The organism is Kribbella sp. VKM Ac-2568, assembly GCF_004345365.1.
GTDB classification, from domain to species: domain Bacteria; phylum Actinomycetota; class Actinomycetes; order Propionibacteriales; family Kribbellaceae; genus Kribbella; species Kribbella orskensis.
Genome location: NZ_SLVF01000004.1, coordinates 112,244 through 168,485, shown reverse-complemented (window position 1 = coordinate 168,485; position 56,242 = coordinate 112,244). Strand labels below are relative to the sequence as shown.

The 56,242-nt window shown below is 68.7% G+C and carries 56 protein-coding genes, 1 tRNA gene and 2 pseudogenes (2 of these 59 cut by a window edge); 25 read left to right on the top strand and 34 right to left on the bottom strand.

All coding sequences use genetic code 11. From position 1 onward, the window contains the following. Positions 1-685 carry the 3' portion of a hypothetical protein gene (locus EV648_RS11980; protein ID WP_132289222.1) on the top strand. Its footprint begins 116 nt before the window's first position, so 685 of the gene's 801 nt are visible here — the last part of the coding sequence; its start codon lies beyond the left edge, outside the window; the stop codon is at positions 683-685. On the opposite strand, the gene EV648_RS11975 is transcribed toward EV648_RS11980, so the two are convergent. The 3 genes from EV648_RS11975 to EV648_RS11965 form a co-directional block, all read right to left on the bottom strand. Next, the gene (locus EV648_RS11975) at positions 608-1,636 is read right to left on the bottom strand and encodes a LacI family DNA-binding transcriptional regulator (protein WP_132289219.1); all 1,029 of its coding nucleotides are present in this window, start codon (positions 1,634-1,636) and stop codon (positions 608-610) included. The genes EV648_RS11980 and EV648_RS11975 overlap by 78 nt on opposite strands. 1,067 nt (positions 1,637-2,703) lie before the next feature. After that, complete coding sequence (locus tag EV648_RS11970) at positions 2,704-4,089, bottom strand: FAD-binding oxidoreductase (protein WP_132289216.1); 1,386 nt, start codon at positions 4,087-4,089, stop codon at positions 2,704-2,706. Between the two features lie 91 nt (positions 4,090-4,180). After that, positions 4,181-5,545, bottom strand: coding sequence for an FAD-binding oxidoreductase (locus EV648_RS11965; RefSeq protein WP_132289212.1), 1,365 nt, complete (start codon positions 5,543-5,545; stop codon positions 4,181-4,183). Positions 5,546-5,730: 185 nt separating this feature from the next. Between EV648_RS11965 and EV648_RS11960 the strand changes: the two genes are divergently transcribed. The 4 genes from EV648_RS11960 to EV648_RS11945 all read left to right on the top strand — a co-directional run bounded on the left by EV648_RS11960 (position 5,731) and on the right by EV648_RS11945 (position 9,846). Then, a complete protein-coding gene (locus tag EV648_RS11960; RefSeq protein WP_158293970.1) occupies positions 5,731-6,405 on the top strand; it encodes a TetR/AcrR family transcriptional regulator in 675 nt (224 codons plus the stop codon). A gap of 87 nt (positions 6,406-6,492) precedes the next feature. Next, positions 6,493-7,095: a class I SAM-dependent methyltransferase gene (locus EV648_RS11955; protein ID WP_132289205.1), complete on the top strand. Its 603-nt coding sequence runs from the start codon at positions 6,493-6,495 to the stop codon at positions 7,093-7,095. Between the two features lie 10 nt (positions 7,096-7,105). After that, positions 7,106-8,356: a lactate racemase domain-containing protein gene (locus EV648_RS11950; RefSeq protein WP_132289202.1), complete on the top strand. Its 1,251-nt coding sequence runs from the start codon at positions 7,106-7,108 to the stop codon at positions 8,354-8,356. 32 nt (positions 8,357-8,388) lie between these two features. Further along, on the top strand, positions 8,389-9,846 hold the full coding sequence (locus tag EV648_RS11945; RefSeq protein WP_132289199.1) for an NAD(P)/FAD-dependent oxidoreductase: 1,458 nt from the start codon (positions 8,389-8,391) through the stop codon (positions 9,844-9,846). A 602-nt stretch (positions 9,847-10,448) separates the two neighbouring features. Here EV648_RS11945 and EV648_RS11940 read toward each other — a convergent pair. After that, the gene (locus EV648_RS11940) at positions 10,449-11,609 is read right to left on the bottom strand and encodes a helix-turn-helix domain-containing protein (RefSeq protein ID WP_132289196.1); all 1,161 of its coding nucleotides are present in this window, start codon (positions 11,607-11,609) and stop codon (positions 10,449-10,451) included. Between the two features lie 99 nt (positions 11,610-11,708). On the opposite strand from EV648_RS11940, the gene EV648_RS11935 reads away from it, so the two are divergent. Next, positions 11,709-11,891 carry a hypothetical protein gene (locus EV648_RS11935; protein WP_132289193.1) on the top strand — a complete coding sequence of 61 codons (183 nt, stop codon included), beginning with the start codon at positions 11,709-11,711 and terminating at the stop codon, positions 11,889-11,891. Positions 11,892-12,006: 115 nt separating this feature from the next. Here the strand turns inward: EV648_RS11935 and EV648_RS11930 are convergent, their stop codons facing one another. Further along, positions 12,007-13,380, bottom strand: coding sequence for a cystathionine beta-synthase (locus tag EV648_RS11930; protein ID WP_241995068.1), 1,374 nt, complete (start codon positions 13,378-13,380; stop codon positions 12,007-12,009). A 144-nt stretch (positions 13,381-13,524) separates the two neighbouring features. Between EV648_RS11930 and EV648_RS11925 the strand changes: the two genes are divergently transcribed. Both EV648_RS11925 and EV648_RS11920 read left to right on the top strand, forming a co-directional pair. Continuing rightward, positions 13,525-14,553 (top strand): SGNH/GDSL hydrolase family protein, encoded by a 1,029-nt coding sequence (locus tag EV648_RS11925; RefSeq protein ID WP_132289187.1) that lies wholly within the window; start codon positions 13,525-13,527, stop codon positions 14,551-14,553. A gap of 103 nt (positions 14,554-14,656) precedes the next feature. Then, positions 14,657-14,887, top strand: coding sequence for a DUF4287 domain-containing protein (locus tag EV648_RS11920; RefSeq protein WP_132289184.1), 231 nt, complete (start codon positions 14,657-14,659; stop codon positions 14,885-14,887). Positions 14,888-15,008: 121 nt separating this feature from the next. Here EV648_RS11920 and EV648_RS11915 read toward each other — a convergent pair whose 3' ends face one another. The 4 genes from EV648_RS11915 to EV648_RS11900 form a co-directional block, all read right to left on the bottom strand. After that, complete coding sequence (locus EV648_RS11915) at positions 15,009-15,446, bottom strand: VOC family protein (protein WP_132289181.1); 438 nt, start codon at positions 15,444-15,446, stop codon at positions 15,009-15,011. Positions 15,447-15,587: 141 nt separating this feature from the next. After that, on the bottom strand, positions 15,588-16,427 hold the full coding sequence (locus EV648_RS11910) for a Bax inhibitor-1/YccA family protein (protein ID WP_132289178.1): 840 nt from the start codon (positions 16,425-16,427) through the stop codon (positions 15,588-15,590). A gap of 428 nt (positions 16,428-16,855) precedes the next feature. Further along, positions 16,856-17,605: a DUF4118 domain-containing protein gene (locus EV648_RS11905; protein ID WP_132289175.1), complete on the bottom strand. Its 750-nt coding sequence runs from the start codon at positions 17,603-17,605 to the stop codon at positions 16,856-16,858. Between the two features lie 117 nt (positions 17,606-17,722). Then, positions 17,723-18,202: a DUF3592 domain-containing protein gene (locus EV648_RS11900; RefSeq protein ID WP_132289172.1), complete on the bottom strand. Its 480-nt coding sequence runs from the start codon at positions 18,200-18,202 to the stop codon at positions 17,723-17,725. Between the two features lie 68 nt (positions 18,203-18,270). On the opposite strand from EV648_RS11900, the gene EV648_RS11895 reads away from it, so the two are divergent. From EV648_RS11895 to EV648_RS11880, 4 genes are all read left to right on the top strand, one after another. Continuing rightward, the gene (locus EV648_RS11895; RefSeq protein WP_132289169.1) at positions 18,271-18,789 is read left to right on the top strand and encodes a DinB family protein; all 519 of its coding nucleotides are present in this window, start codon (positions 18,271-18,273) and stop codon (positions 18,787-18,789) included. A 25-nt stretch (positions 18,790-18,814) separates the two neighbouring features. Beyond that, positions 18,815-19,276, top strand: a complete 462-nt coding sequence (locus EV648_RS11890; protein WP_132289167.1) for a GrpB family protein — start codon at positions 18,815-18,817, stop codon at positions 19,274-19,276. Positions 19,277-19,285: 9 nt separating this feature from the next. Then, complete coding sequence (locus EV648_RS11885) at positions 19,286-19,744, top strand: hypothetical protein (protein ID WP_132289165.1); 459 nt, start codon at positions 19,286-19,288, stop codon at positions 19,742-19,744. Between the two features lie 61 nt (positions 19,745-19,805). Further along, positions 19,806-20,963, top strand: a complete 1,158-nt coding sequence (locus EV648_RS11880) for a winged helix DNA-binding domain-containing protein (protein ID WP_132289163.1) — start codon at positions 19,806-19,808, stop codon at positions 20,961-20,963. A gap of 96 nt (positions 20,964-21,059) precedes the next feature. On the opposite strand, the gene EV648_RS11875 is transcribed toward EV648_RS11880, so the two are convergent. Continuing rightward, on the bottom strand, positions 21,060-21,746 hold the full coding sequence (locus EV648_RS11875; RefSeq protein ID WP_132289157.1) for a hypothetical protein: 687 nt from the start codon (positions 21,744-21,746) through the stop codon (positions 21,060-21,062). A 124-nt stretch (positions 21,747-21,870) separates the two neighbouring features. Further along, complete coding sequence (locus tag EV648_RS11870) at positions 21,871-24,597, bottom strand: LuxR C-terminal-related transcriptional regulator (RefSeq protein WP_132289154.1); 2,727 nt, start codon at positions 24,595-24,597, stop codon at positions 21,871-21,873. A 340-nt stretch (positions 24,598-24,937) separates the two neighbouring features. On the opposite strand from EV648_RS11870, the gene EV648_RS11865 reads away from it, so the two are divergent. Continuing rightward, a complete protein-coding gene (locus EV648_RS11865; protein WP_132289151.1) occupies positions 24,938-25,711 on the top strand; it encodes a dienelactone hydrolase family protein in 774 nt (257 codons plus the stop codon). A 239-nt stretch (positions 25,712-25,950) separates the two neighbouring features. Here EV648_RS11865 and EV648_RS11860 read toward each other — a convergent pair whose 3' ends face one another. From EV648_RS11860 to EV648_RS11825, 9 genes are all read right to left on the bottom strand, one after another. Continuing rightward, positions 25,951-26,808 carry a carboxylesterase gene (locus EV648_RS11860; protein WP_132289148.1) on the bottom strand — a complete coding sequence of 286 codons (858 nt, stop codon included), beginning with the start codon at positions 26,806-26,808 and terminating at the stop codon, positions 25,951-25,953. A gap of 130 nt (positions 26,809-26,938) precedes the next feature. Beyond that, positions 26,939-27,676 (bottom strand): VOC family protein, encoded by a 738-nt coding sequence (locus EV648_RS44025; RefSeq protein ID WP_132290547.1) that lies wholly within the window; start codon positions 27,674-27,676, stop codon positions 26,939-26,941. 144 nt (positions 27,677-27,820) lie between these two features. After that, entirely contained in the window at positions 27,821-28,867 is a 1,047-nt protein-coding gene (locus EV648_RS11850; RefSeq protein ID WP_132289145.1) for a methyltransferase, read from the bottom strand. Between the two features lie 236 nt (positions 28,868-29,103). After that, positions 29,104-29,289: a hypothetical protein gene (locus EV648_RS43685; protein WP_206751939.1), complete on the bottom strand. Its 186-nt coding sequence runs from the start codon at positions 29,287-29,289 to the stop codon at positions 29,104-29,106. A 427-nt stretch (positions 29,290-29,716) separates the two neighbouring features. Continuing rightward, on the bottom strand, positions 29,717-30,292 hold the full coding sequence (locus tag EV648_RS11845; protein WP_199234557.1) for an SRPBCC domain-containing protein: 576 nt from the start codon (positions 30,290-30,292) through the stop codon (positions 29,717-29,719). Further along, complete coding sequence (locus EV648_RS11840; protein ID WP_132289142.1) at positions 30,289-30,615, bottom strand: helix-turn-helix transcriptional regulator; 327 nt, start codon at positions 30,613-30,615, stop codon at positions 30,289-30,291. The genes EV648_RS11845 and EV648_RS11840 overlap by 4 nt, the downstream gene beginning before the upstream one ends. A gap of 326 nt (positions 30,616-30,941) precedes the next feature. Continuing rightward, positions 30,942-31,022, bottom strand: a tRNA-Leu gene (locus tag EV648_RS11835). A gap of 203 nt (positions 31,023-31,225) precedes the next feature. After that, on the bottom strand, positions 31,226-31,792 hold the full coding sequence (locus EV648_RS11830) for a peptide deformylase (RefSeq protein WP_132289139.1): 567 nt from the start codon (positions 31,790-31,792) through the stop codon (positions 31,226-31,228). Next, positions 31,789-32,295 carry a glycine cleavage system protein R gene (locus EV648_RS11825; protein WP_132289136.1) on the bottom strand — a complete coding sequence of 169 codons (507 nt, stop codon included), beginning with the start codon at positions 32,293-32,295 and terminating at the stop codon, positions 31,789-31,791. Before EV648_RS11825 ends, EV648_RS11830 begins: the two co-directional genes overlap by 4 nt. Before the next feature lie 103 nt (positions 32,296-32,398). On the opposite strand from EV648_RS11825, the gene EV648_RS11820 reads away from it, so the two are divergent. The 5 genes and pseudogenes from EV648_RS11820 (at position 32,399) to EV648_RS43145 (ending at position 35,969) form a co-directional block, all read left to right on the top strand. Next, a complete protein-coding gene (locus tag EV648_RS11820; protein WP_132289133.1) occupies positions 32,399-33,541 on the top strand; it encodes a sensor histidine kinase in 1,143 nt (380 codons plus the stop codon). Beyond that, positions 33,538-34,203, top strand: a complete 666-nt coding sequence (locus tag EV648_RS11815) for a response regulator transcription factor (RefSeq protein WP_132289130.1) — start codon at positions 33,538-33,540, stop codon at positions 34,201-34,203. The genes EV648_RS11820 and EV648_RS11815 overlap by 4 nt, the downstream gene beginning before the upstream one ends. A gap of 64 nt (positions 34,204-34,267) precedes the next feature. Further along, positions 34,268-34,513, top strand: a pseudogene (locus EV648_RS43160) (glycoside hydrolase family 92 protein); the annotation flags it as partial. A gap of 139 nt (positions 34,514-34,652) precedes the next feature. After that, a pseudogene (locus tag EV648_RS44020) lies at positions 34,653-35,600 on the top strand (glycoside hydrolase domain-containing protein); the annotation flags it as partial. Next, entirely contained in the window at positions 35,583-35,969 is a 387-nt protein-coding gene (locus EV648_RS43145) for a glycoside hydrolase domain-containing protein (RefSeq protein ID WP_241995157.1), read from the top strand. The pseudogene EV648_RS44020 and the gene EV648_RS43145, both read left to right, overlap by 18 nt. Here EV648_RS43145 and EV648_RS11805 read toward each other — a convergent pair. After that, the gene (locus EV648_RS11805; protein WP_132289127.1) at positions 35,966-37,273 is read right to left on the bottom strand and encodes an NAD(P)/FAD-dependent oxidoreductase; all 1,308 of its coding nucleotides are present in this window, start codon (positions 37,271-37,273) and stop codon (positions 35,966-35,968) included. The genes EV648_RS43145 and EV648_RS11805 overlap by 4 nt on opposite strands. A gap of 1,494 nt (positions 37,274-38,767) precedes the next feature. Beyond that, positions 38,768-39,598 carry a uracil-DNA glycosylase gene (locus EV648_RS11800; RefSeq protein ID WP_132289124.1) on the bottom strand — a complete coding sequence of 277 codons (831 nt, stop codon included), beginning with the start codon at positions 39,596-39,598 and terminating at the stop codon, positions 38,768-38,770. A 23-nt stretch (positions 39,599-39,621) separates the two neighbouring features. On the opposite strand from EV648_RS11800, the gene EV648_RS11795 reads away from it, so the two are divergent. Continuing rightward, on the top strand, positions 39,622-40,146 hold the full coding sequence (locus EV648_RS11795) for a flavoprotein (protein WP_132289121.1): 525 nt from the start codon (positions 39,622-39,624) through the stop codon (positions 40,144-40,146). Positions 40,147-40,156: 10 nt separating this feature from the next. Continuing rightward, a complete protein-coding gene (locus EV648_RS11790; protein ID WP_132289118.1) occupies positions 40,157-40,903 on the top strand; it encodes a bifunctional 2-polyprenyl-6-hydroxyphenol methylase/3-demethylubiquinol 3-O-methyltransferase UbiG in 747 nt (248 codons plus the stop codon). Here the strand turns inward: EV648_RS11790 and EV648_RS11785 are convergent. Beyond that, positions 40,883-42,316: an MFS transporter gene (locus EV648_RS11785; protein ID WP_132289115.1), complete on the bottom strand. Its 1,434-nt coding sequence runs from the start codon at positions 42,314-42,316 to the stop codon at positions 40,883-40,885. The genes EV648_RS11790 and EV648_RS11785 overlap by 21 nt on opposite strands. 144 nt (positions 42,317-42,460) lie before the next feature. Here EV648_RS11785 and EV648_RS11780 point away from each other — a divergent pair, with 144 nt between their 5' ends. Next, the gene (locus EV648_RS11780; protein WP_241995067.1) at positions 42,461-43,033 is read left to right on the top strand and encodes a TetR/AcrR family transcriptional regulator; all 573 of its coding nucleotides are present in this window, start codon (positions 42,461-42,463) and stop codon (positions 43,031-43,033) included. Between the two features lie 37 nt (positions 43,034-43,070). Here EV648_RS11780 and EV648_RS11775 read toward each other — a convergent pair whose 3' ends face one another. Genes EV648_RS11775 through EV648_RS11750 form a run of 6 tightly spaced genes read right to left on the bottom strand, consistent with a single transcriptional unit; the run spans position 43,071 to position 47,893 of the window. Then, entirely contained in the window at positions 43,071-44,048 is a 978-nt protein-coding gene (locus EV648_RS11775) for a Ppx/GppA phosphatase family protein (protein ID WP_241995066.1), read from the bottom strand. Then, complete coding sequence (locus EV648_RS11770; RefSeq protein ID WP_132289109.1) at positions 44,041-44,523, bottom strand: DUF501 domain-containing protein; 483 nt, start codon at positions 44,521-44,523, stop codon at positions 44,041-44,043. Before EV648_RS11770 ends, EV648_RS11775 begins: the two co-directional genes overlap by 8 nt. Then, positions 44,520-45,128, bottom strand: coding sequence for a septum formation initiator family protein (locus tag EV648_RS11765; protein ID WP_241995065.1), 609 nt, complete (start codon positions 45,126-45,128; stop codon positions 44,520-44,522). The genes EV648_RS11770 and EV648_RS11765 overlap by 4 nt, the downstream gene beginning before the upstream one ends. An 18-nt stretch (positions 45,129-45,146) precedes the next feature. Beyond that, positions 45,147-46,427 (bottom strand): phosphopyruvate hydratase, encoded by a 1,281-nt coding sequence (gene eno, locus EV648_RS11760; protein ID WP_132192955.1) that lies wholly within the window; start codon positions 46,425-46,427, stop codon positions 45,147-45,149. 60 nt (positions 46,428-46,487) lie between these two features. Beyond that, positions 46,488-47,027, bottom strand: a complete 540-nt coding sequence (locus tag EV648_RS11755) for an RNA 2'-phosphotransferase (protein ID WP_241995064.1) — start codon at positions 47,025-47,027, stop codon at positions 46,488-46,490. Then, positions 47,024-47,893 (bottom strand): LysR family transcriptional regulator, encoded by an 870-nt coding sequence (locus EV648_RS11750; RefSeq protein WP_132289106.1) that lies wholly within the window; start codon positions 47,891-47,893, stop codon positions 47,024-47,026. Before EV648_RS11750 ends, EV648_RS11755 begins: the two co-directional genes overlap by 4 nt. 70 nt (positions 47,894-47,963) lie before the next feature. Here EV648_RS11750 and EV648_RS11745 point away from each other — a divergent pair, with 70 nt between their 5' ends. Genes EV648_RS11745 through EV648_RS11735 form a run of 3 tightly spaced genes read left to right on the top strand, consistent with a single transcriptional unit; the run spans position 47,964 to position 49,265 of the window. Continuing rightward, on the top strand, positions 47,964-48,497 hold the full coding sequence (locus EV648_RS11745) for a hypothetical protein (RefSeq protein ID WP_132289103.1): 534 nt from the start codon (positions 47,964-47,966) through the stop codon (positions 48,495-48,497). A 10-nt stretch (positions 48,498-48,507) separates the two neighbouring features. Beyond that, positions 48,508-48,969, top strand: coding sequence for a hypothetical protein (locus EV648_RS11740; RefSeq protein ID WP_132289100.1), 462 nt, complete (start codon positions 48,508-48,510; stop codon positions 48,967-48,969). Continuing rightward, positions 48,966-49,265, top strand: coding sequence for a transcriptional regulator (locus EV648_RS11735; protein WP_132289097.1), 300 nt, complete (start codon positions 48,966-48,968; stop codon positions 49,263-49,265). Before EV648_RS11740 ends, EV648_RS11735 begins: the two co-directional genes overlap by 4 nt. Positions 49,266-49,286: 21 nt before the next feature. On the opposite strand, the gene EV648_RS44015 is transcribed toward EV648_RS11735, so the two are convergent. Genes EV648_RS44015 through EV648_RS11710 form a run of 5 tightly spaced genes read right to left on the bottom strand, consistent with a single transcriptional unit; the run spans position 49,287 to position 55,884 of the window. Beyond that, positions 49,287-50,297, bottom strand: coding sequence for a MazG family protein (locus EV648_RS44015; RefSeq protein WP_132289094.1), 1,011 nt, complete (start codon positions 50,295-50,297; stop codon positions 49,287-49,289). Positions 50,298-50,308: 11 nt separating this feature from the next. After that, positions 50,309-50,947, bottom strand: coding sequence for a SurA N-terminal domain-containing protein (locus EV648_RS11725; RefSeq protein WP_241995063.1), 639 nt, complete (start codon positions 50,945-50,947; stop codon positions 50,309-50,311). Between the two features lie 37 nt (positions 50,948-50,984). Then, the gene (gene mfd / locus EV648_RS11720) at positions 50,985-54,608 is read right to left on the bottom strand and encodes a transcription-repair coupling factor (protein WP_132289091.1); all 3,624 of its coding nucleotides are present in this window, start codon (positions 54,606-54,608) and stop codon (positions 50,985-50,987) included. 13 nt (positions 54,609-54,621) lie between these two features. After that, entirely contained in the window at positions 54,622-55,197 is a 576-nt protein-coding gene (gene pth / locus EV648_RS11715; protein WP_132289088.1) for an aminoacyl-tRNA hydrolase, read from the bottom strand. A gap of 39 nt (positions 55,198-55,236) precedes the next feature. After that, a complete protein-coding gene (locus tag EV648_RS11710) occupies positions 55,237-55,884 on the bottom strand; it encodes a 50S ribosomal protein L25/general stress protein Ctc (RefSeq protein WP_132289085.1) in 648 nt (215 codons plus the stop codon). Positions 55,885-56,188: 304 nt separating this feature from the next. Between EV648_RS11710 and EV648_RS11705 the strand changes: the two genes are divergently transcribed. Beyond that, positions 56,189-56,242, top strand: partial view of a cobalamin-binding protein gene (locus tag EV648_RS11705; protein WP_132289082.1) — the 5' portion only. 810 nt of this gene lie beyond the right edge of the window; 54 of the gene's 864 nt are visible here — the first part of the coding sequence; the start codon lies at positions 56,189-56,191; its stop codon lies off the right edge, out of view.

The window sequence follows — 56,242 nt, the reverse complement described above, 5'->3', positions numbered from 1 at the left end:
CTGCGCGCTGACCCTGCACCGCTCGGAGAGCTACGACATCACCGTCACCAGCCAGTGGTTCCCGCCGCGAGCGGCGTGCGACTTCGGCGGCGGCGACGTCGTCCAGTTCATCTCGCCCACCAAATCGGCCATCCTGACGATCGCGCTGATCCTGATCGCCGTGGTGGTCCTCGGCAGCCTGTACCTCGTCGCCCGTCGGCTCTTCGAGCCTGCCGGGGTGGTCCGCTCGGCCGAGGCGGTCGACCTGCGCGCCCGGCAGATCCGGCACCTGATCACCGGCGGCACGGTCAGCTTCGTCCTGATCGCCGCCTTCACCTTCGCCAATGTCTTCGCCCTCGTTCTCGGCGGGCCACTCGGCGGCTTGGTCGGCGCGCTCGCGTTCGCCCTCCTTCTGTCGGCCGTGGCGGCCTCACTCGACCGGCAGATCGGCCCGCTCCCGAGTACTGCGCTGGACTCCCGCCGCCGAGGTGTCGCGGTCGGCTTTGGCACGTTCGCCGCCATCTTCGCCGCGACGGCGCTGACCGGCGACCTGCCGTTCTTCCGCTTCTGGGCCGCACCTGTCGGCGCCATCGCCTCCGTCGCCCTCGTCCGGATGCAGTGGAGGCGACTAGCCCGGCGGGCCGATGGTGGAGCCGGCGACGGGGACACAATCGAGGAAGATCTGCTGGGGGGTCCGCGGTCCTGACGAGGTGATCTGGTCGACCAGCAGGCGAACCGCCCGGCGTCCCAGCTCCCGCCGAGGCACCTCGAACCCGCTGACCTCCGGCCGATCCTTCGGCTGACCGAGCACCGCCACAGACAGGTCGACCGGAGTACGCAGGCCGGCGGCCTCCACCGCTGCCAGCAGCGCCGCGGACAACTCGCCCGTGTCGGTCTCCTCCACGACGACGGCCGTGACCCCCTCAGCCCGCCACCGCTCGATCAACCCGGCGCCGACTTCGGCCGGTGTCGCCCGTACGACGATGCGCCGTACGGCGAGGCGGGCCTTCCGGGCGGCGGCGAGGACACCTGTCTCGCGGTCCGAGGACGAGGGGGCGTCGTCGTCCTCGCGCAGGTAGCGGAGCTCGCGGTGTCCGAGAGCGACGAGCCGCTCCCCCACGGCGGCCGAGGCGGCGACGTAATCCACGCCCACGAAGGGAATCCGCCCGTCCAACTCGTCCCGGCGGCCGATGTAGACCAGTGGGAAACCGCCGCCGAGCAACCAGTCGATCGGTTCCTCCGGCACGTGCCGCCCGAAGAACAGGCAGCCGTCGGCCACCCGGGTCCGACGGATCGCGGTCTTGTCGTGCGCACGTCCCTGGCCGCCGCCGGTCCCGGTGAACAGCACCAGGTCCTGGCCGAGCGCGGCCGCCTCCTCCTCGATCCCCACCAGGATCGGGTAGTAGAACCCGTCCACGTCCGTCGGGAAGGCGGAGGCGAAGGTGTAGACGCCGAGCATGTGGTTGCGCGAGGAGGCCAGCCGAGTGGCGACCGGGTCCGGCACGTAGCCGAGCTTCTCGGCCGCGTCGAGCACCCGCTGTCTGGTCCCCTCGGACAACCGCACCCCGTCGGTGTTCCCGGACAGGGTCAACGACACCGTAGTCTGCGAAACTCCCGCTGCCGCAGCAATATCCGCCTGTCGCGGCGCCCTAGCCATGGCCTCACCCTAGCCAACTCGAATCAGCTCCATGACCGCCCGAATCCCTCCACTCCCAGACTCGCAAGAACCATCCCGCCCGCTAGCGGGTTCCTCGCCGCCTGGCAGTTCGTAAGGCGCCACCGGCCGAACAACCCGCCATCGGGAGGCCGATCACCGACCCGGGCCCGACGGCGTGCGCCACTGGGGACCGCGGACACCAAATGGGGCCGTAACAGCGGTGGCGGTGCAGTTGCCGGGACTGGGGACACCTCCTGGGGCCGTGACAGCCGGTGGCGGTGCAGTTGCCGGGACTCGGGACACCTCCTGGGGCCGTGACAGCCGGTGGCGGTGCAGTTGTCGGGACTCGGGACACCTCCTGGGGCCGTGACAGCCGGCGGCGGTGCAGTTGTCGGGACTCGGGACACCTCCTGGGGGCCGCGACAGCCGGTGGCGGTGCGTTTGTCGGGACCTCGGGCGCGTTCTGGGGACCTGGGACAGGTCATGTCGTGTCCGAGGCCCCGACTTGGTGTCCGAAGCCCCACCTTGTGCACCAGTTGAGCGTCCGGAGCGCCGGGATCTGCTCAGGTGGTGCACAAGGTGCTGCTTTCAGGAGGCACCACTACCCCCTTCCGGGCAAAAGAGATCCCCGAAGGTCCATGCAAGCCAACTCCCCGAACGCCTGAGCGAAGGAGCTCCCTCGCCCTTGTCGCCACACCCCCCAGCGGCTCCGGGATAGCTGCGTTCCTTCCCTGGTCGGGCTGGGGTGGGTCAAGAGTCGGAACTTGTTCCGATCCCGAAGGGACGCCGAAGGCGCTCTTGACGCACACCGGCGCGACTAGCACCATCACGCAGCCCGGAGACGCAACCACCCGCGCTGATGCCAGACGCGACCACCTCCGCATATGCCACCGATGCCACCCCAGCCGAAGCCGGCGAACACCCCCCAGCCCAAACCACACCCAACCACCCGCGCCATTCGCCGACGATTGCCGACGATTGCCGACGATTGCCAAGCACAACGAATCGACGTACTTCGTCGAGCACCAACCTGGCAATCGCCCCGCCGGCTGAAGATCCCCGATTCCCTAGGCGGGCTTGATGTTCTGGTTCAGGTGGAAGACGTTGCCCGGGTCGAACTCGGCCTTGACCCTGGCCAGCCGGTCGTAGTGATCGCCGAACGCCGCCTTGACCCGCTCGGGCCCTTCGTCGCCGATGAAGTTGAGATAGACCGAACCCGTCGAGTACGGCTTGAGGTCGGCGCAGACGTTCCGCGCCCAGGCGATACCTCTCGCATCCTCGGCCGGATCAGCCCAGACGCCGTACGACTGAACCACCCATGGCGCTCCGCGGTGCGGCAGCGGCCACCGGTCGGCGTACCGGGCGACTGCCCCGCCCCATGGGCACACCAATTGCTGGGAGGTCTCGGGCGACGGCATCTCGGTCGCGCGTGCGGTGAAGACGTCCACTGCCTCATCCGGCCAGGACTCGAGGTGCTCTGCCGACCAGTAGTTGCGCAGTCCGGGCGGGTCGTCGAGCGCTGACTGGATCTCTGCATACGACAGCTCGGCCAGCATCATGCCCTCCGGCGCAAGGTCGATCACAGGCGCCAGGGCTGACCGGAGTTGGGCCTCCGAGCCGGTGTACGTCGCTGTCACCCCGACCGCGGGTCGTCCTTGCAGCCCGGGTGGGACGTAATCCCGGATCGGTGCGGCCGAGTAGAACACGCTCCCGCCGAGTTCCTCGGGCGCTCCGCCCTCGAAGAGATCCCTGTAAGCCCGCATCACCGCCGGCCCGGCGTCGGCCGGCCAGAACAACCTCCCGAGCGCAGTACCGGGCAACGGCCGCAGCCTGAATGTCAGCGCGGTCGCGACGCCGAAGTTGCCGCCGCCACCGTGCAGCGCCCAGAACAGCTCCCGGTTCCTGGTGTCGTCGGCGATCACCAACTCACCGGTGGCAGTCACGAGTTCCACCGACACCAGGCTGTCGCAGGCCAGCCCGAACTTTCGCTCCAGCCAGCCCGAACCGCCGCCCAACGTGAGGCCGGCGACCCCCGTGGTCGAAACCCGGCCGCCGGTGGTCGCCAGCGCGTATGGCCAGCAGGCGCCGTCGAGATCGCCCCAGGTCGCACCGCCACCGACCCGGACGATCCGCGCGTCCGGATCGAGCTGCACGCTCCGCATCTTGCGCAGGTCGATGACCAGCCCGCCGTCGCTAACCCCGGTCCCGGCGACACTGTGGCCGGCCCCGCGGACCGCGATCTCAAGCCCTTCGGCCACCCCGAACCGGACCGCGGCGGCGACATCCGCCGCGGACTCGCACTGCGCGATCACCGCCGGCCGCTTGTCGATCATGGCGTTGAAGACGACCCGCGCCGCCTCGTACGCCGGATCGCCCGGCCGCAGCATCACTCCCCCGAATCCCTCCGGTCGCGCCCCGTGCGCCCGCAAGGGTCGCCAAACCGTGTCGGACATGGAACTCCCCCTCGTGCCGCCGCTCCCCCAGTGACAGGCCGCATGCTGCCCTGCCACCCCTGTTCGGTCAACGCTTCGGGGGAAGTCCCGCTCAGGCCGGGCGGATGTTCTGGTTCAGGTGGAACACGTTGCCCGGGTCGAATTCGCGCTTGACCTGAGCCATCCGGTCGTAGTTCTCCTTGCCGAACCCGGCCACCACCCGATCGTGCCCCTCGTCGCCGATGAAGTTCAGGTAGACGGCACCCGTTGCCCACGGCTTCATGTCCGTGCACAGGTCGCGAGCCCAACGGATGCCGGCGGCATCCTCCGCCGCGTCGCTCCACAACCCGAACGGATGGATCACCCAGTCGGCCTGGCGGTGCGGCAGCGGCCACTTGTCGGCATCGCGCGCCACCGCTCCACCCCAGGGCGCCACCAGTTGCTGGGACGGGGACGGGTGCGGCATGTCCGCCGCGCGGTCGCAGAAGGCCTTCACCGCTTTGTCCGGGAACTCGCTCAGGTGCTCAGCGGACCAGTAGTTGCGGAACCCTGGTGGATCGTCGAGTGCCGACTGCGCGGCGGCGTACGGCATCTCGGCGACCATCTGCCCTTCCGGCGCGAGGGCGAACATCGGCGCGAATGCCTCGCGTGTCTCCGCCTCCGTTCCCGCGTAGAAGGCCGCCGCCCCTACGAGCCGCTCACCCTGCAGGTGCTGCGGCACGAACTCCTCCGGCGGCCCGGTCAGGTAGATCACGCCGCCGCCCAACTCCTCCGGCGCATCGGCGTCCATCAGGTCGCGGTACGCACGGATGACCTCAGGTCCGGACTCGGCCGGCCAGAACAGGATCGCGAGCGTCACCGTCGGCAACGGCCGCAGCCGGAACGTGAGCGCGGTCGCCACCCCGAAGTTGCCGCCGCCACCGTGCAGCGCCCAGAACAACTCGGTGTTCTGGTTCTCGTCCGCGATCACCGTCTCGCCCGCGGCGGTGACCAGTTCCACCGACACCAGGCTGTCGCAGGCAAGCCCGAACTTCCTTTCCAGCCACCCCGAACCGCCACCGAGCGTGAGGCCGGCGACACCCGTGGTCGACACGCGACCGCCCGTGGTGGCCAGGTTGTACGGCTGACAGGCGCCGTCGAGATCTGCCCAGGTGGCCCCGCCCTCGACCCGGGCGATCCTGGCGTCCGGATCGACCTGGACCTTCCTCAGCTTGCGCAGGTCGACGACGATGCCGCCGTCCGTCACCCCGGCGCCGGCGACGCTGTGGCCGCCACCGCGGACGGCGATCTCCAACCCCTCCGTGACCCCGTAGCGCACCGCCGCCGCGACGTCGGCCGCGGACTCGCACTGCGCGATCATCCCGGGCCGTTTGTCGATCATCGAGTTGAACACGGTCCTGGCCTCGTCGTACGACGAGTCGCCCGGGCGCAGTACTCCCCCTTGGAACCCGACAGGCCGTTGCATCGTGTCAGACATCGGGAACTCCCCCTTGCATAGCCGTTCCCCAGTGGACAAGCCCGATGCTGCTCCTTCTGCGGCGGACCGGTCAACGCCTTTCCGCTTACCGCACGATCACGCGAATCCCTTGCCTACCAAGGGTTTTCACGCGATCACCGCTCGTCCGCCCTGACTTCTCGTCGCCGCCCTCTAGACTGCCCGACATGACAGGGTCGGCCCCGGAACGCCCGCTGACGCCCTCGACCGATCGCCGCCGGTACGACGGCACCCGTCGGCAGGAGGGGGCCCGGCAGACCCGGTTGCGGATTCTCAGCGCGGCCGAGGACCTCTTCACCACCTCCGGCTACGCCGCCACCACCATCACCGAGATCGCCGCGGCCGCCGCGGTCGCACCGCAGACCGTGTACTCCGCGTTCGGTACCAAACGGGCGATCCTCAAGGAACTGGTCGACACCAGGATCGCCGGCAACGACGAGCCGGTCCCGGTGATCGAACAGCCTTTCGTACAACGGATCCAGGCCACACCGGACGTGCTGGAGAAGTTCAGGATCTTCGCCGAGCACCTGCGCGAGGTCCACGAACGCACGGTCGACGTGCTCTCGGCCCTGCGCGCCGCGGCGGGCTCCGACCCGGACATCGCCGACCTCTGGCGGACCATGCTCGAGCAGCGCCGCTTCGGCCAGGGCCAGTTCGCGCAACATCTCTTCGAGACGGGCCACCTCCGCACCGACCTCGACGTACCGGCGGTGGCGGACATCATCTCTACGCTGATGGACCACGAGCTCTACCGGATGCTGGTTCGCGACCACGGCTGGTCGCCGGCCGCCTGGGAAGCCTGGTTCGCCGACCTGCTCAGCCGTGACCTGCTGAAGCCTTGACCTGCTGAGGTCTTGACGAGCTGAGGTCTTGACGGCCGGCGCGATTTAGGAGGAGTCTCACTCTATCGAATATAGGGGGACTCGCTCATGAACGTGTGGAAGGTGCTTTACCTGGTCGGATTCACCCCGTGGGAGCAGACCGGGGAGCTCGGCGCCGCGCAGATCGAACGGCTGCTGGAGCGTGAGGACGACAGCGGCGGCCCGGCGAAGAAGGCGCTCGACATCGGGTGCGGCCGGGGTGGTCACTCGATCGAACTCGCCCGGCGCGGCTGGCAGGTGACGGGGATCGACTTCGTGCCGCGGGCGATCAAGCAGGCACGCAAGCGGGCCGATGCCGCCGGAGTCAACATCCGGTTCGAGGTCGGCGACGCGACCGAGATGTCCGCGGTGGCGGGGACCGGCTACGGGCTCCTGATGGATTTCGGCTGCTTCCACAGCCTCACCCCGGACCAGCAGGCCGCCTACGCGCGACAGTCCGCGGTGGTCGCGGACTCCGATGCGGCACTGCTGCTGTTCGCCTTTACCGGCGCGACCGGACGCGGCATGCCCAACGGCATCGATCCGGACAAGGTGGAGCGGCTCTTCGCGGACTGGAAGCTCACCGACACCGAGCCCGCCGTACTGCCGGACCGGCTCTCCAAACTCTCCGCGCAGTGGATGCGATTCCAGCGGCAACCGCTTGCCAGCTAGGGTTCACTGTATGAGTGGTGTAGACGTGCGGCCGGTCGCGGTACTCGGTGGCGCCGGGCAGGTGCTCGGCGAGGACGAGGTCACCGGGTTCATCCACGAGTCACTGGCGAAGGCCGGGCTCGACGGGAAGAGCGTCTGCGTGATCGTACCCGACGCGACCCGGAGTTGCCCGTTGCCGCTGCTGCTGACAGCGGTGCGCGGCGCTCTGACCGGAAGGGTCAGCCGACTGACCATACTCGTTGCCCTGGGCACCCATGCGGAGATGACGCCGGCCCAGCTGACGTCCCACCTCGGCGGTTCGTACGACGGGGTCACAGTGCTCAACCACGAATGGTGGAAGGAAGACACGTTCGTCGACCTCGGCACGATCAGCGCGGACCGGGTCGGTGAGATCTCCGGCGGCCTGCTGCACGAGGCGGTCACCGTGAGGCTCAACCGCGCCGTGGTCGAGCACGACGTCGCCCTCGTCGTCGGCCCGGTGTTCCCGCATGAGGTCGTGGGCTTCTCGGGCGGCAACAAGTACTTCTTCCCCGGAGTCGCCGGCCAGGAGGTCATCGACCTGTCCCACTGGCTCGGCGCCCTGATCACCAGCGCGGGCATCATCGGCACGCCGGGCAACACCCCCGTGCGCGCGTTGATCGACGAAGCCGCCTCGCTGATCCCGGCGGAGAAACTCGCGCTCAGCGTCGTCGCCCAGAGCGGCACGAACGCCCTGCACGCGGTGGCCTTCGGCGACACCGTCTCCTCCTGGCAAGCGGCGTCCGCCGTCTCCGCCGAGACCCACATCCGCTACCTCGACAAACCGGTACGCCGGGTCGTCTCGCTGATGCCGTCCCGCTACCAGGACGTCTGGACCGCGGCGAAAGGCTTCTACAAGGTCGAGCCGATCGTGGCCGACGGCGGCGAGGTCATCCTCTACGCGCCGCACGTGACCCAGTTGGCCGCGATGCACCCGGAGATCGAGCAGATCGGGTACCACTGTCGCGACTACTTCCTCGGCCAGTGGGACCAGTTCCGCGACGCCCACTGGGGAGTCCTCGCGCACTCCACCCATCTCCGCGGCGCAGGCACCTGGGACCCGGTGAACGGCGAGCGATGCCGCGTCGACGTCACCCTGGCCACCGGCATCCCCGAGGACGTGGTCCGCCGGGCGAACCTGGGCTATCTGGACCCCGCGAGCATCGACCTCACGCAGTACGAGAACGATCCCGAGACCCTGGTGCTGCCGAACGCCGGCGAGATCCTGCACCGGCTCCGCTGACATTGACGTGACTCGCCGGTAACCTTCCCCGCATGGGACAGACCGAGGTCGCGATCGTCGGGTCCGGGTTCGCCGGGCTCTGCATGGGGATCAAGCTGCGGCAGGCTGGATGCGAGGACTTCGTCATCCTGGAGAAGGCCGACGAGCTCGGCGGCACCTGGCGGGACAACACCTACCCCGGTTGCGCCTGCGACGTCCCGTCGTACCTGTACTCGTTCTCGTTCGAGCAGAACCCGCGCTGGACCCGGATGTTCGCGCCCTGGGACGAGATCCTCGCCTACCTGAAGCACTGCGCGACGAAGTACGGGATCGCCGACAAGATCCGGTACGGCGCCGAGGTCACGGAGGCCGCGTACGACGAGGCGACCGGCCGGTGGACCGTCACGATCAACGGCACCGAGACCCTCGACGCGCAGGCGCTCGTGGCCGGCGTGGGCAATCTGCACCAGCCCAAGTTCCCGGATATCGCGGGGCTCGACTCGTTCAGCGGCACGGCGTTCCACTCGTCGCAGTGGGACCACGACCACGACCTCACCGGCAAGCGCGTCGCGGTGATCGGCACGGGCGCTTCGGCGATCCAGTTCGTACCGCGGGTCGCCGAGCAGGCCGCGCAGCTCGACGTCTACCAGCGCACGGCGCCCTGGATCACGCCGAAGCCGGACCGGGCGATCGGCCCGCGCGAGCGCGCCCTGCACGCGCGCTTCCCGGCGGGACAACGGGCGATCCGGGACGTCATCTTCTGGGGTTTGGAGGCTCGCGGTGTGGGCTTCGCCGGCACCCCCAAGCTGATGAAGGGCCTCGAACTGCAGGCCAAGTGGCATCTCCGCAGGCAGGTCACCGATCCGGAGCTCCGGGCTCGTCTCACGCCGGACTACCAGATCGGCTGCAAGCGGCTCCTCCAATCGAATGACTACTACCCGGCATTCGCGCGGGCCAACGTCGACCTGGTCACCACCCCCATCTCCCGGGTGACGCCGACAGGTGTGGTCACCGCCGACGGCGTCGAGCGCCCGGCCGACACGATCGTGCTCGGCACCGGGTTCGAGATCTCCGGCAACCTGACCAGGATGGGCATCCTCGGCCGCGACGGCGTCGATCTCGGCGACGCCTGGAAACGTAACGGCATCGGCGCCCACCTCGGGATCGCCGTCGCCGGATTCCCCAACCTGTTCCTGCTGGTCGGGCCGAACACCGCGCTCGGCCATTCCTCGATGGTGTTCATGATCGAGGCCCAGGTCCGGTACGTGATGCAGGCCCTGGACCTGCTCAGGCGGCGCAACGCGGCGTCGGTCGAGGTGCGCGAAGAGGCTCAGGAACGGTTCGTGCAGACCGTCCAGGCCGACCTCGACGACACGGTCTGGCAGTCCGGCTGCAACAGCTGGTATCTCGACGCGCAGGGCCGCAACTCCACGATCTGGCCCGACTTCACCGTCTCCTACTGGCGCCGCACCCGCCGCCTGGATCCCTCGGACTACGTCGTCGTCAGCTGACCCCTGGCCCCGGCCGGGGGTTCTCCCGGAGTACTACGGGAGGAGGCGACCGGGCCGGCGTACGACTATGGGTGGAGACGAAGACTGGTCCAAAGACCGACGATTTCTGCCGCTCGGCGACGGATCCTTGAAGCATGAGCCTCCTCCAGATCCTGAGCACAGTCGTCATCGTCGGCGGTGTCCTGATCACCGCCCTGATCGCCATCATCCCCACCGTCGTCGACCGCTGACCCCACCGATCGACCGCTGATCCCACCGTCGACCGCTCGAGCGCACCACCGATCCGCTCGAGCGCGGCCGGATGATGCCGACGCCCGGCAGACCCACTTGGGTCCGCCGGGCGTGCTGCATTTTCGTGGTCCCCGCACGGCGTTGCCCCAGGCAACGGAAGTATGAGCTGCGAGCGCGCCGGTGCTACCGCGGGAGGAGCGCAAGACCGGCCCGGAGACCGATGGCCGGCAGGCCTTCCCGAAGGACTCTTGAAGTATGGAAATCCTCCAGATCCTCGGAACAGCAGCGATCGTCCTCGGCATCCTCGTCACGATCCTGATAGCCATCGTCCCCACCGTCGTCGACCGCTGACCGCCTGGTACTGCGCAGCGTCATAGGCCGCGCAGGGTCTCCTCGAACTCGGCCACCAGACCCTCGCCGGGGTACCGGCGACGCAGCTCCTGATCCAGCTCCCCGCCGACCATCTGCAGATGCAGCTTGCTCTGCCGATCACCCTCGAGCCCGCTCCTCCCGAGCTCGACGGCCTGCTCCAGATCACCCCGTCGGCCCGCGACGATGCCAAGGGTGATCCGGCACTCAGACACCCTCATCGGTCTCAGCTCCACCCCATCCGGCGTGATGTTGTCCCGGATCACGGCGCGCGCGTACTGAGTCGCCTGCTCGTCATCTCCAGCGATCCGGTGAACATCCATCGCGTAGTAGTCCCACTTTGCCGGGTCGACCTTGAAGTGGTTGTCGGGACGGCCGGGATACGGCAGTTGTTCGAGCATCTCCTTGCCGCTCTCGAGCAGCGGGCGGAGACCGGACTCACCGAGTCGCGCCTTCGCCTTCGCCTCCTGCGCGATCAGCTGGACGTGCACGCTGCTGGTCTGCGCGACAGCCTGACCCTTCTGAGCCGCCTCGACCGCCTGGCGGAAGCGCCCCTGCGTGAGCGCGAACCAGGCCGTCATCTCGTGTCCCCAGCCTGCGATTTCAGGGTGACCCGCCTCGAGCCCAAGCTGCATCGCCGCCGTCCGGGTGGACTCGGCCGCCGTACGCATGCCCAGGTCGTACTCCACGCAACCGGCCAGCAGCGCAAGCCAGCCACCGGCAACAAGCAGTTCCTGGTGTGCCTGCAGACCGACCGGCCGGCGGAGCAATCCGGCGACATGCTGAAGCCAGCCCTGCGCTTCCTGCCGGAGCTCTAGAGCGTCACGGTGGCTGTACTGGCAGCAGAGCTCCTCGATCGTCGAGTGGAGGCTCTCCAGCGTGTTCTTGGTCGTGTCACTGGCCTGCATCCGCTGAACCAACTCAGCCGTCTGCCAAGGAGTTCGGTCAAGCTGCGAAACCGTGTCACCTCGCGCAGCGGCGATCAGTTCACCCTTGGCCCGCAAGGCCTCGTCGCACGCTCGGGCCAGGTCATCAGTCGGCGCCTTCCGTCCGTTCTCCAGGTTCGACAGGTAAGACCGGCTGTAGTGGGTCTCCCGAGCCAGGTCAGCCAGCGACCAACCACGGTGATCGCGGTACTCCCTCAGCCGGCTCCCGAAGCTCACACGACCAGTGTTACCCACAGTGCTGTATCCCTGCATTCTGAACCAGAGGGATACGCGGGAGTCCTCGATCCCACCTCGTCGAGTAGCCATGCTTTCGACATGAGCACCGACACGGGGAGGACGCGCAGCGGCGTGGAGGTCGACGCCCGAGGCTGGCCGATCCTCCACTCCGCGGACGAGCCCTGCGACGGCACGCACCCACTCACGGGACGTACCTGCGACCGCGGCTACCACCAGGGCTACCACCGCGACGACACCGGCGCCGAGTGGCTGGACGAGTGACCATCGCCTACCCGCTGAGCTCTGGAACTACCTGCGGCAACCAAGCTGCGGATCAGCCCGTGGGGCGGGTGGGTGGATCAGCTGTACGCCGAACCACCCCGACGGTTGGGAATCGTCAGCCGACCGACAGATGACCGAGCAGGTCCTGCCGGGTGAGAACGCCTACCGGCTTGCCGTCGTCGAGGACCATGAGGGCGTCCTTGCCCTCCAGCAGTTCGACGGCCTTGGCCACGGATTCGCCCGCGCCGAGGGACGGCAGGGCCGGGTCCATGTGCAGCTCGACCATGTCGGCCAGCCGGGCCTGGCCGGAGTACAGGGCGTCCATCAGGGTCCGCTCGGACACCGAGCCGGCCACCTCGGCCGCCATTACCGGCGGCTCGGCCCGAACCACCGGCATCTGGGAGACGCCGTACTCGCGCAGGATCTCGATCGCCTCGGCGATCGTCTCGTGCGGGTGGGTGTGGACCAGGGGCGGCATGCTGCCGTCCTTGCCGGCCAGCACCTGGCCCAGCGTCGTCCCCTGCCGAGCGTGCGCGAGGAACCCGTACTGCGCGAGCCAGTCGTCGTTGAACACCTTCGTCAGGTAGCCGCGGCCACCGTCCGGCAGCAGTACGACGATGACCGCGTCCGGGTCGTCGAGCTCGTGCGCGAGCTTGATCGCCGCGGCTGCGGCCATGCCCGCGGACCCACCGACGAGCATCGCCTCCTCGCGGGCCAGCCGCCGGGTGACAGCGAACGAGTCCGCGTCGGAGATCTCGATGATCCGGTCGCAGATGGTCTTGTCGTAGGTCTCCGGCCAGAAGTCCTCACCGACACCCTCGACCAGGTACGGCCGGCCAGTGCCTCCGGAGTACACGGAGCCCTCGGGGTCCGCGCCGATGATCTGCACGCGGCCGCCGGAGACCTCCTTGAGGTACTTGCCGGTGCCGCTGATCGTGCCGCCGGTGCCGACCCCCGCGACGAAGTGGGTGATCCTGCCCTCGGTCTGCTCCCAGAGCTCCGGGCCGGTGGTCTCGTAGTGCGACAGCGGGTTGTTCTGGTTCGCGTACTGGTTCGGCTTCCAGGCGCCCTCGATGTCGCGGACCAGCCGGTCGGAGACGTTGTAGTACGAGTCCGGGTGCTCCGGCGCGACCGCGGTCGGGCAGACGACCACCTCGGCGCCGTACGCCTTGAGCACGTTGCGCTTGTCCTCGCTCACCTTGTCCGGGCAGACGAAGACGCACTTGTAGCCCTTCGCCTGGGCGACCATCGCCAGCCCGACCCCGGTGTTGCCGGAGGTCGGCTCGACGATCGTCCCGCCGGGCTTGAGCTCGCCGGCGGCCTCGGCTGCCTCGACCATCCGGACGGCGATCCGGTCCTTCACGGAGCCGCCGGGGTTCAGGTACTCGACCTTGGCGAGCACCAGCGGTTTCGCGCCGTCGGTGGTCTTCGAGAGCCGCACCAGCGGGGTGTTGCCGATCAGGTCCAGGAGTGAGTTCACGTAGCGCACGCATCTCACTGTATGGGACATGCGCCTCCACAGCGCCATCGCCGTCACCATCCCCGTCGACGCGGCGGCAGGAGTGACGAGTCACGCAGCGCGTCGGTCCCTATTTTCGCTTGCGCCAGCGTCACAGCGTGTAATCCTGGTCCTATGACAAAAGCCCGGGCCGCCAAGAAACTGGCCCAGGCCGCAGCCTTCGGTGGTGGGGGACTCGGACTGATCGGAGCGACGCTGTACGGCGTACTGACCGCGGAAGCGCGGTACGCCAAGCACGTCATCGGTCCGATGAAGGCTCACCCGGCCAAGGGCGACGGCCTGTATGGCCGGTACCCAGGTCACCCGATCACGCTCGCGATGATCGGAGACTCCAGCGCAGCCGGATACGGCACTTCCTCACCCGACGAGACGCCCGGCGTGCTGCTGGCCTGCGGTCTCGCCGAGCTGGCGAAGCGTCCGGTCCGCCTGGTCGACGTGTCGCGGACGGGGGCGAAGTCCAACGATCTGGCCGGCCAGGTCGACACCGCGCTGCTCGCCGGACCGCACGTGGCGGCGATCCTGATCGGCGTCAACGACGTCAAGTCGCAGATGCCGCCGTCGACCTCCGTCCGGCTGCTCGACAGCGCGGTCCGCCGGTTGCGGGCCGCGAACTGCGAGGTCGTGGTCGGCACCTGCCCGGACCTCGGCGTGGTCCGGCCGATCATGCCGCCGCTGCGCCAGGTGGCCAGGTCGTGGAGCCAGCGGCTCGCCGCCGCCCAGACGATCAGCGTGGTCGAGGCCGGAGGCCGCACGGTGTCGATGGGCTCGCTGCTGAGCGAGGCGTTCCGGACCAACCCGTCGATGTGGGGCCCGGACAACTTCCACCCGTCAGTGACCGGGTACGCCGCTGCCGCGGCCGCGCTGCTGCCCTCGGTCGCCGCGGCCGTCGGGGTCGGCCCGGAGTCCTTCGTGCACCCGGAGTCGTTTCGTGGCGAGGCGGTCCTCCCGATCGCCGAGGCTGCCGTCCAGGCTGCCCGAACGGCCGGTACGGAGGTGGCCGCCGCCAAGGTCGCCGGAAACGACCGCGGCCCCCGCGGACGCTGGGCCCAACTGCGGCACCGTCGCCGGCATCCGAAGGCCGATGTCGACCGGGTCGAGGAAGGGTTCGCGAGCCCGGCGGACGCAGTGCCTGTTGGGAAATAGCGCGTCCGCTGAGCGAGGACTTTCATACCGAAGGTCTTGATTTGCCTCGATGTCCTGGTGCACAGTCGATAACTACGCAGTACCCCGATGACGGGAGGCGAAGATGGGCTTGAACCACTCCGAGGAGACGCACCAACGTCTGGTGCAGAAGGTGCCCGAGTGCACCGGACGCGAGATGACAGAGTGGTTCAAGTTGATGAACGACGGACCGTCGTTCCTGCGCTTCGATGAGCGGGTGAGATGGCTATTGACCGAGTACGCCCTCGCTCACGGGCACGCCACAGCCATCGTCCATGAATACGACCTGGTCAGAGCGCACAGGCGAATGGGCTGACGAGCCGAACAGGAGTCTGAATTCAGCCGAAGGCCTGCCCTTTCAGGTGGAGGGGCAGGTCTTCGTTGCCGTCAGCCCCCTCTTGCTCTGAACCCTCGTGGCGAGCTGCCGGGTGCCGGCGTCAGACCACGCAGAAGTCGTTCCCTTCCGGGTCGGCCATCCAGAAGTGGTCGAGTGAGCCGTTCTGCTCGACCTCGGCCCTCACCGTCGCCCCCGCGGCGACCAGCCGCCCGACCTCTTCCCTGATCCGGCTGTCCCTCAACTCCTGGGGCTGAGCACGCCCACCGCTCACCTGGAGATCCAGGTGCAGCCGGTTCTTCGTCGTCCGCGGCTCGGGCACCTTCAGGAACGAGATCGACGGCAGCCTGCCGTCCGGATCGGACACGTTGGCCCCGTCGTTCCACTCCTCCTCGGGCACCCCCTGCTCCACCAGCCACGACTCCCAGGTGTCCCAGCCCTCCGGCGGATCAGCCTCCACGTAGCCCAGCGCAGTACACCAGAACCGCGCCACCAGCGCCGGGTCCGCACAGTCGATCGTCATCGTCCACCTGGTCGTCATGCGGCAACTCTGGCAAGGCCCACCGACAGTTCCCAGCCGGCAGTTCGTGGGCACTACGGTTCCGGGGCATGCGAAAGGCCCGGCTCCTCCACCTGAAGGAACCGAGCCTCTCGAGTCAGCTAGCCGATGCTAGTCGGCCGGTCAGTCGCCACCGCGCAGGATCGCCAGGATCCGCAGCAGGTTCCAGTACAGCCAGACCAGCGTGACGGTCAGGCCGAACGCGGCCCGCCAGGCCTCGTTCTGCGGGGCTCCGGCGCGGACACCCTGCTCGACCATGTCGAAGTCGAGGATCAGGTTGAACACGGCCAGGCCGGCGCCGAGCGCGGCGAACAACAGACCCATCGCGCCGAACCCGCCGATGCCGGTGTTGACGCCGAACAGGCTGGCGATGAAGTTGATCAGGAGCACGCCGACGAAGCCCATCGTGCCGATGATCACCATCTTGGTGAACCGCGGTGTCACCTTGATCGCGAAGTACTTGTACGTCGCGAGCGTCAGGCCGGCAGTCACCATCGTGGCCAGGATCGCCTGCACGATGATGCCCGGGTCACCGACCCAGTTGGCGATGAACTTGCTGCCGATGCCGAGGAACACACCCTCGGCGAGGGCGTACACCATCAGCAGCGCGGGGTTGATCTTGCGCGAGAACGACAGCACCATCGCGATCGCGAACGCCAGCAGCGCGCCGGCCAGGAACACCGGCGTGACCAGGTTGTCAGGCGTCGTGAACCATGCGACGAAGGCCGCCGCGACGACGACACCCAGCGTGATCGAGGTCTTGACGATGACGTCGTCCAACGTCATGGGACGGCTGGCTGCGGGCGCGCCCTGGTACTGCTGGGGCGGCATACCGGGCCCGCCGTACTGGCCGGGCTGACCGTAAGGACCCGGCTGACCGTACGGAGCGGCCCCGGGATAGGCCTGGCCTTGGCCAGGCGCAAATGCACTCGACCGGTTCAGGACCGGGTTACTGCTCTGCATGTCATCCTCCTGATGACCCACTGTCGACCCGCTGTGGGTCGTGTCGCGATACTACGGGTCCACCCTTAACAACGCCTGAGGAACACCTACGTGTTCCCCAACCGGATCCCACAGGTTGCAAAACCCAACCAGCTCAAGCATTTCCGAGCCAGCACAACCGCTCCGGAGGCATCGGAATCGCGGCACGCGAATACGACCGAACACCACGCCGCCAGCACCCCGCCTCCACCAGCCCGCAGCGCCCCAGCAATTCGCTCCGACCGAGCACCCCGGCCTGCTCGTTCACGTGGGGATAATGCCGTAGCTACGGCGGTCTGACCAGGGTGGTTGCAACTTGCTGCGGACGCGGCACGGCGTCGTACCTGTATGGGCAAGTACGACGCCGGGACCGGTGGCCACCCAGGATGTGGTTCTTCCCGCAGGCCAGTTCAGGGATGATTCAGCGGAGACTCCTGCGACGCGAGCGCCGCGCCGACCTGGTCGGCCAGGGCGACCGCGACCAGGCGCTGCTCGAGATCCGGCCGGGCGATCCGGCTCGCCGCCGTCAGCAGGAACCGGCCGCGGACGACACCGGCGTGCTGCACGACGAGCTCGATCTCCGAGTCCGTCGGCAACCCGTCCCGCTCGACCTTGTACTCGTGCTCGCCGCGGGTCACCGACCCGTCCGAGTTCAACTGCGGCTCCTGCGGCCGCTTGCCGCCGGCAACGAACTTGCACCCGTCGATACCCAGTACTGCGGTCAGTTGCGTGCGCACATGATCGATCACGTCATCGGTGGAACCGCCGCGCGCGACTGCCTGCGAGGTGGTCATCACGCCGGCCAGGTAGCCGGTCTGGCGACTGGCCCGCGCTTGTTGCCGCCGGCCCCAGATCGCGATCTCCGTGACCGCGGCGCCGATCACGACCAGCAGGATGGTGGTCTCGATGTCTTCCCGGTCCGCGATGGTGAGCCGGTTGTACGGCACCGTCAGGAAGAAGTCGAACCAGACCGCGCTCGACACGGCCGCGACCACGCCCGCCGGCCGGATCCCGAAGGAGGCCACGGCAACGATCACGAGTACCAGCACCAAGGCCGCGTTCGCATTGTCAAAGCTGTGCCGTAAGGGCACCAGCGCCGCGCACACCGCCAACGGCACCAGAACCGCCGCGGTCAGCACCTGATTGCGGTAACTCTTCACTCCTCCATTGACGCTCACCCCACGCGAACAATCAACGCTTCTCACCAGACTCTGACAGAGTTCACCCCTTGTCTCACGGCTCTTCGGGTGCCTCCTGGGAGCTCCTGAGCCGACTCCTCAGGTCTGCGCCACCGATTGAGCCGGCCGCCGTCGTCGGCGGGCCCGAAGCGCCAGCACGCAAGCGACCACTGCCGCCCCAGCGGGAACCAGGGTCCTGAAATCGAGCGACTCGACCACGGTCCCCGACCACCACCGGCCGTAGTCGGCAACCACCAGGTTCTGGTCCGGATCCAGCGGATCGACGACCAGTTCGACCTTCTCCCCGACCTCGGCCCGGGCGATCTCGAGATCGTCGTCGCTGCTGACGAACTGGACCTCGGCCCGCCGCCGGTCAGGCAGAACGACCTCGACCGACATCGGCAGCCCGGCCCGGTCCCGCTCCTGGACCTCCATCACCACGCCGGTTGTCACCTGTCCCCGCGCGTCCAGCACGCCCCGCAACCGGTCCTCCGCGACAACCTCGGCGACCGACAACCCGGCGAACACGATCCCGGCGACCGCGACGAGGCCGAAGAAGAAAGGGCCGGGTTCTCTCATGCGACCATTCAGCCAGCCTGCGCCCGATTGCGATAGCAACTGCACAAGATCGCGGCTAGCTTTCCCCCATGTCTTCCGAGCAGGTACAGGCTGTGGAGCGCGTCCGCCCGCCCGAGGCCGCCGATGAGCGGGCCACCTTGAGTGGAATGCTCGATTTCCTGCGGGACACCGTCGTAAACAAGGTGGCCGGCCTCAGCGACGCGCAGGCGTTCGGCCGTCCGGTCGCGCCGTCCGCCCTGACTCCCGCGGGGCTCGTCAAACACCTCACGGGCGTCGAGCGCTTCTGGTTCGCCATCGACTTCGCCGCCACCGACGCCGAGTGGCCCTGGACCGACGAGAACCCGCACGGCAATTTCCCCATCGCCCCCGGTGACACCCTCGCCTCCCTGGTCGCGGATTACCAGGCCGAGTGCGCCCGCTCCCGCGCCATCACCACGGCGGCCGCCTCCTTCGACGACCTGGCTCGCGGGGAGGACATGGCCTTCAACCTCCGCTACGCCATCACCCACCTGATCGAGGAAACCGCCCGCCACCTGGGCCACCTGGACCTCCTCCGAGAAGCCACCGACGGCACAGTCGGCGAATGACCGACCGCAGAGACTCCACACGCCCTTGATCTGGTCCGACACCATCACCACCCAGGCTGCCCGGATCCACCAACAGATCCAGGCTGACCTCACCGCCGCGGCGATACCCGGCGAACTCCTCTGGACCGGCGCCTCCAGCCTTCCCGGGCTCCTGACCAAAGGCGACGTGGACCTTCACCTCCGCGTCCCCACTGGCACCTTCGACGAGGTGGTCGCTGCCCTGGACGTCCTCTATCCCCGGGCCAGCCTCCACTCCTGGGCGTCAACGCTCGCCGTCTTCGACATCCCCGACCGTGAGTTGCCGACCGGCCTGGCCGTGACTCCCGTCAACTCAGAACACGACCACCGCTTCACCCACGCCTGGCGTCTCCTGGCGAACGACCCCGCCCTGCGCGCGCAGTACAACGCTCTCAAGCAGAACGCCGGTGACCCGGAGACCTATGAGTCCGAGAAGTCGGCCTTCTTCTCCCGCCTGACCAACACCTAGGCTCAAGGTATGAAGCTGCTGTTCGGATGGCGCGGTCGGGTCCGGTTGTGGCCGAGGTTCGGCCCGGACCAGCTGCCTTTCCTGTTCGACGGTGGATCAGGCGTCATCAAGGTCGTCTCGACCGATGCCCTCGAGGCCCTCATCGCCAAGGCGACCCAGACGCCGTACGCCAGCGCGCGGGGCCGTCCCGAGTGGCTCGACTACCATCGCAACGAATTGGGCAACCACTACGTCGTCCCGATGACTCGCCAGGCCTACAACCTCTGCCGCTGCGTGGTCATCACCGAGCTCCGAGACCGCCCGACCGGCTTCTACTCGCTCGACCTGAACCAGCGAGACTACGCCGCCCTCCCCGACATCTCCCCAACCCAACTGGTCGACCTGGCCCACCGCTACCTGGCCACCGCCGAACACGTCCCAGTTGACGAGCACGAATGGAACCACCTGCCCGATCAGCCACACCCCTGAGTCTGTCGGTGCGGCTGAGTACCGTAGGCGGTCCTTTGGGTGGGTCTGACGGGGAGGGCCGATGCAGCACGTATCCGACGACGAGCGGCGGGCTCGGCTGGCCGTCCGGCACGCACTGGCTCCGGGGTTCAGCGTTGACTCCCCAGAGGCGGCGACGCGGGCGATGACCGTGTTGCACGCCACCGAGCCGGCGACGGTCTACCTGTCCTGTTGGGCGCGCGTCGAGTCACTCGAGGTCGAAGACGTTGACCGGGCGCTGTACGACGACCGCAGCCTCGTGAAGCAACTCGCCATGCGCCGCACTCTCTTCGCGTTCCCGCGCGATCTGCTGCCGGCCGTCTGGCCCAGCGCGTCCGCCCGGGTTGCCGGCATCGAGCGGGCGCGGATGACCAAGGAAGCCGCTAAAGCCGGCCTCACCGACAACGGCGAGGATTGGCTCGACCACGCCCGCGCCGAGGTCCTCGCAGTACTCGCTGACGCGCCGGACGGCCGCTCGGCCCTCGAAGTACGGCAGGCGGTACCGATGATCGACGTGAGGGTGCCGTTGGCAGCAGGCGCGACTTGGTCGGCGTCCGGGGTCCTCACCCATCTCGGTGCCACCGCGGACATCGTGCGCGGCACCAACACCGCCCACTGGCGTACTGCGCGCCCGCGCCTGACCCTTATGCGCCATTGGCTCGGCAACGTGCCGGCATCGTGGGACGCCGCCGACGGCTACCGCGAAATCATCCGCCGCTGGCTCCACACCTTCGGCCCCGGCACCGAGAACGACCTCGTCTGGTGGCTAGGCGCAACCAAGACCGTAGTACGAGCGGCCCTGTCCGAACTCGATGCCGTCGAGGTCTCTCTAGACGACGGCGGCACCGGCTGGCTACTCCCCGGGGACCTCGACGAGGTTTCCGACCCCGGCGCCTGGGTCGCGCTCCTACCAGTGCTCGACCCAACCGTGATGGGCTGGCAGAAACGCGACTTCTACCTAGGCCCGCACGCCACCCAACTCTTCGACACCCGCGGCAACGCCGGCACAACCGCCTGGCTCAACGGCCGAGTAGTGGGCTGCTGGACCCATGACACCGCAGGCGCAGTACAGGTTCGTCTACTCGAGCGGATCTCCCCTGACGCCCGCCGCGCCCTAGACGAAGAGGCATCCCGCCTAACCACCTGGCTCAACGGCACCCGCATCACCGGCTACCCATCCCCAGCCATGAAGTCCGGCTGAACGCTCCCAACCGCGACCAGCAATGTGCATCTCCAACAGCTTCAGCGCGCTGAGCGGCCAGCGCCACAGGCGCTGGCCGGCTCCGCTCGCGGGTGCTCATCGGGTGGTTGGCTCCGCGACCCGTACCGTGGCCGGCGCGTCGACGGTCTTGGCCTGCCGGCGCTGGTCGCGCCATAGCGAGATGCCGAGGCCGATCAGCGCGACGCCGGTGGGCACCGCGAACGGGCGGTTGAAGGACTCCGGCAGCACGGCCAGCGCGAGGGCGGAGGTGGTGGCGTAGGCGAGCAGCAGGGAGGCCCAGCGGGCCAGTATGCCGGCGCGGAACAGTGCGATTCCGAACAGCAGACCACCGAGCGAGTAACCGACGCCGGAGACGAGGAACAGCTCGTGCATGTGGCCGATGTCGCCGAGCGGGCTGCCACCGACGGCCGCGTCGAGGACGTCCTGGACGTAGCCCGGGTTCGACTTCGCCACTGTCGGGAGGACGCAGGCGACGATGACCTGGACGGCGAAGATCGCGAGGTAGCCGACGGTCAGCAGCAGGTAGCCGGCGAGCCCGAGGACGCCGAACCGGCGGCGGTTGCGGAGGAACATGCCGGTGAAGCCGACCAGCGCCAGGACGGTCATCAGGGCCTTCGCGGTCTCGCGGACCGCAATCTCGGTGGTGGCGATGTGCGCGACGTCGGCCGGCGGGTGGTTGATCTGGACGCCGATGAAGATGGCGCCCGCGGCTGCGGCGCAGAGACCGGAGGCTGCGGTGAGGCGATTGGCGGTGATGTTCATGTCGGATTCCTTGGTGTTCGGTGCCGGGCGGTTGTCCGGCGATGGTCGTGACGTTAGGAATCGACGTGGTGAGGCCACATCACCATCTGATGTGACCGGGTTGGTGATTCGGCCGCGGCGACGCTCAGAGCAGGCCGAGGTCCGCGGCTCGACGTACCGCGGCGTGGCGGGTGTTCACGTCGAGCTTGGTGAAGATGTGCTTGGTGTGCGTGCGCAGCGTGTTCACCGAGACGAAGAGCTGTCGCGCGATCTCCGGCCCGCTGAGCTCGGTAGCCAGCAAGCGCAGCACGTGGAGCTCGCGCTCGCTGAGTCCTTCCTCGGAGGCGGGTCCAGCGGGAGCGGGTGCTGCCGACGGTCTCTGTGCGGCGGCCAGTAGGTGCTCCGCATGCGTCCGTACGTCGTGCGCCGCGGCGCGGGCAACCTGCCCGAGCAGCTCCAGCATCGGCCGTCCCTCGTCGAGGAAGAGGCGGCAGTAGCCGGCCGGCACCCCGTCGGTGAGGGCGGCAGTGAGGTCGGCCGCCGCCAAGTCCGCGTCGCCGTTCGCGTGGTGGGCGAGCGCCCGCACCAGGTCCGCCTCGACCAGGCTGCCGTCGCGGCCCGCCGCCCGCGCTGCGTCCAGCACGCGGTCGAGCAGGCCGAGCGCCTCGCGCGCGTCACCCTCGGCGACGAGCAGCCGGGCGAGGGTGAGCTGGTCGTACTCGGCCAGGTAGGTCGGCGGATCCGTCGGCGCGACCCCGCGCTCGCGCGCCCACGCCCGCGCCTCATCGAGGCGGCCCTGGACGATCCGCAGCCGCGCCCTGGTCGCGGCAATCGGCCGCACGTCCGGGAAGTAGCCGGGCAGGAAGAGCGGCTCGGCCTGGTCGAGCATCGCGATCGCGTCGTCGAGGTCGCCTTTCGCCTGCAGCAGTGCGGCCATCGCGGCGTACCAGCGATGCCGGTTCTCCAGCAGCGACGCCCGGTCGCCGAGCTCGCGGGCGACCTCGAGGTGCTCCGCGGCCGCATCGAGGTGGCCTTGCTCGCGGAGGACGTCGGCGAGGCCGACGTGCAGGTCGCCAGTGGTGGAGAGCACCGGTCCGGGGTGGCTCTCGGCTGCGATCAGCGCGCGTTCGTAGAGCCGGCGCGCCTCGACCGGACGTCCGCGCGCCAGCCACATGTTCGCCAGCACAACGGTCGCGCCTAGCTCGTCCGCGACCATGCCGGCCGCGTGCAGGCCGGCGACCGCCTCGGTGAACGTGTCCACCGCAGTACCGAGGTCGCCGGCGGCCCATGCCGCCAGACCGACGAAGCCGGCGGCGGCGCCGCGCGGGAAGTGGTCCTCCGGCCCGGCCAGCGCGAGTGCCCGGCGAGCGTGCGAGACCGTACCGTCGACGTCGCCTCGGGCCTGGGCGACCGAGGCGCGGTAGACCACGATCATGGCCGGGAGGGAGCGGACATCGCTCTCCCGGTCCCTGACCGCCTCGGCCAGCGAACCCGCGCTGGGGATGGTCGATGGCGGCGTCGCGTCGAGACCAGCCTCGGCGGCGTCGAGCCACGCCTCCACCCCGTCGAAGTCGCCCTCGGAGAGCCGGCTCCACCCCACGTGGGTGGCGAGCAGCGGTCGGCGCCGTACGACGTCGTCGGGTAGCGCGACCAGCCAGTCGCGAAGGGTGCGGTCCTGGCGTCGTCGGCGCAGGTCGGCCACTGTGAGCTCGACGAGGTCGGCGGTGTGCTCGTGGTCGCCGCTCGCGATGGCGTGCCGGACGGCATCGGCAAGCAGCCCGTTCTCGGCCAGCCATCGGCTGGCGGCGGCGTGCAGCTCACCGACCCGGTCGGCATGCCGGGCAGCAAGACGGGCACGCAATGCATCGGCGAAGAGGTGGTGGTAGCGGTACCACCGGCGCTCGTCGTCGAGCGGGACGACGAACAGGTTCTCGCGCTCGAGGGTCTCCAGCATCGGCTGGCCGTCGGAGCGACCGGTCAGGGCGTCGCAGAGGCCGCCGGTCAGCTGGTCGAGCACGGAGGTGTCGAGCAGGAACCTGCGTACCTCGTCCGGCTGTCGGTCCAGAACCTCCTCGACGAGGTAGTCGAGGATGAACCGATGGCTTCCAGAGAAGGCATCGACGAACCCGGCGACGTCTCCAGACCCGTCGGCGCCGGCATGGGTCCGGGCCGACAGCGCGGCCAGCTGCAACCCGGCCGCCCACCCCTCGGTGCGCGCCTCGAGCGCGGCCACGAGGGCGGGCTTCAACTGCAGCCCCATCACCTCGTTGAGGAACACCTCCGCTTCGTCGGTGGTGAACCTGAGGTCCGCGGCCCGCACCTCCACGAGCTCGCCACGCGCACGCAGCCGGGACAGCGGGAGCGGCGGGTCGGCCCGAGTGGTCATCGCCAACGTGACCTGCGGAGGCAGGTTGTCCAGGAGGAAGGTCACCGCCTCATGGACGGCGGCCGCGTCGATGACGTGGTAGTCGTCGAGCGCCACCACTGTGGGACCGGCGAGGACGTCGAGATCGTTGATCAGGCTGACCAGTACGGCGTCGGTCGGCGTGGTGCCGCCGGCCTCCAGCAGGGCGAGCGCCTCGATACCAGCCTCGGGTTCGGCGGTCTGGATCGCAGCCACGAGGTGCGCCAGGAACCGTCGGAGGTCGGCGTCGCCCGAGTCCAGAGCCAGCCACGCCACTCTGCGCTGCGACGGCTCGGCTGCCAGCCACTGCGCCAGGAGTGTGGTCTTGCCGAACCCGGCCGGTGCCACGACGAGGACCAGCCGCGGCCCTTCCCCTCCGTCCGCGCGCAACTGGTCGGTGAGGCGGGCGCGCTGCACCAGCCGCCGACGCGGCGAAGGCAGATGCAGTTTGGTGCCCAACACAGGCATCCGGTCAGCGTAGGCCCACTGTCCACTCCACGGCAGATGCGTGCGTTGGCGGGCCCTGGTCTTGCTCGGGCACGGTGGCAGGACTCATGTTTCGGCACCGACCATGCGATGGCCCGCCGCATGAGCGCTGGATTCACCATTGGGTTGGTCGACAGGAAATGGGTGGGCGGGGCCGCGTCAGGGTTGATAACGTGCCGGAGGCCGTGACACTGCCCGAGGAGGTGAGACCCATGAACGCTGTACGCACGTGGGTGCTCCCTGCTTCGTCGCGGTCGGGCGATTGACGTAAGTGTCGCCGGGAGCGCCTCCATTACAAGGCACTCCCGAAAGGCAACAACCTATGCATTCTGTACGTTTCACCGCGGAGACATCGTCGAACGGTGTGCTCGAACGCGACTTCATCGTGGGCGAAGTCCCCGGCGTGCTCTGGTCGCCCGTATCCGGCTCCGATCACGCCCCACTGGTGCTGATGGGTCACGGTGGCGGCCTGCACAAGAAGGCACCGGAACTCATGGCCCGCGCCCACGAAAACGTGACCACCTGGGGTTTCACCGTGGCCGCCATCGATGCGCCCGGACACGGCGACCGCCCGCGCACGGCGGAGGACGAGCAGGTCCGCGCCGACCTCCGGCAGGCCATGATGGCGGGCGAGACCGAGCGCGTCGAGTCGATCAGCGTCCACTACGGCATCTCACTGGCGGAGCGTGCCGTACCGGAATGGCAGGCGACCCTGGACGCCCTTCAGAAACTGCCCGAGATCGGCACCGAAGCGCCGATCGGCTATGGCGGTGGCATCACCTTGGGCACCGCGATCGGGATACCGCTGACGGCGATCGACCCCAGGATCACCGCCGCCATCTTCGGTGGCGGGTTCGTCGTGCACGAGGCGCTGATCGAGGCAGCGAGACGGATCACCGTCCCGATCCAGTTCCTGCTCCCGTGGGACGACGAGCACGTCGACCGCCAATCCACTCTCACGTTGTTCGACGCCTTCGCCTCGAAGGAAAAGACGTTGCACGCCAACCCGGGCGATCACCGCAACATCCGCTGGTACGGGCTCGACCACGAGTTCTTGCCCCGGCACCTCGGCCGGGTCAGCCCGTCACCGGCCTGACCTGACCGGTATCGGCGTCCGCCTCCGCACCGGACGCCGATACCGCTGCCGCACCCGTCTTACACCGGACCCTCGCGAGCACGGTGCGGCCCACCCGGCGGCCAAGCACCCAAGCCACTGGGACGACTTCGCCAAACTCACGCGCTGGACCTGGAAGACGCGAGGCCGCGGCTAGTCCGCGTTCCAACCGACCCTGACCTCACAGAGAACGTCCACCTGCTCGAGCAGATCGAGGCCGGCTAGTTCGGCTTGGCCGGGACGAACCGGTCGACGAAGTCGAGCGCGGTCTGCGCGACATCCTGCCAGCCGTGGTCGATGGTCAGCGAGTGGCCGCGGCGGGGCATCTTCTTGATCTCGGTGACGCTGGGGTTGCCCTTTTGCCGCTTGTAGGAGGCGTTGGCGATCGCCCAGGGAACCGTGTGGTCGTTCTCCCCATCGAGGATCAGCAGCGGACCCCGATCGGGGTTCATCGTGTCGACCTTCGACTCGGTCCGGGGGTTGAGGTTGGCGTTGGCCATCTGGGCCAGGGCGATCCCCGACCCGGCCACGTGGTAGGTGTCGTACAGGCGCTTCGCCTCGTCATCATCGAGGGCGTTCGTCCAGCCGTACTTGAACTGATCGAAGGTGAGCGTGATGGCTCGGCCTCGATACCGCGGGTTCAATAAGAAAGGTCCACTCGCCTTGAGCGTGGAGAGGGGCAGCGGCAGGACGCCACGAAATACGCCCGGGTCGATGGCAACCGTGGCTGCCGAGAGCCCACGGCCGGCGAGCATCTGGGCGAACAATCCGCCGGTCGAGTGGCCCATCACGGCGGGCTTCTTCTCGAGCTTGCCGATCACATCGGCTGTGTGGTCGGCAACCTGCTTCAGTGTCTTGTTGGCGAGGACGTCCGGGGTCGCCCGCGCCTCTTCAACCGTTTCGGGATCGTCTGGCCAGTCCGGCGTCAGCGGCACGTAGCCGGCCTGCTTGAAGAAGTCCGCCCAGTTGGCCCAGCTGCTCGGCAGCAGCCAGAGGCCGTGGATGAAGACAACCGGAGTGGTACCGGAGGCGTTCGCCGCCTCGATCTCCCTGCTCTCCCGCTCCGAAATGGACACCATGCCGAACTCCTCTCGGTCGCAGCGGAGGATCATCCGACCTAGCGAACCGACGACGAGCTCATCCTACGCAACCCATGCCGGCTCCGGCGATCCCCGACGGTGCCGCGTGTCCCCCACGAGCGCTCCTGCCTCAGGCCGGGCCGAGGACGCAGAACACGTTGCCCTCCGGGTCGGCCAGAACCTTCCACGGGACGTCGCCCTGCCCTACGTCGGCGGGCGTCGCGCCCAGGGCCTCGACCCGGGCCACCTCTGCCGCTTGACCGTCAACGGGGTAGGGCAGCAGGTCGAGATGGACGCGGTTCGACATGTCCTTCAAATCGGGCGTGCGGAGGAACTCCAGATACGGGCCGACGCCCTCGGCCGAACGCAGCAGCGCATGATCGTCGGTCACCTCGTGCAGGGTCCAGTCCATCGCCTCGCCCCAGAACCGGGCCATTGCCCGCGGGTCCGCGCAGTCGACGACCACCGCGGCGATCGGGCCGGTGTCCCGGTAGGTCTCTCGAGGCTCCAGGACGCAGAACACGTTGCCCTCAGGGTCGGCCAGAACTGTCCACGGGAGGTCGCCTTGGCGCACGTCGGCGGGCGTCGCGCCGAGCTCCTTCAGGCGCGCGACCAACTCCGCGTGATGGGCCGCAGAGGTGGTGGCGAGCTCGATGTGCGCGCGGTCTTTCACTGTTTCGGGGTCCGGGACGGCGATGACATCGACGGAGACCGCGTCGGGGACAGGCCAGGCGGAACCCACGGGCGTAACGCTGGTCGCACCGGGTTCCTCGCTGGAAACACCCCAGCCGAGCGCCCCCGCCCAGAACAGGCCCAGCGCCGAGTCATCCCGAGCCTTGAAATTCACCTGAACAAGTCGCAGGGCCATGCCGCCCAACCCTATGCCCAGGTGGACGAGTGTTATGAACCAGCCAGTGGGCCATGCGACACTCCCCGCCCAAGACGCCCCGCCCGGGCCGCCGAGCATTTGGGCGTGTGCCGTCGAGGGCAATCCGGAACGTGCGAACGACACCTACTGAGCTGGCGCCGCCTCGAGCACGAACACGTCGCTCTCGGTCGGCACCGTACGGGTGAGGTCGAAGCCAGCCGCCGCAAGCAACGAGCGGTACTCGTCCGTCGTACGTTCCTGACCGCCTGCCACGACCAGCATGGTGAGGTCGGACAACGCCGTCCGAACGGGGTCTGGAGACTCGTCAAGCAGCTGCTCCACCAACAGCAGGCGACCGTGCGCCGGCATCGAGCGCCGGCAGGTGCGCAGGATCTCGACGGACTCGGCGTCCGGCCAGTCGTGGATCACCGCCTTGAGGAGGTACGCGTCCCCGCCGTCGGGGACAGAGTCGAAGAAGCTGCCCCCGACCACTCGGCAGCGCTGCGACACACCGGTCGCCGACAGCAGCTCGTGCGCGCCGGTCACGACATCGGGCTGGTCGAACAGCACGCCGTTGACCGCGGGGTAGCGCGACAGGATGGCCCCCAATAGCATCCCCCGACCGCCGCCGACGTCGACGACCGTGCCGAACCGACCGAAGTCGTAGGCGTTGACGACCTCATCAGCCACCGCCTGGGACAACGCCGTCATGGCTTCGTCGAAGACCTTCTGCTCGGCGGGGTGCTTGGCAAGATAGTCCCAGACCGACTCCCCGTGGACAGCTGCGAATGCGTTCTCACCCGTGCGAATGCTGTGCTCCAGCGACGCATACGTCTGCCAGTGGAACGGCCGGCCGACCAAGCGCGCCCAGCCGGCGACCGAATGCGGCGCATCGGTCCGGAATGCGTCACCGAGCTCGGTGTTCGCGAACCTCTCGCCGCCGTCGCCGACATAAAGCCCGACCGCTGCCAGCGCGCGCATCAGGCGGGTCAACGAACGTGCGTCCGCTCCCGTGGCCGCAGCGAGCTCGGCCACGCTTCTCGGACCGTCGGCGAGCAGGTCGGACAGCCCCAAGGTCGCGGCGACGTGCACCGCCTGCGATACCTGGTACCCGGTGACCAGGCGGTGTAGCTCTCGGGCCCGGTCGCCGCCACCTTCGCGGTCTCTTTTCTCTCCACCAGTGCTGCTCATGGTGATGACCTCCAAGGGGAACCTTCAGACACCGACGCTAGGCCGCGCGAAGCCGCCAGCGCATCCGAAGGAATGCCCATCTTGAAAAGACCGGCATGGTCAGGTCTGTGTAGAACCTCTTGTTGCAGCCCTTCTGAGAGTTGGTCCTGCACTGCGTCAACCAGTCCGGCGTATTCAACCCAATCCTTGTGCTCGGCGTAGAAGTCTTCCAGCTCAGGACCTGTGAGCGGTGTTGCTCATTGCGTAGCCTGCTGGCGCTCGGGCCTCTCGGACGCAGAGGCGACGGTGTCCGCGGCGCTGCGAGCAACGACGAAACACAATCCGGCCAGCACGAACGTGACTGGGCCGAGCAGGAACCGTTCCCACGGACTTTGGGACAAGATGTTCGCCACCGTTCCAAGCGTCAGCAGCACCACGAGCACCCACGAGCCGATCCGTGCAACTCCGCGGGAAAGCCAAGGGACCCGGACACTCGCGCGCCGCAGGATCAGCGCGGCAGAGACGGCGTACACGACGATAGATGGCGCTGCCGACACGGAGGCCGGCCGAGAGTTGGCCCCCCGGTTGTTCCTCCCCAGGCCGCCTCCCCGAGCGGGGCGCCCGCCGCACGCGTCAGTTGGAAGACGGCCAGGCCGGCAAACCCGACAGTGGCGGCGATCGCAGCCTTCTTGGCGATAGCACTTTCCGCATGGCACTCACCCTCTGAACAGCCATGGACAGATCCGGGATGGTTTCAGCATCCGGCTCGCGACACGGCTGCTGCAGGACGATCGCCAGCGGCTCGCTGCGTCACATCGCCCACAAAGATGCAGAACGGCCCTTGCGTCGCTCCCGGACGCTGTGGCGGTGCTAGCCGATGGTTGTTGCCAGCTCCTGATAGCGAGGGACGAGCTCATTCCACCGCGCCTCCGTGTCGCCGGGCTCGCGCCCGGCGAGGTAGGTGGCCAGATTTTCGGCGTGGATCTGCCACCCGGCCCCGTAGAAGGCAATCTTGTCCAAGGGCATGCCGTGGGTCTCAATGACCAGGATGGTCTGGCCTCCGTCGGCGGTCAGCGTTGCCTCGAGGGTCTGGTCGAAGGGCGGCACGCCACCACCTTGCTGCCAGGACTCGTCGGTTTCCCTGGTCACCACCTGCAGCCGCCGCGGGGGTTCGCACACCTCCACCCGCCCGACCCCGTGCAAGCCAGCGGCTTCGAGGTACACGTTGAACTGCCCGCCGCGGCGGAGGTCACCCTCGACCTCGCCGTACCAGCGGGCTAGACGGCGCGGATCGGTGAGGGCGGACCACAGGTCGTCGATATCGGTGTCGTAGCGGTCCTCGATGCGTACGACGCCCGTGCCATCGGCTGATCGTAGCCTGCCCAGGACGCGGGTACGGCGACCTGCGTTGTCGGTCATCCGGTGCTCCTTTGTGCTCTTGGTCATCTGGTGCTCCTCTGTTCGTGCTTTCCTCGGGCGACCTCGGTGTGCAGGGCGTCCAGCCGCTGCTCCCACAAGGCCCGGTATCGACCCAGCCATTCATCGACCTCGGCGAGAGGCTGCGGGCGGAGGCCGTAGATGCGCCGCTGCGCCTGCTGGCGAACCTCGACCAGACCCGCCTCACGCAGCACCCGCAGATGCCGGGACACGCCCGGGCGGGCAATCGGCAGCAGGGCCGCCAGCTCACCCGCGGTCGCTTCCCCGTTGGCCAACGCCTCTAGCACCGTGCGCCGGCTCTCGTCCGCCAGTGCCCGCAATACTGCTTCCACTCGATCAATGTATCGACGGGCTTATGTAATCGTCAAGGTACATAAGCGTTCAGGTTCGCTTCGAGCGCTGAACCCTCTCCCACCGCACGCCTTGAACCACCCCATGACACTCCCGGCAGGTAGGCACGAACCGACGCACGCATTTGACTCCCCTCCGTGTCAGGAAGCTGTCCGGAGCGGGGTCGCAGGCTGTGGGGTGGCGGGTCCGGGGAGGCGCTGTGGGCATCATGCGGTGACAACTGCAACCACCCTTGCAACCATGGCGGCCTTGTTTCCAGCCGGGCTGATATTTCTTGGGCGGCATCTGCGCAGGTCAGACCCGCAAGTGCCCGGGACGGGATTCGAACCCGTATGCCTTTCGGCTGCGAGGTTTAAGCTCGCTGCGTCTGCCGTTCCGCCACCCGGGCAGGAGCCAGAGGAGCACCTTACAAGTAGAACCTGGCCACGGACACAGGGTAAGGATGGGTGGGGTGAGTCTGGGCTCGCCGCGCTGGATGTGCCCCGAAGACGCCTGTACGCCGCTCGCGCCCCGGGAGGCCGGCGGATCACCTTCGTTCGGCCCGCCAGGTCGATCGAGTTACCCGTGGGCTGGGTGGGTGGCTGGAACTACCTACAGGTAGACCTTGCGCGGGTAGATGGCGTGGGCGCCGGCTACCCGGTCCAGGAAGAGCTGCCCGGTGCAATGGTCTATTTCGTGTTGGACGGCTCGGGCTTCGAAGGCGTCGGTGGTGAGGGTTACCTCGTCTTTGGTCCCTGGGAGTACTCCGGTGACGGTCAGGCGGGTGGCTCGTTTGACGTCGCCGGTGAGGTCGGGGACGGACATGCAGCCTTCGCGGGCCTTTTCCTTGCGGGTGGCCTCGACTACGACGGCGTTGCAGAGGACGAAGACGCCGTGGCAGGTGCGGGTCTTGGGGTGGCCCGTCACGTCGAGGGCGAACATCCGGGCCGCCACACCCACCTGGGGTGCAGCCAGACCGACACAGCCGGGTGAGACGCGCATGGTGGCGACCAGGTCGGCGGCGAGGGTGACCATCACCGGGTCGAGGGGGTCGATCTCGGCGCCGTCGTTGGCGAGTACTGGGTGCGGGGCGCGGACCACCTCCAGGACATCTCCGGTGATACCGAGCTGGGCTGGACTCCAGCTGGCTAGGGCGTGGTTGAGGTGTCCGAGAGTCACAGGTCGTCGCTCTCGGCCGGGCGCAGGGTGACGCCCACGCCGAGTTCCTCGGCTGTGATCTCCAAGGCTCGTTGCAGCATGCCGAGCGCGGCGGTGGGCGGGAGTTCGACCTCGGCCGTGAGGACGTACAGCTGGCCGCTGAGCCGGGTGGTCAGGTCGGTGATGGTGCCGCCGACGGACGCGATCATCCGGGTGATCGCGGAAACGATGCCGGGGCGGTCGGCGCCGTGGACGCTGAGGATGTACGGCGGTCCGATCGGCGCGTGGGCGTGTTCGGGACCCATCTGGCGCACCGTGATGACGAGTTCCCCGCGGAGCGGCTCGACCGCCTCCTTCACCTCGGGCAGGGAGCCCGAGCAGACGATCATCATCGCGAAGTGGCCGCGCAGGAGCGTCATGGTCGAGTCCTCGAGGTTGACCCCGGCCTGCGCGAGGGCCTCGGTGACGTCGGCGATGATGCCCGGGCGGTCCGGGCCGATGACGGTGACGGCGAGCTGACTCATGGGCGGAAACCTACCCGGACCAAAGTCTCGACTCCGCACGACTTCGGTATCCGGACGGGCCGGGCGGACCCTCGAGGCGCCCTGAGCTGGCTAGATTCGACCTATGGCCGGTACCGACATCCGCAGCGCAGGCCGCCGTCCCAGGCGCAGCGCGCGCGACTGGGTCGTGGACACCCTGGCCTTTGCCTTCGCGGTGATCTGCGGCTTCCTGCTGTACGAGGACGGACGGCACGACCCGATCTCGCCGGACCTGCTCGCGCTCGACTTCTTCGCCGGGATGGCACTGTGCCTCGCGCTGTGGTTCCGAAGGCGCTGGCCGGTCCAGCTCGCGCTGGTCGCGGCGCTCGTGTCCACCTTCTCCGACACCGCGGGCGTGGCCACGCTGCTGTTGATGCTGACCGTCGCCATCCACCGGCCCTGGCGGACGACCTGGATGGTCTTCGGCGTGAACGCGCTCTGCCTGCTGATCTATGTCCAGGTCCGCCCGAAAGAGGACCCGCTGGGGATCACCATCGGCTTCGCGGTCGCGTTCTACCTGGCCACAGCCGGCTGGGGCTTCTACATCCGGTCCCGTCGCCAACTGGTGCAGACGCTCAGGGACCGGGCGGATCGGGCAGAGACGGTGGCGCGGCTGCAGGCGCAGCAGGCGCAGATGCGAGCTCGGGAGGAGATCGCCCGAGAGATGCATGACGTGCTGGGTCATCGTCTGTCGCTGCTCAGCGTGCATGCGGGTGCCCTGGCCTATCGCCCCGATGCGACCACCAGGGAGGTCGCCGGGGCCGCGGAGATCATCCGGGCCAGCGCACACCAGGCGCTGCAGGATCTCCGCGAGGTGATCGGCGTACTGCGCGCGCCCGTCGGCGAACTGCCGCAGCCTACCTTCGCGGACCTCCCGGTGCTGGTCGAGGACTCCCGCCGCGCCGGGCTGCCCGTCGATCTGCACTTCGATGCCACCGGCAGTCCGCCAGACCACGTCGGGCGTACGGCGTACCGGATCGTGCAGGAAGGGTTGACCAACGCGCTCAAGCACGCGCCGGGCGAACCGGTCCAGATTCGGGTGGTCGGTGCTCCGGGCAACGGGTTGAGCGTGGAGGTCAAGAACCCGGCCGACGGCAGGCGACCAGGAGAAGGACAGGGGCTGATCGGTCTGCACGAGCGGGCCCAGTTGGTCGACGGGCGCCTCGAGCACGGCCGCACCTCCGAGGGCGAGTTCCGCCTCGCCGCCTGGCTACCGTGGCCTGCATGACCATTCGGGTGTTGATCGTGGATGACGATCCACTGCTGCGCGCAGGGCTGAAGATGATGCTCGGCGGCGCCCCGGACATCCGGGTGGTCGGCGAGGCGGGTGACGGCAGCGGCGTCCAGGCGCTGATCGACCGGCTCTCCCCCGACGTCGTGTTGATGGACATCCGGATGCCCGGCACCGACGGCCTGACCGCGACCGAGACCATCCGATCCCGTCCCAGCGCGCCGGAGGTGGTCATCCTGACCACGTTCGACGCCGACGAGCACGTACTGCGCGCGCTCCGCGCGGGCGCGGCCGGGTTCGTCCTCAAGGACACCCCGCCGGCCGAGATCGTCGAGTCCGTACGACGGGTCGCCGGCGGGCAGCCGGTGTTGTCGCCGACGGTGACGAAGCGGCTGATCTCGAGGGTCGCGGCGTCCGGGCACGACCAGCGCAAGACCAAGGCGACGAGCCGGCTGGACGGGCTGAACGACCGGGAGCGCGAGATCGCCGTCGCGGTCGGCGAGGGCAAGTCGAACGCGGAGATCAGCGCGACGCTCTACCTCAGCGTGCCGACGGTGAAGACCCACGTGTCGCGGATCCTGACCAAGCTCGACCTGAACAATCGGGTACAGATCGCGCTGCTGGTGCGCGATGCCGGTCTCCTGGACGACAGCCGCTGATCACCTGCCAGTCACTCGTCCGGAATAGCCTGAGGGAGCGGGGGCGGCCGGCGACGTCCCGATCGTGCCGTACGTCGGGGAGGTGGACTCGTCGCCGACGGCGGACACCACCGACACGAAGTACGCGAGCAACTTCAGCCACGCACAGGAAGTCGCGAAGCCCGGCCGGTACACCGTCACCCTGGAGAACGGGGTGAAGTCGGACCTGGCGGTCACCACTCGCGCGGGTGTCGGCGAGTTCGGGTTTCCCACCACCGGCCCGGCCAATCTCCTCTTCCGCACGTCGAACTCGCTGAACGGTAGCGAGGACGCGGAGATCTCGATCGACGCGGCGAAGCGGAAGGTGACCGGGTCCGTGCTGACCGGCGCAGATCGGCGGGGCCGCGGCTCCGGCGGCTACGTGAGTTCGCGCCCAGCGCCAAGGTCCGACGCGGATCGGCATCTCCTACGTGAGCCTGGCCGGCGCCGAGCAGAACCTCGCGGCCGAGGTCAGCCGTCGCGCGACCGTCGACCGGCTCGCCGCCGACGGTTACCAGGAGTGGAAGAAGGAACTGCAGAGCATCCGGATCACCGGTGGGTCGGACGCGCAGCGAACCACCTTCTACACCGCGCTCTACCACTCGATGCTGCAGCCGAACATCTTCAACGACGTCGACGGGCGCTACCTGGGCAGCGACCAGCAGATTCACCGCTTCGCCAAGGGGCAGCGAGCGCAGTACGGGACGTTCTCGGGGTGGGATCAGTATCGGGCGCACATCCAGTTGCTGGCGTTGCTGAAGCCAGAGATCTCCGGCGACTTCGCGCAGTCGATGTCCTAGTTCGCCCAGCAGAACAAGGGGATCTGGGACCGCTGGCTGCACAACAACGGCGCCACCCACGTGATGACTGGTGATCCGACGGCGCCGACGCTCGCGACATTCGCGGCGATGGGCGTGCGAAACTTCGATGCCCGGGGCGCCTATGCGTCTTTGGTGCACCAGGCAACCGTCCAGAACTCCGAGGCAGAGAACGACGGTGATTGCCCCGGACAATGCACCGAGCAACGACCTGCGCTCGACACGTACCTGACGAAGCACTATGCGCCGCAGGATGCCTGCCACTGCTGGGGTGGTGCCGCCGAGACGCTGGAGAACTCACTCGCCGACTTCTCCCTGGCGCAATGGGCGAAGCGGATCGGCCAGCCGGACGGCGACCTGGCAGAGCGTGGGACTTAATGGAAGAACACGTTCGACCCGGCCGTGGGATACCAGCGGGCCCGGAAGGCGGACAGGACCTGGCAGCCCGGGTTTACCCCGTCGACCGATGTCGGCTTCGCGCAGGGATCGAGCGCGACCTACACGTGGATGGTCCCGCAGGACGTCTCCGGACTGGCGGCGGCGATGAACGGCAACGCAGTACAGAGGCTGGACGGGTTCTTCCACGACGAGGCCGGGAACTGGGCGGTCAAGGGCGGGAGCGCGCTCAGGTATGACCCGACGTGTTCGCGGCGATCGGACTGTTCCCGCGGACGCCGGGCCGGGCGGAACTGCTGGTCGGGAGTCCCCCTGTTCCCGAAGGTCGAGCTGCACCGGAGCAACGGAGTACGGCTGACTGTCGAGGCTCCGGAGACGTCGGACGCCAACCAGTATGTGCAGTCGCTGACGCTGAACGGCAAACCGCGCGCCGAGTCCTGGCTGCCGGTGTCGTTCATCACTCACGGCGGCAGGATCAGCGCGCGGATGGGAGCGGCCTCCTTGAACTGGGGCACCGCTCCCGTGGACCACTAGGAGTCAGTCGCCCGGCGGAACTCCTCATTGGGGGTCTGGAGGCTGCCGAGGCTGGTGACCTCGCGGCGGAAGAACAGCGCCAGCGTCCAGTCCAGGATGACCCGGGACTTGCGGTTGAAGGTGGGGACCCGGGAGACGTGGTACGTCCGGTGCAGGAACCAGGCCGGCCAGCCCTTCACCTTCACGCCGTACAGCTGGGCGACGCCCTTGTGTAGGCCGAGGCTCGCGACCGAGCCGACGTACTTGTGCTTGTAGTCCTGCGGCTGCTGCCCGTCGACTACCCGGAGGATGTTCTCCGCGAGGCGGCGCGCCTGGCGGACCGCGTGCTGGGCATTCGGGGCGCAGTACGCGCCGGTCTCGGAGGTGAGGTCGGGCACGGCCGCGTTGTCACCGGCGGACCAGGCGTCCTCGACGCCCTCGATCCGCAGGTTCGGCAGGCACTTGACCCGGCCCTTCTCGTCCAGCGGGAAGCCGGTGCTGGCCAGCGCCGGGTTCGCCTTCACGCCGGCGGTCCAGACGATCGTGTCGGAGTCGAACTCGTCGCCGTCGCTGAGGATCACGTGACCCTTCTCGCAGGACTCCAGCCGGGTCTCCAGCTTGATGTCCATGTTGCGCTTGCGGAGCTGCTCGACCGTGTACTGACCGAGCTCCGGGCCGACTTCGGGCAGGATCCGGTTGGTCGCCTCGACGAGCACCCAGCGCATGTCCTCGGGCTGGATGTTGTCGTAGTACCGCGTGGCGTAGCGGGCCATGTCCTCGAGCTCCGCGAACGCCTCGACCCCGGCGTACCCACCGCCGACGAAAACGAAGGTCAGCGCGGACTTGCGCAGCGCCGGGTCGGGCTGGGACGACGCAACGTCCAGCCGGTCGAGCACCTTGTTGCGCAGGGCAATGGCTTCCTCGACGTTCTTGAAGCCGGTAGCCTCCTCGGCCAGCCCCGGGATCGGCAGCGTGCGGGCGATCGAACCGAGCGCGACGACCACCTGGTCGTAGGCGAGGTCGTAGTCCGGACCCTCCTCCGGCATCACCTTGGCGACCTTGTTCGCATGGTCGATCCCGGTCACCCGGCCGGTGACCACCCGGCAGCCCTTGAGGGTCTTCCGCAGCGGCACCACCACGTGCCGCGGTTCGACCGAGCCGGCCGCCGCTTCGGGCAGGAACGGCTGGTACGTCATCACCGAGCGAGGGTCGACCACGGTGACCCGGATCTTGCCCCGGCGAGCGGCCTTGCGCAGGCCGTACGCGGTGTACATCCCGACGTAACCGCCCCCGACGACGAGGATGTGCGGTACCTGGGCTGCCATGCTCTTCACTCTCCCTGAGTGCAGTCCTAACTTCATGTCCACTTCAGGATAGCGGGCTCGTGAAAACTTTCACAATCCCTCTTCCGGGTGATCTCACCTACCGGGAGGGCCCCTCGTTCGAGGGTCTCCATGCCCTATCGTGCGGCCTCTCGCCGCCCACACCTACAACCCGGAACCACCGTCTCGCCACCCGATACACAACCGCAAGACCGGTACGAGAAACCACATGCCTGGGCCAGGTGCTCCCGCCGAGCGGATAGCCAGTTCACCCGACAGAGTGCGCTGTTCCCAGCCTGTGGAGCGCGCGGTTGTACCCCTGGCATAGGCGGAGGTGGTTCGCGGTCTCCGCTGCGTGATGGTGCTAGTCGTGCTGGTGCGCGTCAAGAGCGCCTTTGGCGTCCCTTCGGGATCGAAACAAGTTTCGACTCTTGACCCACCCCATCCCGACCAGGGAAGGACGCAGCTACGCGGATCCCGCGCAGAGGTCTGAGCCGGGTCGGGGTGGGGTGCACCGGGCGACGGAGGTTTGAGCCGGGTCGGGGTGGTGTTTCCGGGGGTGGGTGTACGGACCGACAGGTAGTACTGGGGGTGGTCGCGGAGGTTCCAGGCGTGGGCGGCGCGTCGGGGTGGTGTGTGCGGCGACAACTTCCGTCGGTACGCCGGCGGGCCCCGGGCGTGGGTGTTCGCCCCGAGGAGTGGTGGTTGCGGCCATTCGGGGGCTGGTGCTGACAGGTTGTTCGACCGCTGGCGGGTTGTTCGACCACTGGCAGGTTGTTAGCCGGCTGGCCCGTTGTTCGGCCACCTGTGGCTATTCGCGGGTCCGCTGGCGGGTCGTTCGCCGGCTGGCGGCTCGTAAGGCGCCAGCGGCCGAACAACCCGACATCGGGAGGCCAGTCGCCGGGCTGGGCCCGAACGGGGTGCGGTGGTGGGGACCTCGGACACCTTCTGGGGGGTGTGACGCCGGACGGCGGTGCGGTTGGGGGGACCTCGGACACCCTGTGGGGCCCAGGGACAGGTCATGTCGTGTCCGAGGTCGCGACTTGGTGTCCGAGCCCGCACTTTGTGCACCGGTTGAGTGTCCGGCTCGCCGGGATCTGCTCAGGTGGTGCACAGGGTGCCGGTTTCGGGAGCCCCGCGGCCCGAGCAAAGGAACACCCCGAACTTCGGGGCGATGCAGCTCCCCGAGCTTCTAAGCAAGGCAGCTCCCCGAACGTCTGGCAAGCCAACTCCCCGACGTTTGGGCGAAGGAGCTCCCTGGGCCTTGTCGCCACACCTCTCAGCGGCTCCGGGATAGCTGCGTTCCTTCCCTGGTCGGGGTGGTGTGGGTCCAGAGTCGGAACTTGTTCCGATCCCGAAGGGACGCGAAGCGCTCTTGACGCACATCACCCCGACCAGCACCATCACGCAGCCCGGGGACGCAACCACCTCCGCCCATGCCGGACGCGACCACCTCAGCCCCAAGCCGGTGGAACCACCAGAGGCTGTTCTGGAACATCAGAGCCCAGCGAGTTCCTTGGCTCGGGTCATTACGGTGTCGAGCATTGGTTCGGTTAGTTTGCCGGTGAAGGTGTTTTGCTGGCTGGGGTGGAAGCAGCCGAGGACCACGACCTCGCCGTACGGGCCGGGGATCGGGTACTCGACCGCGTGGCCGAACTTCGGGCGGGGCTTCGGTACTGCGCCGCCTACCGACTGCAGGGCGTTCAGGAGGGCGTCGAAGCCGAATTTGCCCAGGCATACGATCGCCCGGGTGGACGGGAGCACCAGTTCGAGTTCGCGGCGGAACCATGGGGAGCAGGTGTCGCGTTCCTCCGGGGTCGGCTTGTTCGCGGGTGGAGCGCAGCGGACCGCCGCCATCATCCGGGCGCCGAGCAGCCTCAGCCCGTCCCCCGCGTGCTCGCTCGTCGGCTGTGTGGCCAGGCCGACCCGGTGGAGCGAGGCGAACAACCAGTCGCCCGAACGGTCGCCGGTGAACACCCGGCCGGTCCGATTCCCGCCGTTCGCGGCCGGCGCGAGACCGGCGATCAGCACCCGCGGCTCGGGATCTCCCCAGCCGGCGATCGGCCGGCCCCAGTACGGCTGGTCCGCGAACGACTTTCGCTTGCTCAGGGCAACCTCTTCACGCCACTCCACCAGCCGCGGGCACGCCCGGCACACGGACACCCGCGCGTCCAGCTCTGCCAGTTCGTCGGTCTGCGCCAGCTCGACGACGTCTGCCGTACTCCGAGCCACCGGAGTACGCCGTACCGCGGGATCCTCGGGCCACCCCGTCCCCGGCGGCACCGGGCTCTCGAACAACTCCCCCGTCAACGGGTGCGGCAATCGCATACCAGCCACCTTAGGGTGTCCGGATGACAGTGATCGGTGTCGTCGCGGCAGCAGTCGGCGGCGTCGAACAACTCCGCGAGGGCCTCGTCCAGCCGCTCATCCAGCGAGGCCACCAGGTCGCGGTCACGCTGACCCCAACAGCCGCAAGCTGGTTCGATCCACACGAGCTGAGCGACCTGGAGAAGCTCACCGGCCTGCCGGTGCGATCCCACCCGAGAATGCCCGGCGAGCAGCGCCCGCATCCACCGATCGATGTCTTCGTGGGAGCACCGCTGAGCGCCAACTCCGTGGCCAAGCTGGCGCTGGGGGTCGGCGACAATCAGGCGCTCACGGTCTTGTCCGAGGCCCTCGGGACCACGCCCATAGTCGTCTTCCCGCGCGTCAACGCGGGCCACGTGCGGCATCCCGCTTGGGCGGGACACCTGAACGCGTTGCGCGCCGCGGGTGCAGCGCTGATCGAGTGGCATCCCCTGGAACCGCGGGTGGAAAGCGGTGGCCGGGAGCTGCCGTGGCGGGAGATCCTGGACGCCGTTGAACGGATCGGGTGAGGGGCGCGGGATGGATGCCGAGGTTGCCGGCAACAGAGCTGCTTGGGAGATCGCTTCCCAGAAGCACGTTCGGGAGTACGACGAACTGCTGACTGCGGCGGCCGAAGCGGAGCTGCTGGAGAGGGAGCTCCGGTTGTTGCGTGAGGTGCTCCAAGCCAGGCCTGCGGTGGTGCATTTGCAGAGTGGGCATGGGCTGGATGACGTTGCGTTGACAAAGGCGGGGGCACGGCAAGTTGTCGGGGTCGACTACAGCGTGACGGCGGCTACTGCGGCTCAGCGGAGGGCCATCCAGCTCGAAACCAACTGCCGGTACGTCGTCGCCGAGGTGCCGGGCGTGCCCTTGCGGGATGGATGCGCCGAGCTGGTTTACACCGGCAAGGGCGCGCTGATCTGGATGCGGGACATCGGGGCCTGGGCGGCTGACGTGGCACGCCTGCTGAAGCCGGGCGGGCAGTTGTTCGTGTACGAGGCGCACCCGATGGTGCCGTTGTGGAGCTGGGACGAGGACGAGCCGAGGATCCGGGCGGACCGGAGCTACTTCGGCCGCTCGCACATCAACGACAGCTTCCCCGCCAACGGTGCCCGGGAGTGGCAGTGGTCCCTCGGCGAAATCATCTCCGCCGTAGTGGCGGCCGGGCTCGAGATCTCCTCGGTGGAGGAGTATCCCGAGCCCTTCTGGCAACCAGCGGGTGTCGATGCGGCCGCTTGGCAGGGCCGCCTGCCGAACACCTTCTCGCTACTCGCCCGGCGCCGCTGAGGCTCCCGCCAGTACCAGCTCCGGGTGTGCGGCGGCCCGGCGGCGCGCGGTGGGTACGAGCAGCGCGAGGACGACGGCGACGGCCGAGATGACCGCCAGCAGCGCGAACGCGTCCGTGTAGCCGGACTCGAACGGCAGCCCGTTGGCCTGCAGGTGGCTCGTCACGATCGAACTGACCACCGCGGTACCGATCGCGCCGCCGATGGTGCGGATGTTCGCGTTCATGCCGCTCGCAGCCCCGGTCTGGCTCATCGGCACGTTCTGCACGATCAGACTGGTCATCGAGGCGTACGCCAGCCCGATGCCGAGCCCGAACGACGCACCCGCGAGCGCGACCTGCCACGCCTGGTCGTGGAATCCGGCGAAGGCCACGCAAGCGATCAGGCTGAACACCGACCCGAGCACCAACTGCGCCTTCACGTCGAAGCGAGGAGCGATCGGCCCGCTCAGCGACCCGGCGACAGCCATCGCCACCAGCATCGGCAGCATCAACAGTCCGGCCCGAGTCACCGTGGCGCCGAACCCGTACCCGGCAAGCGTCGGGATCTGCATGAACTGCGGCACGAACGCGTAGGCGGCGAACATCCCCGCCCCGAACAGCAGCGCTACCAGGTTGGTGGTCCAGACCGCCGGCAGCCGCAGCATGCGCATGTCGATCAGCGGATTGCGCGACCGGAGTTCAACGGTGATCCAGCCCGCCACCAGCACCACGGCCAGGACGAGCAGGCCGATCGTCTGCACCGACGCCCAGCCCCACGCCGCCGCCTTGCTGAGCGGCAGCAGCAGCGCCACCAACCACCCGGACAGCAGTACTGCGGCCAGCCAGTCGATCCGGCCCGGCGCCCGGGACGGCGACTCCGGCACGAACCGGAAAGCGGTGAACGCGGCCAGAACGACGACCAGGAAGGGGATCCAGAACAGCCAGCGCCAGTTCAGCGCCTGGATGACGGGCCCGGCCAGCACGATCCCCAGACCGCCGCCCGCCGCGATGACGGCCGACACGATGCCGACCAGCGACGGCACCCGCTCGCGCGGGAACTCGTCGCGGATGATTCCGAACGACAGCGGGAAAATGGCGCCGCCGAGTCCCTGCACCACCCGCCCGACGATCAGTACGCCGGCCGTCGGGGCGAGCGCGGCGATCAGGCAACCGGCGGCGACGGCGCCGAGGGCGATCAGCAGGGTGCGCTTCTTGCCGATCATGTCGCCGATCCGGCCGAGCAGCGGGGTCGCCACCGAGGCCGCGAGCAGCCAGGCGGTGAGGACCCAGGTGACGGTCCCCTGACTGGTGTGCAGGTCGCGCTGAATGATGGGCAACGCGGGGCTGACCAGCGACTGCAACATCGAGAAGGCGGCAGTGGCAGAGGCCAGCACCAGCAGAGTGATCCGCGGGGAGGACGCGTTTCCAGGCATGACGAAGTCCTTCGAGGTTGATGAGCTCACGGCGGCCGCGGCGTTCGGCGGCGCGGGTGTGAGAGACGCCCCAGTGGTAAAGTCGAGGCGTGCCTCCACTATAACGGAGGGATGCCTCCGTTTCTAGTCGTTAGGGTGAACGAGGTGACAGACAAGACACGCACGATCCTCCGGGCAGCGGTCCAGCGACCGACGCGCGCCGACGCGCGCCGCAACTTCGACGCCTTGCTCGCCGCCGCCCGCGACGCCTTCGCCGAGCAGGGCACCGGCGCGTCGCTGGAGGAGATCGCCCGCCGGGCCGGCGTGGGCATCGGGACGCTCTATCGCAACTTCCCGACCCGCCAGCACCTCTTCGACAGCGTCTACTTCGGCGAGGTCGAGGAACTCTGCGACGCCGCGGACGACGTCGCCGACCTGCCGCCCTGGGAGGCGCTGACCACCTGGCTGCGCCGCTTCGTCGGGTACGCCGCCACCAAGCGCGCGATCTACGAGTCGCTCAACCGCGACTCCGAGATGTTCAAATCCGCCCGCGTCGCGATGTACGAGGCGGGAGAACCGCTGCTGGTCCGCGCGCAGGAGGCCGGTGAGGCCCGCACCGACATCACCTTCGACGACGTACTGCGGATGGTCAGCGGCCTCACCGCCGCCGGGTTCGTCGACGACCAGCAGCGCGAGCGCGTACTGGCAATCGCCCTGGACGGCGTCCGAGCCCGCTAGTGCGCCGCAAGCGCCAAGGAACACCCGACGCGGGGCACTAACCCGCCGACTCCCCCAGGGCCAGCGCGACACCGTCGAGGATGTCGTGCTCGGACACCACGACCTCGTCGTAGGCGAGATCCCCGGCGATCCGGTCGTGGATCCGCTGCAGGATCAGCGCCCCGGCGCCGATCACATCCACCCGCCCGGGATGGATCGCCCGTACTTCGGAACGCGCCATCCGGGTCGACCCCATCAGCCACGACGTGGTGTCGAGCAGCACGTCGGCCGGGATCCGCGAATGGTGGATCGCGCCCGGGTTGTACTCCTTCAATCCCAGCGCGACCGCGGCCACGGTGGTCACCGTGCCCGCGACCCCGATCAGGCAGCGCGCCTCGGACAGCGGGACGACCGTGGAGTCGAGCAACTCGTCCACGTCCTTGGTCGCTGCGGCCATCTCCTCGACCGAGTGCGGGTCGGACGGCAGGTGCCGCTCGGTCATCCGGACGGAGCCCATGTCGAGCGACTCCGCCGCGATGACGCCGGACTCGTCACCCAGGATCAGTTCCGTGGAGCCCCCGCCGATGTCGGTCACAAGGTACGGACCGGGCAGTTCGAGCTCAGCGAGTCCGCTGGTCGCGCCACGGAAGCTCAACGCGGCCTCCTCGGCCCCGGAGATGATGTCCGGCTCCACTCCGAAGCGGGCGGCGACTCCGGCGAAGAACTCGTCGCGGTTGCTGACGTCGCGGGCCGCGGAGGTCGCGACGAACCGCAACCGCTCGACCCCGGCCGCGCGGACAGCCTCGGCGTACTCGGCGCAGGCCGCGAAGGTCCGCAGCAAGGCGTCGTGAGCGAACGCGCCGGTCGAGTCGACTCCCTGGCCGAGGCGGACGATCTGCATCCGCCGGTCGATCTCGGTCAGGCCGCCGTCGGCGTAGTCGGCGATCAGCAGGCGGATCGAGTTCGTCCCGCAGTCCACCGCGGCGACGCGGACGGGGGCGGCCGCAGTACCGGAATCAGACACAGCGTCAGACACAGGGGCCCCGACGGCCCCAGTCGGGGAGCATCTCCAGCGCTTCGTCGCCGAGCGGATTCACGCCCGGCCCGGCGGCGAGCGAGTGACCGACCAGGACGTGCAGGCACTTCACCCGGGTCGGCATCCCGCCGGCGCTGATCCCCCTGATCTCGGGGACGTCGCCCAGCAGTTCGCGCCGGGCCAGGTAGTCCTCGTGGGCGGCCCGGTACTGCGCGGCCAGATCGTCGTCGGTGGCGAGGCGGTCCGTCATCTCCTTCATCACGCCCTCGGCCTCGAGCCGGCCGATCGCCGACGCGAGCCGCGGGCAGGTGACGTAGTACGTGGTCGGGAACGGGGTCCCGTCCGGCAGCCGCGGCTCGGTCTCCACCACGTCGGGCAGACCACACGTGCAACGGTGCGCGATCGATCGGATCCCGCGGGCGGTCCGGCCCAGCTGTGCGCTGACTGCCGTCTCGTCCTCAGGCGTTACGGTCACCTGCTGCCCTTCGGTGGTGCGGTCAGAACGGGCTTGGGCGTCGGTTTCGGCGGTGTCGGCGTGGCCGACTGGGCCGGTTTGCCGGCGCCCTCGACGCTCCCCCAGAGCTTGGTGTACCAGGTCGGCTTCTGTGTGTCGGCCTGCGGATCAGCCGGTCCGGCCGGCTCGGGCGGCGCTCCGACGGGCTTGCCGTCGGCGCCGATCACCCGGTACCCGATCTCGCCGGGCATCACCCAGCCGAGGCGCTGCCTGGCCTGGGCCCGGACGTACGCGTCGTCGTTCCAGCGGGCGATCTCGTCGTCCAGCTGGCCGACCCGCTTCTCCCGGTCCCGGATCTCCTGCTGCAGCGCGCTGATCTGCTGGTGCTGGTCGAACCACACCCGCAGGCTCTGCGCGTAGGACACGATCAGCGCACCGAGCACGAGCAGCACAACGGCTGCCCGGCCGGTGAGGTTGCGGGAACCCCGGGTCCGGGCCGGGCCGGCCGGAGTTCCCGTCGTACGGCGTTTGGGCTGGTTCCCGTCCCGGCGGGCAGGTGGACGTGACTGGCTGCGACTCGTCGGTCGCGAGCCTGGACGTGCACCTGGATCCCGGCGGGAGGACATCCAAAAACCTTAGCCCGGTCAGCCCTTGAATCGCGGGAATGCCGAACGACCGGCGTAGCGGGCCGCGTCGTCGAGCTCCTCCTCGATCCGGAGCAGCTGGTTGTACTTCGCGGTGCGGTCGGACCGGGCCGGGGCGCCGGACTTGATCTGGCCGCAGTTGGTGGCGACGGCGAGGTCGGCGATCGTGGTGTCCTCGGTCTCACCGGAGCGGTGGCTCATCATGCAGGTGAAGCCGTTGCGGTGCGCCAGGTCCACGGCGTCCAGGGTCTCGGTCAGCGAGCCGATCTGGTTCACCTTGACCAGCAGCGAGTTCGCCGCCTTCTCGGTGATGCCGCGCTGCAGCCGCTCGACCTGGGTGACGAACAGGTCGTCGCCGACGAGCTGGGTCTTGTCACCGAGCTGGGCCGTGATGCTCTTCCAGCCGTCCCAGTCCTCCTCGTTCAGCGGGTCCTCGATCGACACGATCGGGTACGACGCGACCAGGTCGGCGTAGTACGCGATCATCTCGTCGGCCGACTTCTTGCCGCCCTCGAAGGCGTACACGCCGTCGGTGTGGAACTCGCTCGCGGCCACGTCCATCGCCAGCGCGATGTCCTCGCCGGGCTTCAGGCCGGCCCGCTCGATCGCGACCAGGATCAGGTCCAGCGCGTCGCGGTTGCTCGGCAGGTTCGGGGCGAAGCCGCCCTCGTCGCCGAGACCGGTGGACAGGCCCTTCTCCTTCAGCACCGCCTTCAGCGCGTGGTAGACGGTCGCACCCTGCATCAGGGCGTCGGAGTACGTCGACGCGCCGATCGGGGCGATCATGAACTCCTGCACGTCGACGTTGCTGTCCGCGTGCGCGCCGCCGTTGAGGATGTTCATCATCGGCACCGGGAGCACGTGCGCGTTCGGGCCGCCGACGTAGCGGTACAGGTCCAGACCGGCGCTCTCGGCGGCGGCCTTGGCCACCGCGAGGCTGACGCCGAGGATGGCGTTCGCGCCCAGCTTGGCCTTGTTCGGCGTACCGTCCAGGTCGATCAGGGCCTGGTCGATCAGCCGCTGCTCGTGGACGTCGTAGCCGACGATCTCCTTGTCGATGTCCTCCAGGATGGCCGTGACGGCCTTCTGGACACCCTTGCCGCCGTAGCGGGACTTGTCCCCGTCACGCAGCTCGACGGCCTCGAACTGGCCGGTGGAAGCACCGGAGGGCACCGCCGCCCGGGCTACGGTGTCGTCGTCGAGGAGAACCTCGACCTCGACAGTGGGATTGCCTCGCGAGTCAAGAATCTCGCGGGCGCCGACGGCCTCGATGGTGGCCACATCTACTCCTCTGTTCACACCTTGATGTCAGTCCCGACAATAACGGCCAGACCAGCCGACCTAGTGGACCGCGTCGGCCTTTTGGATAAGGCGGATCGCTTCGGAAGGGACCGACCGGACCAGCAGGACCCCATTCGGCGCTTCGAAAACCGGCTGGCCGAGCTTGGCGGGGTCGATGCCGAGCAGGACGTCGACCGCGGATCGCCTGCCCACATGGCTGTTTCGGGCCGGCGCCAGGTGCACATGCGTACGTCGTCCCGGCCGCAAGCCCTCCCGGGTGATCGCCTCCAGCGCGGCCGTGTTCGTGCCGTGCCAGAGCAGGTCTGCGGGAATCACCCGTCGCCAACTGTTCTCCAAAGCTTCCCGGGTGACGGGCATCCCGGCAGCGGAATGACCCTGGCAAGCGCGAATCCGGTCGCCGTCCACCTGCAGCCGCGCCTTGTCGTTCTGCTCGACGGCGGCGGCGAGCGCAGTACGGTCCATCCGGAGTAGCTCGCAGACGTCCTCGATCATGGCCCAGCCGTCGGGGGTCATCGCGAGTCCGCGCTCACCGGCGGTGTGCCGGAGTAGTCGGGACAACTGTCGGCTGGCCTGGCTCACACCACGAAGCGTGTCAGCAGGGTCCGCAACGTGTCGAGGCGGTTGTCGGCGGGCCGGTTCCGGCGGGTGACGAGGTAGTAACGGATCGGCGGCAGATCCTTGATCGGGATGGTCCGCACCGTGGCCGGAGTACGGACGAAGCCGTTCACCACGGCGGGGGCGATCCCCATCCGGACGAAGTGGACCAGCAGAACCCAACCCTCCGCCTCCACCGCGACAGACCAGTCGACCCCGGCGTCCAGCAGGCTCCGCTCCAACTGCCGGCGGTGCGGCCGAGTCTGCGGCGGCACGACCAGCGCCTCCCCCTGGAGATCCTTCAGCCGAACCGTACGCCGGTCCGCCAGCCGATGGTCAGGACGAACCACCAGCACCTGCGAGTACTGCGTCAGCAACTCGCACTCGAGGTCGTCGGGCGGAATCGTGAGGGCAGTGACCCCGACATCGGCTGTTCCGTCCCGGACCGCCGCCACGGTGGCATCGGAGTCGGTGGTCATCAGGCGCAGGCCGAGTTTGCGGTCGAGATAGCGGCGGAGCACGTCGCCGATGACGTACAGGTAGGCCCCGGAGCCGGCGGCCAGGACGAGTGGTCGCGGCTGCAACGCGTCCAGGCCTTCGAGAAACGCGGCCGCGCGAGAACGGGTGTCGTTGGCGAAGGCGGCCAGGTGCTCGCCGGTCTGGGTGAGCAGGAGCGTTCGGCCATGGCGTTCGTACACCTGACGGCCGAGGGTCTGCTCGAGCTTGCGGATCCTGGCGTGCAGGGCAGGCTGGCTGACGTGCAACTCGCCCGCGGCGTGGGTGAAGTTGCGATGCTTGGCGAAGACCGCGAACGCTTCCAGATCCTCGGCGACCAGGCGATCCAGAGTCATCAGCTCAGACTATAGCTATCGGGCTGGACAATAGTTCCGCTGAGATGCTGGTCGGCCGCAGGATCGAGGCATGAACAGATTGGGAATAGACATCGGCCGGGTGATCATCGACAGCCCACCCGGCGAGGACACCGCCTTCTTCCACGGCGACCGCGCGACCGTACTGCGAACGCCCTTCGTCCCGGGCGCTTTCGAGGCGATCCCCCGGCTGGTCGAGTTGTTCGACGGTCAGGCCTGGCTGGTCTCCAAGTGCGGCCCGCGGATCCAGCAGCGCTCCCTCGACTGGTTGCACCATCACCGCTTCTTCGAACTGACCGGACTCCCCGCGGACAACGTCCGCTTCTGCCTACGCCGTCCGGACAAGGCGATCCACTGCGCCGAACTCGGCATCACCCACTTCATCGACGACAAAGCCGACGTCCACGAAGCCCTGCACGGCGTAGTACCGAACCGCTACCTGTTCGGCCCGCAGCGCCGTACGCCGGCTGACCTTGTCCACACGCCGGACTGGCCTTCGGCAGAGGCCGCGATCCGCCGGACCCTGGCGGATCGAACGATTTCTCCGGAGTACTTTCTATTTGCGAAAGTGGAAAGTACTCCCTAAGGTTTCCGGTATGGAAAGTGATGCGCGGGAGCAGTTGCAGATCATCGAGCGCGCGGCGGCCGCGCCGTACGTGAACTATCCGGCGACGCCGTGGTGGTACTCGCCGCTCGTCGGGCTCTGGGCCGCGGCCATGATCGGCGCCTTCACCTGGTGGCGCGAGAACACCGCACTGTTCGCCGCCAGTCTGGCCATCCTGATCGCTTTGGAGGGCGCCTTCATCGCCTGGATCCAGCGGCGGCACGGCGCTCTCCCGATGCCGGGCCGCGGCACTCCCCCGGCGGAGATCGGTCGGGTCTGGCGCGGCTACTTCCTGGCTCTGCCGGTGGTCGCAGGGCTGATCGCGCTCGCCTGGTGGCTCGGCGGCGTACCTGTCGCTGCCGTCACCGCGTTCGTCGTGGTCACCGCCGGCCTCGCGTACTACGAACGTCGCTACGGTGTCGCCGCGGCGAAGGTGCGGGAGCGGCTCGCGTGATCAGCGGTCTCGACTCCGTCATCCACGCACCCAAGCGACTCGCGGCCATGGCGGTGCTCGCCAACTCCAGCACCGCGTCGTTCCGTTTCCTCAAGGACTACCTCGAGATCAGTGACTCCGACCTGTCCAAGCACATGTCGGCACTCGAAGCCGCCGGCTACGTCAGCTCCTCGAAGGATGGCCGCGGCCGCGGCGCAACCACGACCTACAAAATGACCCGCCTCGGCCAGAAGGCCTACACAACCCACCGAGACGCCCTCCGAGCCCTGCTGGATGGGCCGCCGGCGTCGGACTAGTGTCCCGTAAGCGGCACTAGGTCAGGAACCGGATTCGGTACTGCGGACCTCGTCGGCGAGGCGGTGCGTCGCTTGGCGCAGCGCCTGCTCCGGGTCGACGCCCACGGCGCGAGCCTGGCGGACGAGATCCAGCAACGCGGCACCGATGCGCTCGTCGTCGGACGCCGGCGGCTCAACCGGCGACGCTGCAGCGGACTCTGGATCAGCCGGCAGCACCTTCGCAGCCCGGCCGAGGACCTTGTCGGCCAGAGCCAGGGCCGGGAGGGCGAGCGGGATACCTTCCAGCACGGAGGTGCGCTGCTTCTCGGCGGCCTTGATGGTCTCCCAGTTCGCCTCGACCGCGGCCGCGTCCGCCGCGGTGACGTCGCCGAAGACGTGGGGGTGACGGCGGACCAGTTTTTCCACGATGTCGGCGGCTACATCGTCGATGGAGAAGCCCTCTTCGGGGGTTTCCTCGGCGATGCGGGAGTGGAAGGCGATCTGGAGGAGGAGGTCGCCGAGTTCCTCGCGGAGGTGGTCGTAGTCGCCGGTGTCGATCGCCTCGAGGGTCTCGTAGGTCTCCTCGAGCAGGTACCGTGCCAGGCTCTCGTGGGTCTGCTCCTGGTCCCACGGGCAGTTCCGCCGGAGCCTGTCCATCACCCGGACCAGGTCGATCAGCCGCGCACCCGGTACGTCGTACGACCCGTGCACGATCTCGACCTGGTACTCCGGGCGCGGCTCGCGGTTCAGTTCGTCCGCGATCACGCGCAGCAGGGCGGGTTCACCGTCCTCGCCGACCAGCCAGGCGACCTGTCCGCCCGAGGCGGCGCTGTCGGTGAGCCAGGTCCACTGCTCGTGCGCGTCACCGAGCACCTGCTGCACGACCAGTCCGGAGCCGATGAGCGCCTGCACGTCGGGGCGTTCCGGGCCGGCGGAGGCGCCGATCGCCGAGGCGTCGCCGAAGACCTGCCAGGCGGCCAGGGTGAGCAACCCGGGCGCCACCCGCGGACTGGTGAGAACGACCTTGATCCAGCCGCTCGAAGGATCCGTCACAGCGGCCGCGATCAGCCCTGCGGCTGCGGCTGCTGCTGTTGCTGCTGCTGCGCCTGCTCTTCGGCCTCGCGCTTCGCCTTGGCCTGGGCGGACTCCTCGGACAGCGAGCCCGACGCCTTGCTGATGGTGCCGTCGGCCCACTTGCCGAAGCGCGGCGCGATGTCGACGGTGATGTTCTTCGAGGCGTCCCTGACCGCGGTCTGGCCGGCCTGCTGGGCCTGCTGGACGTTCGGGTCGGTGATGCCGGTGCCGCCACCGAGCTTGATGGTTCCGACGGCCGCCGTGGCGACCTGGCGCAGGAAGTCGTGCGCGACCGGGTCCTTGGCGAACTTGTCATAGGTGGCCTGGTCGCCGACCACGGCCTTCATCGCGGGCGTCACCTCGGCGTCGGAGACCGTGATCGAGCGCTGCGCGGCGATCTGCTCGACCAGCGCGCTGTTCACCATCTCGCCCAGGGTGAGGCTGGCGGTGAAGGGCTGACCGAGCGCGTTGCTGACCGCGGTCGAGGTCTTGTCGACGTCACCCACCGAGATCTCGGTGTCGCCGACCACGGCCGCCGCACCCGGGTGCGTGCCCGCAGCGCAACCGCCGAGCAGCAGCACCGACGCCAGCCCTGCACCGACCGCCTGAAGCCGTCGCGATGTGCTCACCGAATCTCCTCCAGCGTTCCTGTTCATCATGCTCGTGTCAGGTTCCTACCGCGACCGGCTCGGCGATCACGTCGTCGATCAACCGGGTGCACCACTGCAGCAACTCCTGGTCGCGGAGCGGCTGACCGGCGACCGGCCGGGTGGCAGGTCTCGGCACCAGGATCGTACGCAGTTGCGGCTTGACCAGACTCTTCGGGTACAGCCTGTTCAGCCGGAGCACCTTCGAGTCGGCGAGCTCGACCGGGCCGAACCGGATCAGATTGCCCTGCAGGGTGACGTCGTGCAGACCGGCCTTACGGGCGTGGTCGCGGAACTTCGCGACCTCGATCAGGTTGAGCACCGGCCGCGGGATGTCGCCGTACCGGTCGTGCAGTTCCTCGACCAGTTCGGCAATGGCGTCGGCGTCCCGGACCGCGGCCAGCCGCTGGTACATCTCCAGCCGGAGGCGTTGCGAGGGCACGTAGTCGTGCGGCAGGTGCGCGTCGATCGGCAGCTCGATCTTGACCTCGGGCTCCTCGGCCTGGGTGTCACCGCGGTACTCCGCGACGGCCTCGCCGACCAGCCGGACGTACAGGTCGAACCCGACGTCGGCGATGTGCCCGGACTGCTCGCCACCGAGCAGGTTGCCGGCGCCGCGGATCTCCAGGTCCTTCATCGCGACCTGCATACCCGCGCCGAGGTCGGCGTGCTGCGCGATGGTGGCGAGCCGGTCGTGCGCGGTCTCCGTGAGCGGCTTCTCCGGCGGGAAGAAGAAGTACGCGTAGGCGCGCTCGCGGCCGCGGCCGACCCGGCCGCGGAGCTGGTGCAGCTGGGACAGGCCGAGCAGGTCGGACCGCTCGACGATCAGCGTGTTCGCGTTCGAGATGTCGATCCCGGACTCGACGATCGTCGTACAGACGATGACGTCGGACTCCTTCTCCCAGAAGCCCTGGATGACCTGCTCGAGCTGGTGCTCGGGCATCTGGCCGTGGGCCACCGAGACCCGGGCCTCCGGGACCAGCTGGCGGATCCGGGCGGCCGCCTTCTCGATCGTGTTCACCCGGTTGTGGACGAAGAAGACCTGACCCTCACGGAGCAGCTCGCGCCGGATCGCGGCGGTCACCTGGCCCTCTTCGTAGGCGCCGACGAAGGTCAGCACCGGGTGCCGCTCCTCCGGCGGGGTGGCGATGGTAGACATCTCCCGGATGCCGGTGATCGACATCTCCAGGGTGCGCGGGATCGGCGTCGCGGACATGGTCAGCACGTCGACCGCGGTCCGCAACTGCTTCAGCTGCTCCTTGTGCTCGACACCGAAGCGCTGCTCCTCGTCGACGATCACCAGGCCGAGATCCTTGAACTGGACCTCGCCGCTGAGCAGCCGGTGGGTACCGATCACCACGTCCACCGTGCCGTCGGCCAGACCGTCGAGGGTCGCCTTGGCCTCCTTGTCGGTCTGGAACCGCGAGAGCGGGGCCACATTGACCGGGAACGCCGCGTACCGCTCGGAGAACGTCGCGTAGTGCTGCTGGACCAGCAGGGTGGTCGGCACCAGTACCGCGACCTGCTTGCCGTCCTGAGCCGCCTTGAAGGCAGCCCGTACGGCGATCTCGGTCTTGCCGTAGCCGACGTCACCGCAGACGATCCGGTCCATCGGCGTGACGAGTTCCATGTCGTGCTTCACGTCGTCGATGGTGGCCAGCTGGTCGGGCGTCTCCACGAACGGGAACGCGTCCTCTAGTTCACGCTGCCAGGGGGTATCCCTGGCGAACGCGTGCCCCTTGGTCGCCTGGCGCGCGGCGTACAGCTTGATCAGCTCGCCGGCGATCTGGCGGACCGCCTTGCGGGCCCGGCCCTTGCGCTTGGCCCAGTCGCCGCCACCCATCTTGTCGAGGGAGGGCTGCTCGCCACCGACGTACCGGGTGACCTGGTCGAGCTGGTCGGTCGGCACGTACAGCCGGTCGCCGGGCTGGCCCCGCTTGCTCGGCGCGAACTCGATCACGATGTACTCGCGGGTGGCCTTCTGCGCGCCGGTGCCGACGGTGCGCTGCATCATCTCGACGTAGCGACCGACGCCGTGCTGCTCGTGCACGACGTAGTCGCCGCCGGCGAGCTCCAGCGGGTCGACGGCCTTCTTCCGGCGGCTCGGCATCCGTTGCTGCGAACGCCGTTCGGCCGCGCTGCGCTGGCCGGCCAGGTCGTTCTCGGTGAGCACCGCGAACTTGATGCCCTCGGCAATGAAGCCGCGCTCGAGCTGGCCCTGCGAGATCTGCACGACACCCGGGTCCGGGATGCCGTCGATGCTGTCGACGGTGCGCGCGGGCAGCTCGGCCTCGGAGAACACCTCGGCGAGGCGCTGGGCCGGCCCGTGGCCCTCGGTCACGCAGACGACCCGCCAGCCGTCCCGCAGCCAGGCCCGGACGTCCTCGACGGCGGCGGCGGTCTCACCGCGGTACGGGTCGACCTCGTGCGCCGCGATCGCGCGACTGCGCACCGCGCCGGCGTCGGGGTCGATGTCGAAGGAGATCCGCTCCCCCATCGAGTCCCGCAGCTCAGGCGCGTCCGCAGGTGCCGCCGAGAACGGCGACATGCTCCACCAGGCAAGACCCTTGCCGAGCGCGTGCGACCGGACGTCGGCCAGCGACATGTACGCCGCCGCGCCCAGGTCGATCGGAGCGTCGCCACCACCTGCGGCAGCGGCCCAGGACGCCTCCAGGAACTCCTGGCTGGTGGCGACCAGATCGTGCGCCCGGGCACGGACCCGCTCGGGGTCGCTGACCACCACGTGGGTGCCCGCGGGCATCAGGTCGACCAGCAGTTCCATCTCGTCGACGAGGACGGGCGCGAGCGACTCCATCCCCTCGACCGCGTGGCCCTCGGCGAGCTTCTCGAACAGCTCGGACAGCTCCGGGTGCTCCTTGGCCAGCACCGCGGCGCGGGCGCGCACCTCGTCGGTGAGCAACAACTCGCGGCAGGGTGGGGCCCACAGCCCGTGCTCGGCGATCTCCAGGGACCGCTGGTCCGCGACCGCGAAGTACCGGATCTCCTCCACGTCGTCGCCGAAGAAGTCCACCCGCAGCGGGTGCTCCTCGGTCGGCGGGAAGACGTCGATGATGCCGCCGCGGACCGCGAACTCGCCGCGCCGCTCGACCAGGTCGACCCGGTGGTACGCCGCCCCGGCGAGCCGCTCGACGACGTCCTCGAGTTCCATCGAGTCACCGACGTGCAGCTGGACCGGCCGCAGGTCCGCCAGCCCGGCCACCTGCGGCTGCAGCACCGACCGGACCGGAGCCACCAGGATCTTGATCGGCCCGGTGGTCTCGTCCGACGGATCCGGGTGCACCAGGCGCCGCAGTACGGCGAGACGCCGGCCGACCGTGTCCGACCGGGGCGACAGGCGCTCGTGCGGCAGGGTCTCCCAAGCCGGGTAGTAGGCGACCGTGCCGGGCTCCACCAGGCACTGCAGTGCCTCGGTGAGCTCCTCGGCCTCGCGGAAAGTGGCAGTCACCGCCAGGATCGGGCGGTCCGCGCCCCGCTGGGCCGCCAGGGCAGCCATCAGCACCGGGCGGATCGGCCCGGGAGCGCTCAGGTCGAGCGTCGTGACGCCATCGGCCCGGGCGTCACGAACGGCCTCGGACACCACCGGATCGGTGATCAGGGTGTCGACCAGACCGGCCAGTTTCACGAGTTGTCCAACCTCACGAGTTGTACTTGCTTTGGGTGACCTCGAGACCATCGGTCAGGAGTGATTCGACCGCGTCAGCGGTCCGGTCCACCGCGAACGGCAGATCCTTGCGTTCGGTCGAGGAGAACTCGTTCAGCACGAAGTCGGCGGGGTTCTGCCGGCCGGGCGGACGCCCCACGCCGAACCGGATTCGATAGTAGTCACCGGTGCCAAGCGATTTACGGATCGACTTCAGCCCGTTGTGCCCGTTGTCGCCACCGCCGGACTTGGCCCGCAGGGTGCCGAAGTCGAGGTCGAGCTCGTCGTGGATCACGACCAGCCCGGCCGGCTCGACCTTGAAGAACTTCAGCAGCCCGGAGACCGGGCCGCCGGACTCGTTCATGTACGACCGCGGCTTGGCCAGCACCGCCCGGATCCCGCGGATCCGGGCCTCGACCACCTCGGCCTTGGCCTCCTTGTGCTGCTTCCAGCGGCCGCCGACCCGGGCGACCAGCTCGTCGGCCACCATCTGGCCGACGTTGTGCCGGGTCTTGGCATAGGAAGGGCCGGGATTCCCCAGCCCGACGACCAACCACACGTCGTCCGCCACGGATCCCGGCCCTCCTGTTGAAACTATGGGTGCAGCTACTTACTCGGCCGCGGCGGCGACCGACTCGTCGGCGGCGGCCTCCGGCTCGTCCCGCTCGATGCCGGCCTCGGCCTCGGCGTCGGCCAGCTCGGCGTCGACCTGCTCGGCGGTCTGGGCCGCGGTCACGTTGACGACCAGGGTGTCCGGGTCGATGGCCAGCGTGGTGCCGGCGGGCAGCTTCAGGTCGGACGCGTGGATCTGGGCGCCGACGTCCAGGCCCTCGACGGACACGACGACGCCGTCCGGGATGTGGGTGGCCTCGGCCTCGACCAGGATGTTCGGGTTCTCGACCACGACCAGGGTCTCGCTGACGGCCTCGCCCTCGATGTGCACGGCGATCTCGACCTGGACCTTCTCGCCACGCTTCACGATCACCAGGTCGACGTGCTCGATGGTGTTCTTGATCGGGTCACGCTGGACCTGCTTCGGCAGCGCCAGCAGGCTCTCGCTGCCCTCGACCTCGATCAGCAGCAGGGCGTTCGCGGTCTTCAGCGCCAGCATGGTGTCGTGACCGGGCAGCGTGATGTGCACCGGGTCCGTGCCGTGGCCGTACAGAACGGCGGGCACCTTGTGGTCCCGGCGGATTCGGCGGGCAGCACCCTTGCCGAACTCCGTGCGCGACTCGGCTTGGATCTTGACCTCGGCCACGAGATGAACTCCCTCAAAAGCGTTGCGGTGATCTGTTGTCGGTTGCTGGCCTCAGCGGGCACGTCTTGACTCCGGTAAGGCGTCAGGCAACGAACCACCGCGTCGATCACGGAGCCGCTCCCGCCAGGTCGTCACGAGCTGCGTCATGACCGACTTTTGTCCGGGGGGCGTCCCTCGCCGAGGCAACCAAAACAGTCTACCCACGCTTGGCCTCAGACAGGAAATCCGTTCTCCCACCGGTCACCTGCGATCACTCGCCATCACCAGGCGTGCCCAGCGCCGCCCGCGGGCATACCGTCGGACCATGAGAATCGTCTCGCTGCTGCCGTCCGCGACCGAGACCTGTTTCGCCCTCGGC

Excerpts from the sequence above, each read along its gene's own strand:
- EV648_RS11785 (WP_132289115.1), bottom strand. The coding sequence starts at position 42,316 with ATGCCTGGAAACGCGTCCTCCCCGCGGATCACTCTGCTGGTGCTGGCC.
- EV648_RS11820 (WP_132289133.1), top strand. The coding sequence starts at position 32,399 with ATGGCCGGTACCGACATCCGCAGCGCAGGCCGCCGTCCCAGGCGCAGC.
- EV648_RS11960 (WP_158293970.1), top strand. The coding sequence starts at position 5,731 with ATGACAGGGTCGGCCCCGGAACGCCCGCTGACGCCCTCGACCGATCGC.
- EV648_RS11745 (WP_132289103.1), top strand. The coding sequence starts at position 47,964 with ATGAACAGATTGGGAATAGACATCGGCCGGGTGATCATCGACAGCCCA.
- EV648_RS11915 (WP_132289181.1), bottom strand. The coding sequence starts at position 15,446 with ATGACGACCAGGTGGACGATGACGATCGACTGTGCGGACCCGGCGCTG.
- EV648_RS11825 (WP_132289136.1), bottom strand. The coding sequence starts at position 32,295 with ATGAGTCAGCTCGCCGTCACCGTCATCGGCCCGGACCGCCCGGGCATC.
- EV648_RS43145 (WP_241995157.1), top strand. The coding sequence starts at position 35,583 with ATGAACGGCAACGCAGTACAGAGGCTGGACGGGTTCTTCCACGACGAG.
- EV648_RS11795 (WP_132289121.1), top strand. The coding sequence starts at position 39,622 with ATGACAGTGATCGGTGTCGTCGCGGCAGCAGTCGGCGGCGTCGAACAA.
- EV648_RS11920 (WP_132289184.1), top strand. The coding sequence starts at position 14,657 with ATGGGCTTGAACCACTCCGAGGAGACGCACCAACGTCTGGTGCAGAAG.
- EV648_RS11945 (WP_132289199.1), top strand. The coding sequence starts at position 8,389 with ATGGGACAGACCGAGGTCGCGATCGTCGGGTCCGGGTTCGCCGGGCTC.
- EV648_RS11925 (WP_132289187.1), top strand. The coding sequence starts at position 13,525 with ATGACAAAAGCCCGGGCCGCCAAGAAACTGGCCCAGGCCGCAGCCTTC.
- EV648_RS11950 (WP_132289202.1), top strand. The coding sequence starts at position 7,106 with ATGAGTGGTGTAGACGTGCGGCCGGTCGCGGTACTCGGTGGCGCCGGG.
- EV648_RS11800 (WP_132289124.1), bottom strand. The coding sequence starts at position 39,598 with ATGCGATTGCCGCACCCGTTGACGGGGGAGTTGTTCGAGAGCCCGGTG.
- EV648_RS11965 (WP_132289212.1), bottom strand. The coding sequence starts at position 5,545 with ATGTCTGACACGATGCAACGGCCTGTCGGGTTCCAAGGGGGAGTACTG.
- EV648_RS11895 (WP_132289169.1), top strand. The coding sequence starts at position 18,271 with ATGTCTTCCGAGCAGGTACAGGCTGTGGAGCGCGTCCGCCCGCCCGAG.
- EV648_RS11880 (WP_132289163.1), top strand. The coding sequence starts at position 19,806 with ATGCAGCACGTATCCGACGACGAGCGGCGGGCTCGGCTGGCCGTCCGG.
- EV648_RS11935 (WP_132289193.1), top strand. The coding sequence starts at position 11,709 with ATGAGCACCGACACGGGGAGGACGCGCAGCGGCGTGGAGGTCGACGCC.
- EV648_RS11865 (WP_132289151.1), top strand. The coding sequence starts at position 24,938 with ATGCATTCTGTACGTTTCACCGCGGAGACATCGTCGAACGGTGTGCTC.
- EV648_RS11765 (WP_241995065.1), bottom strand. The coding sequence starts at position 45,128 with ATGTCCTCCCGCCGGGATCCAGGTGCACGTCCAGGCTCGCGACCGACG.
- EV648_RS11885 (WP_132289165.1), top strand. The coding sequence starts at position 19,286 with ATGAAGCTGCTGTTCGGATGGCGCGGTCGGGTCCGGTTGTGGCCGAGG.
- EV648_RS11740 (WP_132289100.1), top strand. The coding sequence starts at position 48,508 with ATGGAAAGTGATGCGCGGGAGCAGTTGCAGATCATCGAGCGCGCGGCG.
- EV648_RS11910 (WP_132289178.1), bottom strand. The coding sequence starts at position 16,427 with ATGCAGAGCAGTAACCCGGTCCTGAACCGGTCGAGTGCATTTGCGCCT.
- EV648_RS44025 (WP_132290547.1), bottom strand. The coding sequence starts at position 27,676 with ATGGCCCTGCGACTTGTTCAGGTGAATTTCAAGGCTCGGGATGACTCG.
- EV648_RS11955 (WP_132289205.1), top strand. The coding sequence starts at position 6,493 with ATGAACGTGTGGAAGGTGCTTTACCTGGTCGGATTCACCCCGTGGGAG.
- EV648_RS11845 (WP_199234557.1), bottom strand. The coding sequence starts at position 30,292 with ATGACCAAGAGCACAAAGGAGCACCGGATGACCGACAACGCAGGTCGC.
- EV648_RS11975 (WP_132289219.1), bottom strand. The coding sequence starts at position 1,636 with ATGGCTAGGGCGCCGCGACAGGCGGATATTGCTGCGGCAGCGGGAGTT.
- EV648_RS11870 (WP_132289154.1), bottom strand. The coding sequence starts at position 24,597 with ATGCCTGTGTTGGGCACCAAACTGCATCTGCCTTCGCCGCGTCGGCGG.
- EV648_RS11900 (WP_132289172.1), bottom strand. The coding sequence starts at position 18,202 with ATGAGAGAACCCGGCCCTTTCTTCTTCGGCCTCGTCGCGGTCGCCGGG.
- EV648_RS11750 (WP_132289106.1), bottom strand. The coding sequence starts at position 47,893 with ATGACTCTGGATCGCCTGGTCGCCGAGGATCTGGAAGCGTTCGCGGTC.
- EV648_RS11815 (WP_132289130.1), top strand. The coding sequence starts at position 33,538 with ATGACCATTCGGGTGTTGATCGTGGATGACGATCCACTGCTGCGCGCA.
- EV648_RS11850 (WP_132289145.1), bottom strand. The coding sequence starts at position 28,867 with ATGAGCAGCACTGGTGGAGAGAAAAGAGACCGCGAAGGTGGCGGCGAC.
- EV648_RS11805 (WP_132289127.1), bottom strand. The coding sequence starts at position 37,273 with ATGGCAGCCCAGGTACCGCACATCCTCGTCGTCGGGGGCGGTTACGTC.
- EV648_RS11790 (WP_132289118.1), top strand. The coding sequence starts at position 40,157 with ATGGATGCCGAGGTTGCCGGCAACAGAGCTGCTTGGGAGATCGCTTCC.
- EV648_RS11875 (WP_132289157.1), bottom strand. The coding sequence starts at position 21,746 with ATGAACATCACCGCCAATCGCCTCACCGCAGCCTCCGGTCTCTGCGCC.
- EV648_RS11860 (WP_132289148.1), bottom strand. The coding sequence starts at position 26,808 with ATGGTGTCCATTTCGGAGCGGGAGAGCAGGGAGATCGAGGCGGCGAAC.
- EV648_RS11970 (WP_132289216.1), bottom strand. The coding sequence starts at position 4,089 with ATGTCCGACACGGTTTGGCGACCCTTGCGGGCGCACGGGGCGCGACCG.